Source organism: Dinoroseobacter sp. S124A (assembly GCF_049801015.1).
Classification (GTDB): Bacteria; Pseudomonadota; Alphaproteobacteria; order Rhodobacterales; family Rhodobacteraceae; genus Dinoroseobacter.
The window spans coordinates 216,567-273,262 of record NZ_JBNAGD010000002.1 but is presented as its reverse complement, the minus strand read 5'-3'; the positions used below and the strand labels follow the sequence as shown (position 1 = coordinate 273,262).

52 protein-coding genes (1 of these 52 only partly in view) are annotated in these 56,696 nt (G+C 65.6%); 26 read left to right on the top strand and 26 right to left on the bottom strand.

Going from position 1 to position 56,696, the window contains the following annotated elements; all coding sequences use genetic code 11:
* Window positions 1-23 precede the first annotated feature (23 nt).
* The 4 genes from ACP15I_RS06195 (at window position 24) to ACP15I_RS06180 (ending at window position 4,076) form a co-directional block, all read left to right on the top strand.
* The gene (locus ACP15I_RS06195) at window positions 24-1,484 is read left to right on the top strand and encodes a sugar ABC transporter ATP-binding protein (protein WP_424974381.1); all 1,461 of its coding nucleotides are present in this window, start codon (window positions 24-26) and stop codon (window positions 1,482-1,484) included.
* Window positions 1,481-2,491, top strand: coding sequence for an ABC transporter permease (locus tag ACP15I_RS06190; protein ID WP_424974380.1), 1,011 nt, complete (start codon window positions 1,481-1,483; stop codon window positions 2,489-2,491). The genes ACP15I_RS06195 and ACP15I_RS06190 overlap by 4 nt, the downstream gene beginning before the upstream one ends.
* Before the next feature lie 26 nt (window positions 2,492-2,517).
* Window positions 2,518-3,558 (top strand): substrate-binding domain-containing protein, encoded by a 1,041-nt coding sequence (locus ACP15I_RS06185; RefSeq protein WP_424967846.1) that lies wholly within the window; start codon window positions 2,518-2,520, stop codon window positions 3,556-3,558.
* A gap of 74 nt (window positions 3,559-3,632) precedes the next feature.
* Entirely contained in the window at window positions 3,633-4,076 is a 444-nt protein-coding gene (locus ACP15I_RS06180; protein ID WP_424967845.1) for an RbsD/FucU family protein, read from the top strand.
* 21 nt (window positions 4,077-4,097) lie between these two features.
* On the opposite strand, the gene ACP15I_RS06175 is transcribed toward ACP15I_RS06180, so the two are convergent.
* Window positions 4,098-5,312, bottom strand: a complete 1,215-nt coding sequence (locus tag ACP15I_RS06175) for a serine hydrolase domain-containing protein (RefSeq protein WP_424974619.1) — start codon at window positions 5,310-5,312, stop codon at window positions 4,098-4,100.
* A 287-nt stretch (window positions 5,313-5,599) separates the two neighbouring features.
* On the bottom strand, window positions 5,600-7,078 hold the full coding sequence (gene tcuA / locus ACP15I_RS06170; protein WP_424974379.1) for an FAD-dependent tricarballylate dehydrogenase TcuA: 1,479 nt from the start codon (window positions 7,076-7,078) through the stop codon (window positions 5,600-5,602).
* Window positions 7,079-7,139: 61 nt separating this feature from the next.
* On the opposite strand from tcuA, the gene ACP15I_RS06165 reads away from it, so the two are divergent.
* A complete protein-coding gene (locus ACP15I_RS06165) occupies window positions 7,140-7,793 on the top strand; it encodes a GntR family transcriptional regulator (protein WP_424974378.1) in 654 nt (217 codons plus the stop codon).
* On the top strand, window positions 7,790-8,815 hold the full coding sequence (locus tag ACP15I_RS06160) for an AbrB family transcriptional regulator (RefSeq protein WP_424974377.1): 1,026 nt from the start codon (window positions 7,790-7,792) through the stop codon (window positions 8,813-8,815). The genes ACP15I_RS06165 and ACP15I_RS06160 overlap by 4 nt, the downstream gene beginning before the upstream one ends.
* Here the strand turns inward: ACP15I_RS06160 and ACP15I_RS06155 are convergent.
* Entirely contained in the window at window positions 8,793-9,764 is a 972-nt protein-coding gene (locus tag ACP15I_RS06155; protein WP_424974376.1) for a D-2-hydroxyacid dehydrogenase family protein, read from the bottom strand. The genes ACP15I_RS06160 and ACP15I_RS06155 overlap by 23 nt on opposite strands.
* Window positions 9,765-9,790: 26 nt before the next feature.
* Entirely contained in the window at window positions 9,791-10,237 is a 447-nt protein-coding gene (locus tag ACP15I_RS06150) for an ion channel (protein ID WP_424974375.1), read from the bottom strand.
* Window positions 10,238-10,315: 78 nt separating this feature from the next.
* Here ACP15I_RS06150 and ACP15I_RS06145 point away from each other — a divergent pair, with 78 nt between their 5' ends.
* Both ACP15I_RS06145 and ACP15I_RS06140 read left to right on the top strand, forming a co-directional pair.
* Window positions 10,316-11,575 (top strand): efflux RND transporter periplasmic adaptor subunit, encoded by a 1,260-nt coding sequence (locus ACP15I_RS06145; protein ID WP_424974374.1) that lies wholly within the window; start codon window positions 10,316-10,318, stop codon window positions 11,573-11,575.
* A 4-nt stretch (window positions 11,576-11,579) separates the two neighbouring features.
* A complete protein-coding gene (locus ACP15I_RS06140) occupies window positions 11,580-14,654 on the top strand; it encodes an efflux RND transporter permease subunit (protein WP_424974373.1) in 3,075 nt (1,024 codons plus the stop codon).
* On the opposite strand, the gene gltS is transcribed toward ACP15I_RS06140, so the two are convergent.
* The 4 genes from gltS to ACP15I_RS06120 form a co-directional block, all read right to left on the bottom strand.
* Window positions 14,651-15,859, bottom strand: coding sequence for a sodium/glutamate symporter (gene gltS, locus ACP15I_RS06135; RefSeq protein WP_424974372.1), 1,209 nt, complete (start codon window positions 15,857-15,859; stop codon window positions 14,651-14,653). The two genes, ACP15I_RS06140 and gltS, sit on opposite strands and share 4 nt — an antisense overlap.
* A gap of 67 nt (window positions 15,860-15,926) precedes the next feature.
* Window positions 15,927-16,334 carry a Cu(I)-responsive transcriptional regulator gene (gene cueR, locus ACP15I_RS06130; protein ID WP_424974371.1) on the bottom strand — a complete coding sequence of 136 codons (408 nt, stop codon included), beginning with the start codon at window positions 16,332-16,334 and terminating at the stop codon, window positions 15,927-15,929.
* Window positions 16,335-16,338: 4 nt separating this feature from the next.
* Window positions 16,339-18,849 carry a heavy metal translocating P-type ATPase gene (locus ACP15I_RS06125; protein ID WP_424974370.1) on the bottom strand — a complete coding sequence of 837 codons (2,511 nt, stop codon included), beginning with the start codon at window positions 18,847-18,849 and terminating at the stop codon, window positions 16,339-16,341.
* 197 nt (window positions 18,850-19,046) lie between these two features.
* On the bottom strand, window positions 19,047-19,433 hold the full coding sequence (locus tag ACP15I_RS06120) for a methylglyoxal synthase (protein WP_424967834.1): 387 nt from the start codon (window positions 19,431-19,433) through the stop codon (window positions 19,047-19,049).
* A 156-nt stretch (window positions 19,434-19,589) separates the two neighbouring features.
* Between ACP15I_RS06120 and ACP15I_RS06115 the strand changes: the two genes are divergently transcribed.
* Entirely contained in the window at window positions 19,590-19,982 is a 393-nt protein-coding gene (locus ACP15I_RS06115) for a rhodanese-like domain-containing protein (protein WP_424974369.1), read from the top strand.
* A gap of 3 nt (window positions 19,983-19,985) precedes the next feature.
* On the opposite strand, the gene ACP15I_RS06110 is transcribed toward ACP15I_RS06115, so the two are convergent.
* The 4 genes from ACP15I_RS06110 to ACP15I_RS06095 all read right to left on the bottom strand — a co-directional run bounded on the left by ACP15I_RS06110 (window position 19,986) and on the right by ACP15I_RS06095 (window position 23,801).
* Window positions 19,986-20,600 (bottom strand): exopolysaccharide biosynthesis protein, encoded by a 615-nt coding sequence (locus tag ACP15I_RS06110; protein ID WP_424974368.1) that lies wholly within the window; start codon window positions 20,598-20,600, stop codon window positions 19,986-19,988.
* Between the two features lie 64 nt (window positions 20,601-20,664).
* Window positions 20,665-21,933, bottom strand: a complete 1,269-nt coding sequence (arsJ, locus tag ACP15I_RS06105) for an organoarsenical effux MFS transporter ArsJ (protein WP_424974367.1) — start codon at window positions 21,931-21,933, stop codon at window positions 20,665-20,667.
* Window positions 21,930-22,952: an ArsJ-associated glyceraldehyde-3-phosphate dehydrogenase gene (locus ACP15I_RS06100; protein WP_424974366.1), complete on the bottom strand. Its 1,023-nt coding sequence runs from the start codon at window positions 22,950-22,952 to the stop codon at window positions 21,930-21,932. Before ACP15I_RS06100 ends, arsJ begins: the two co-directional genes overlap by 4 nt.
* 30 nt (window positions 22,953-22,982) lie before the next feature.
* On the bottom strand, window positions 22,983-23,801 hold the full coding sequence (locus ACP15I_RS06095; RefSeq protein WP_424974365.1) for a helix-turn-helix domain-containing protein: 819 nt from the start codon (window positions 23,799-23,801) through the stop codon (window positions 22,983-22,985).
* Window positions 23,802-23,923: 122 nt separating this feature from the next.
* Here ACP15I_RS06095 and ACP15I_RS06090 point away from each other — a divergent pair, with 122 nt between their 5' ends.
* Window positions 23,924-24,628, top strand: a complete 705-nt coding sequence (locus tag ACP15I_RS06090; protein ID WP_424974364.1) for a DUF1045 domain-containing protein — start codon at window positions 23,924-23,926, stop codon at window positions 24,626-24,628.
* 302 nt (window positions 24,629-24,930) lie between these two features.
* Here ACP15I_RS06090 and ACP15I_RS06085 read toward each other — a convergent pair whose 3' ends face one another.
* Together ACP15I_RS06085 and ACP15I_RS06080 are read right to left on the bottom strand one after the other, a co-directional pair.
* On the bottom strand, window positions 24,931-25,776 hold the full coding sequence (locus ACP15I_RS06085; protein ID WP_424974363.1) for a nickel/cobalt efflux transporter: 846 nt from the start codon (window positions 25,774-25,776) through the stop codon (window positions 24,931-24,933).
* 46 nt (window positions 25,777-25,822) lie between these two features.
* Window positions 25,823-26,098 carry a metal-sensing transcriptional repressor gene (locus ACP15I_RS06080; protein WP_424967825.1) on the bottom strand — a complete coding sequence of 92 codons (276 nt, stop codon included), beginning with the start codon at window positions 26,096-26,098 and terminating at the stop codon, window positions 25,823-25,825.
* Between the two features lie 178 nt (window positions 26,099-26,276).
* On the opposite strand from ACP15I_RS06080, the gene ACP15I_RS06075 reads away from it, so the two are divergent.
* Window positions 26,277-26,546, top strand: a complete 270-nt coding sequence (locus ACP15I_RS06075) for a hypothetical protein (protein WP_424974362.1) — start codon at window positions 26,277-26,279, stop codon at window positions 26,544-26,546.
* A 147-nt stretch (window positions 26,547-26,693) separates the two neighbouring features.
* Here ACP15I_RS06075 and ACP15I_RS06070 read toward each other — a convergent pair whose 3' ends face one another.
* Entirely contained in the window at window positions 26,694-27,746 is a 1,053-nt protein-coding gene (locus ACP15I_RS06070) for an ABC transporter ATP-binding protein (RefSeq protein ID WP_424974361.1), read from the bottom strand.
* A gap of 18 nt (window positions 27,747-27,764) precedes the next feature.
* On the bottom strand, window positions 27,765-28,562 hold the full coding sequence (locus ACP15I_RS06065) for an IclR family transcriptional regulator (protein WP_424974360.1): 798 nt from the start codon (window positions 28,560-28,562) through the stop codon (window positions 27,765-27,767).
* Between the two features lie 140 nt (window positions 28,563-28,702).
* Here ACP15I_RS06065 and ACP15I_RS06060 point away from each other — a divergent pair, with 140 nt between their 5' ends.
* From ACP15I_RS06060 to ACP15I_RS05995, 14 genes are all read left to right on the top strand, one after another.
* Entirely contained in the window at window positions 28,703-29,944 is a 1,242-nt protein-coding gene (locus ACP15I_RS06060) for an ABC transporter substrate-binding protein (RefSeq protein ID WP_424974359.1), read from the top strand.
* Window positions 29,945-30,304: 360 nt separating this feature from the next.
* The gene (locus ACP15I_RS06055) at window positions 30,305-31,246 is read left to right on the top strand and encodes a carbohydrate ABC transporter permease (protein ID WP_424967820.1); all 942 of its coding nucleotides are present in this window, start codon (window positions 30,305-30,307) and stop codon (window positions 31,244-31,246) included.
* The gene (locus ACP15I_RS06050) at window positions 31,246-31,608 is read left to right on the top strand and encodes an MmcQ/YjbR family DNA-binding protein (protein WP_424974358.1); all 363 of its coding nucleotides are present in this window, start codon (window positions 31,246-31,248) and stop codon (window positions 31,606-31,608) included. Before ACP15I_RS06055 ends, ACP15I_RS06050 begins: the two co-directional genes overlap by 1 nt.
* Window position 31,609: 1 nt before the next feature.
* Window positions 31,610-32,458, top strand: coding sequence for a carbohydrate ABC transporter permease (locus ACP15I_RS06045; protein WP_424974357.1), 849 nt, complete (start codon window positions 31,610-31,612; stop codon window positions 32,456-32,458).
* Window positions 32,455-33,795, top strand: a complete 1,341-nt coding sequence (locus tag ACP15I_RS06040) for an alpha-glucosidase/alpha-galactosidase (protein ID WP_424974356.1) — start codon at window positions 32,455-32,457, stop codon at window positions 33,793-33,795. Before ACP15I_RS06045 ends, ACP15I_RS06040 begins: the two co-directional genes overlap by 4 nt.
* A gap of 148 nt (window positions 33,796-33,943) precedes the next feature.
* Window positions 33,944-35,653, top strand: coding sequence for an IlvD/Edd family dehydratase (locus tag ACP15I_RS06035; RefSeq protein WP_424974355.1), 1,710 nt, complete (start codon window positions 33,944-33,946; stop codon window positions 35,651-35,653).
* Entirely contained in the window at window positions 35,653-36,417 is a 765-nt protein-coding gene (locus ACP15I_RS06030; RefSeq protein ID WP_424974354.1) for an SDR family NAD(P)-dependent oxidoreductase, read from the top strand. The genes ACP15I_RS06035 and ACP15I_RS06030 overlap by 1 nt, the downstream gene beginning before the upstream one ends.
* Window positions 36,414-37,310: a 2-dehydro-3-deoxygalactonokinase gene (locus tag ACP15I_RS06025; RefSeq protein ID WP_424974353.1), complete on the top strand. Its 897-nt coding sequence runs from the start codon at window positions 36,414-36,416 to the stop codon at window positions 37,308-37,310. The genes ACP15I_RS06030 and ACP15I_RS06025 overlap by 4 nt, the downstream gene beginning before the upstream one ends.
* Window positions 37,307-37,912, top strand: coding sequence for a 2-dehydro-3-deoxy-6-phosphogalactonate aldolase (locus tag ACP15I_RS06020; RefSeq protein WP_424974352.1), 606 nt, complete (start codon window positions 37,307-37,309; stop codon window positions 37,910-37,912). The genes ACP15I_RS06025 and ACP15I_RS06020 overlap by 4 nt, the downstream gene beginning before the upstream one ends.
* Window positions 37,909-38,769 (top strand): SMP-30/gluconolactonase/LRE family protein, encoded by an 861-nt coding sequence (locus tag ACP15I_RS06015; protein ID WP_424974351.1) that lies wholly within the window; start codon window positions 37,909-37,911, stop codon window positions 38,767-38,769. The genes ACP15I_RS06020 and ACP15I_RS06015 overlap by 4 nt, the downstream gene beginning before the upstream one ends.
* Window positions 38,766-40,673: a beta-galactosidase gene (locus ACP15I_RS06010; protein ID WP_424974350.1), complete on the top strand. Its 1,908-nt coding sequence runs from the start codon at window positions 38,766-38,768 to the stop codon at window positions 40,671-40,673. The genes ACP15I_RS06015 and ACP15I_RS06010 overlap by 4 nt, the downstream gene beginning before the upstream one ends.
* Window positions 40,670-43,441 carry a molybdopterin oxidoreductase family protein gene (locus ACP15I_RS06005; protein WP_424974349.1) on the top strand — a complete coding sequence of 924 codons (2,772 nt, stop codon included), beginning with the start codon at window positions 40,670-40,672 and terminating at the stop codon, window positions 43,439-43,441. Before ACP15I_RS06010 ends, ACP15I_RS06005 begins: the two co-directional genes overlap by 4 nt.
* A gap of 82 nt (window positions 43,442-43,523) precedes the next feature.
* Window positions 43,524-44,270, top strand: coding sequence for a 4Fe-4S dicluster domain-containing protein (locus ACP15I_RS06000; RefSeq protein WP_424974347.1), 747 nt, complete (start codon window positions 43,524-43,526; stop codon window positions 44,268-44,270).
* 3 nt (window positions 44,271-44,273) lie between these two features.
* Window positions 44,274-45,161, top strand: coding sequence for a dimethyl sulfoxide reductase anchor subunit family protein (locus tag ACP15I_RS05995; protein WP_424974345.1), 888 nt, complete (start codon window positions 44,274-44,276; stop codon window positions 45,159-45,161).
* Between the two features lie 20 nt (window positions 45,162-45,181).
* Here the strand turns inward: ACP15I_RS05995 and xylB are convergent, their stop codons facing one another.
* The 5 genes from xylB to ACP15I_RS05970 all read right to left on the bottom strand — a co-directional run bounded on the left by xylB (window position 45,182) and on the right by ACP15I_RS05970 (window position 51,696).
* Window positions 45,182-46,627 (bottom strand): xylulokinase, encoded by a 1,446-nt coding sequence (gene xylB, locus ACP15I_RS05990; RefSeq protein ID WP_424974344.1) that lies wholly within the window; start codon window positions 46,625-46,627, stop codon window positions 45,182-45,184.
* 161 nt (window positions 46,628-46,788) lie between these two features.
* Window positions 46,789-48,285 (bottom strand): NAD(P)(+) transhydrogenase (Re/Si-specific) subunit beta, encoded by a 1,497-nt coding sequence (locus tag ACP15I_RS05985; RefSeq protein WP_424974343.1) that lies wholly within the window; start codon window positions 48,283-48,285, stop codon window positions 46,789-46,791.
* Window positions 48,286-48,298: 13 nt separating this feature from the next.
* On the bottom strand, window positions 48,299-49,870 hold the full coding sequence (locus ACP15I_RS05980) for a Re/Si-specific NAD(P)(+) transhydrogenase subunit alpha (protein ID WP_424967805.1): 1,572 nt from the start codon (window positions 49,868-49,870) through the stop codon (window positions 48,299-48,301).
* Between the two features lie 177 nt (window positions 49,871-50,047).
* On the bottom strand, window positions 50,048-50,524 hold the full coding sequence (locus ACP15I_RS05975) for a methyltransferase family protein (RefSeq protein WP_424974342.1): 477 nt from the start codon (window positions 50,522-50,524) through the stop codon (window positions 50,048-50,050).
* 215 nt (window positions 50,525-50,739) lie between these two features.
* The gene (locus tag ACP15I_RS05970; protein WP_424974341.1) at window positions 50,740-51,696 is read right to left on the bottom strand and encodes an MBL fold metallo-hydrolase; all 957 of its coding nucleotides are present in this window, start codon (window positions 51,694-51,696) and stop codon (window positions 50,740-50,742) included.
* A 122-nt stretch (window positions 51,697-51,818) separates the two neighbouring features.
* On the opposite strand from ACP15I_RS05970, the gene ACP15I_RS05965 reads away from it, so the two are divergent.
* A complete protein-coding gene (locus ACP15I_RS05965) occupies window positions 51,819-52,409 on the top strand; it encodes a hypothetical protein (protein ID WP_424974340.1) in 591 nt (196 codons plus the stop codon).
* A gap of 93 nt (window positions 52,410-52,502) precedes the next feature.
* Here ACP15I_RS05965 and ACP15I_RS05960 read toward each other — a convergent pair whose 3' ends face one another.
* The 5 genes from ACP15I_RS05960 to ACP15I_RS05940 form a co-directional block, all read right to left on the bottom strand.
* Entirely contained in the window at window positions 52,503-53,282 is a 780-nt protein-coding gene (locus ACP15I_RS05960; RefSeq protein WP_424974339.1) for a gamma-glutamyl-gamma-aminobutyrate hydrolase family protein, read from the bottom strand.
* 141 nt (window positions 53,283-53,423) lie between these two features.
* Window positions 53,424-53,846 (bottom strand): GlcG/HbpS family heme-binding protein, encoded by a 423-nt coding sequence (locus ACP15I_RS05955; RefSeq protein WP_424967799.1) that lies wholly within the window; start codon window positions 53,844-53,846, stop codon window positions 53,424-53,426.
* A gap of 135 nt (window positions 53,847-53,981) precedes the next feature.
* Window positions 53,982-56,156, bottom strand: a complete 2,175-nt coding sequence (locus ACP15I_RS05950; RefSeq protein ID WP_424974338.1) for a malate synthase G — start codon at window positions 56,154-56,156, stop codon at window positions 53,982-53,984.
* Window positions 56,157-56,322: 166 nt separating this feature from the next.
* Window positions 56,323-56,493: a DUF2256 domain-containing protein gene (locus ACP15I_RS05945; RefSeq protein WP_424974337.1), complete on the bottom strand. Its 171-nt coding sequence runs from the start codon at window positions 56,491-56,493 to the stop codon at window positions 56,323-56,325.
* Window positions 56,494-56,501: 8 nt separating this feature from the next.
* Window positions 56,502-56,696, bottom strand: partial view of an FAD-binding domain-containing protein gene (locus tag ACP15I_RS05940; RefSeq protein WP_424974336.1) — the 3' portion only. The gene runs 1,377 nt beyond the window's last position; 195 of the gene's 1,572 nt are visible here — the last part of the coding sequence; the start codon falls outside the window, past its right edge — the gene reads right to left on this strand; the stop codon is at window positions 56,502-56,504.

The following is a 56,696-nucleotide window of genomic DNA, read 5'->3' as shown; positions in this document are numbered from 1 at the left end:
AAAAATCGTTCGGCAGGAACCATGTGATCCGGGGGATCGACCTGTCCTTGCGGGCAGGGTCGGTGACCGTGCTCATGGGGGCGAACGGGGCGGGCAAATCGACCCTGGTGAAGATCATCTGCGGCCATCACGCGGCGGATGGCGGGACCATGACGCTGGCGGGCGCAGGGTTCGCGCCCTCGGATGCGGCGGACGCGATCAGCCAGGGCGTCGTGACGGTGCACCAATCCATTGATGACGGAGTGATCCCGGATCTGGACGTGGCCAACAACCTGATGCTCGACCGTCTCGTGGAGCGTGGACACGGGCTCTTTGTGCGTGAAAAACGGCTGCGCGCCGAGGCGGCCAAGGTCGCCGCCGCCATGGGGATCGAGGTCAATCTGAAGGCGCGGGTCTCGGACCTGTCGGTCGCGGATCGCCAGATGATCGCCATCGCCCGCGCCATGGCCCGGGCCCCCAAGGTGCTGATCCTCGACGAGCCGACCTCGTCGCTCTCGGCGACCGAGGCGGACCGGCTCTTTGCACTGATCGACCGACTGCGGGATCAGGGGGTCGCGATCCTCTATATCTCGCACCGGATGTCCGATATCCGCCGCCTCGCGGACCGGATCATCGTCATGCGCGACGGTGCGATCTCTGGCAGTTTCGAAACCGCTCCGCTCGATTACGAAGCCGCCGTGACGGCCATGCTCGGCCACCGGATGACCGAGGTGGATGTGGAGCTCGCCCCCGGCACGAGCCCCATCCTCCGGCTCTCGGATCTGCGGCTCGCGCCGGGCGGGGCCCCCGTCACGCTCGAGGCGCGGGATGGCGAGGTCGTTGCCCTTGTCGGCCTTCTGGGCAGCGGCAAGAGCAGGCTGGCCGAAATCCTGTTCGGCATCTGCCAGCCCCCGGGCGGCGAGATGCAGATCGCCGGTGCGCCCTACCGCCCCGGATCTGTCGAAGACGCGATTGCCCAGGGTGTCTTCATGTCCCCGAAGGATCGCGGCACCAATGCGGTGATCCCGGATTTCGACATTGCCGACAACATGACCCTGCCCTTCTTGCGCAGCCTCAGCGCGGGCGCGTTTCTCAGCGCCGGGCGCCAGCGCGCGCGGGCGCAGGAGATGGTCGAGGAGCTGGGCATCGTCTGCCAATCCGTGCGCGACGGGATCGGCACGCTCTCGGGCGGCAACCAGCAGAAGGTGATGATCGCCCGCTGGCTCTTGCAGCCGGCCCGCGTGCTCTTGCTCGACGAACCGTTCCAAGGCGTCGATATCGGCGCGCGCCGGGATATCGGCCGCCATATCCGCGCCACCGCCAAGGGTCGGGCCACGCTCGTCTTTCTCGCCGAGATCGACGAGGCGCTGGAGATCGCCGACCGGATCGTCGTCCTCCATGAACGCGAGGTGGTCGGCGAACATGTGAACCAGAATATCGACCTCGCGGCGCTCGTCTCGAACATCTCCGGCGCCGCAGTCCCAGCGACAGGCCCCATGTCATGACAGACCGACTTCTCGATTTCGCCATCCGTTACGGCTTTCTCATCCTGCTGGTGGGGCTGATCATCTATTTCAGCGTCGCGGCACCGGGGTTCTTTGGCCCGCTTTCTGCGGCTTTCGTGCTGCAGTCGGTGGCGATCACCGGCATCCTTGCGCTCGGGGTGACCTGCACGTTGGTGGTGGGCGGGTTCGATTTGTCCATCGGGGCGGTGGCGACCTCGGCGCTGATGCTGTCGGCCTATTCCATGGTGATCCTCGAGCATCCGACGATTATCGCCGTGGCGCTCTGCCTCGGGATGGGGGCGCTGGTCGGGTTGATCAACGGGCTGCTGATCGTGAAATTCCGGGTGCCGGACCTGCTGGCGACGCTGGGCATGATGTTCCTGCTGATCGGGCTGCAACGCATCCCGACCCAGGGCAATTCGATTGCCACGGGGATGAGCCTTGGCGATGGCCAATTTGCCGAGGGCACCTTCTCGGCGGCGTTTCTGTGGCTCGGGCGGCATCGGTTCGATCTGTTCATCGAGCGACTGCTGCCCATGCCTGTGGTTGTGTTCCTCGGGATCGCGGTGCTGATCTGGCTGTTCCTCGGCTTCACCCGGCACGGGCGGCTGATGTATGCCATCGGGTCGAACGCGCGGGCCGCCGGGCTCGTGGGCACGCCGGTCAACCGCTACAAGATCGCCGCCTATATGATTTCGGGCGTGACCGCGTCCATCGGCGGGATCCTTCTGGCCGCTCGGCTCGGACGCGGAGACATCGCCAGCGGCAACAACCTGCTGCTCGACAGCGTGGCCGCCGCCCTGATCGGCTTTGCCGTGCTCGGCGCGGCCCGGCCCAATGCATTCGGCACCGCCATCGGAGCGCTCTTCGTGGGGATCCTGCTACAGGGCATGACCATGATGAACGCGCCCTACTACACCCAGGATTTCGTGAAGGGCGCGGTGCTGGTCGCCGCACTTGTCTTCACATTCTACCTGTCCTCGCGCCGCACGGGCGCAGGGCACTGACCATCAGCGATAGGGAGGATATCATCATGCTGAGACGTCACTTCATGGCCCTGACGGGCGCGGCGAGCCTCGCCCTCGGCGCGGGCGCTGCCACGGCGCAAACGGCCCCGGCGCCGCTCGACAATCCCGGGGACGTCACCATCGCGTTGGTGCGCTACCTGTCCACGGGCGACTTCTTTCAGGCCTATCTCTCGGGTGTCGAGAAACAGGCCGCCGCCCTTGGCGTGAACCTGCGCGTGCTCGACAGCCGGCAGGATGCGGCGCTGCAGGCGGATATGGTGGACCAGGCGATTGCCCTTGGCGTGGACGGGATCGTGATCCAGCACGGGCTGACCGAGTCCATGCGCGAGGCCGCCCAGCGGGCCGTGGATGCGGGTATCAAGGTCGTGGCCTTCGATGTGAACGTGGAAAACGAGGCGATCCCGCAGATCGAGCAATCGGATTACCTGCTGGGCAAGCTCGCCCTCGAGCAGGCGATTGCCGATAATGGCGACGCGTTCGACGCTGGCTATGTCTACGTGCCCGGCATCGCCCCGCTCGACCGGCGCCACGTGGCCTGGGAAGAGGTCAAGGCCGCCAATCTCGGCATCTCGGAGGCCGCGCGGATCGGCACGCTCGACAACCCGATTGCCAATTCGAACGCCAATCAGGCCCGCGCGGCCCTGCAGGCCAACCCCAAGATCTCGGTCTTTTTCGCGCCCTATAACGAGTTCGCCAAGGGGGTGAAGATCGCCACGGACGAGCTTGGCCTGAGCGGGGATATGAGCATCTATTCCGCCGATATCTCGACCGCTGACATTGCGCTGATGCGCGAGCCGGGCAGCGCGTGGAAAGCCACCGTCGCCACCAACCCCGCCGTGGTCGGCGAGGTCTCGGTCCGGGCACTGGCACTGATGCTGGCGGGCGAGAACCCGGGGGCCTCGGTGATCGTGCCGCCGACCCTGATCACGCAAACCTTCCTGAACGACGAGAACATCCGCAACATGGAGGATCTCGGCGCGAAGATGCCGCAATTCCAGCATGCCGATGTGGCCATGGCAGACTGGATGCCCCTGCCCGCGCGCTGACCCTCGACCATCCCCCGGGCCCGGATCCGCAACGCGCGGGACCGGGCCCACCCTTTTCCTGACCGGAGCCCGCCATGCTGATCGGAATTGACCCCCGCACCACACCCGAACTGATCTCGACCCTCGCCCGGATGGGCCATGGCGACGAGATCGTCATCGCTGACCGCAATTACCCGGCCACATGGTCGGCGGCGGGCTGCATCGAGCCGGATGTGATCCAGTATCCGGGCCATGACGCGCTGGAGGTTGCAGATCTGATCACGCAGCTCATGCCGCTGGACAATTTCCACAGCCATTCCGCCCTGCGGATGCAGATCGACGATCAGCCCGACACCCTGTCCGAGGCCCATAAGGCGGTCTGGGACCTGCTGCGTCCACGCCTGCCCGAGGGCGGCCTGCTGGAAAGCATCGAGCGACAGGCCTTCTATGACCGCGCCGGGGGCAGTTTCGCCGTGGTGCAATGCAGCGAGGACCGGCCCTTTGGCTGCTTCATCCTGCGCAAGGGCGTGATCTTCTAGACGCTCCGTGCGCAGGCGGGCTCAGCGCGCCATCAGGTACTCGGCCACAGCCTGATAGGCCGGCAGCGATGTGGGGTCGATGAACCCGTTCTGCGCCAGCGGATAGGAGGCGAGCCGCACCAGCACCATTTGCGCTGTCGGATCCACGTAGATCGTCTGGCCATGCACCCCGCGCGCCGCATAAGCACCGTGCGCGTTGTGGAACACCCACCACTGACTGGTGTAGCTGCCGCCCTCAAGCGCCGCGAAACCGCTGAACTTCGCGCGATCCCCCCCGGCGGCGATCCGGTCTACCACCTCGGACGCAAAGAGCTGAGCATCGCCCACCCGCCCCCGGTCGAGCATCAGCTGCCCCAGCCGCCCAAGATCCCGCAGCCCCGCCGAGACCCCGCCCCCGGCAAAGGGCACGCCCAGCCCGTCCACGGTCTGATAAGCGTCCTGCTCGGCTCCCATGGGCCGCCAGAGCCGCGCCGAGGCGAGCTCGGTGACCGATTGCCCGGTCACCCGGCTGATCAGCCAGCCCAGCATGTCCGAATTGATGGTCTTGTAGTGAAACGCCTCGCCATGCCGCCCCTCGGGCGCGACCTGCTGCAGGTACTGCCAATAGCCGTTGGGCCCGGAATACCCCGCCGGTTTCGGCAAGGGGCTGGCCGCCGCCGAATAGCGCCAGATATCCGCCTCCGGGTCCGCGTAATCCTCGGAATAGGCCACGCCGGTGGTCATATCCATCACCTGCCGCACCGTGGCGGAGGCGAAGGCGTTGTCACCGATCTCGGGGATGATGTCGCGCACCAAGGCCGTCTCATCCAGCACGCCCTCGGCCACCAGGATCTGTCCCAGCAGGCCGGTGATCGACTTGGTCATGGACATGATCGCGTGCTTGCCATCCTCGGCCAGACAGCCCGCATAGCGCTCATAGACGATCTCGCCCCGGTGCAGGATCAGCATCCCATCCGTGTAGTTGGCGTGGAATGCCGCCTCCCAGGTCATCGGGTTCCCATCGCCCAGCGGCTGAAACTGCAGCGCGTCGATCTCGGCCCGCAGGCGCGCCAGCCCCTCGGCGGGTGGGCGCGGCAAGGGGCGCGGTGCCCCAAGGCCCCGGCTGATCTCTTCTGTGGGCAGAAACTCCCGCAGGTGACAGACGGACCAGCGCAGGCGCGGAAAACTGAAATACACCGAATCCGGCTGGGTGATCTGCTTGTCCGGCGGCGGGGGAAATCCCTGCATCCAGCCCATCACGCGCGGATCGCTGTCCTGCGCCGAGAGCGTCCCCGCAGGCAACTGCGCCGCGGCGGGTACGGTCAGGAATGACAGGCCAAGGGCGGCCGCCAGAAAGATGCTGCGCATGGGGGCTCCTTTCGATTTGCGTCTGCCGAAGATCTAGGGCGATTGCGCGCGCTGTCGCGCGGCGGGATCGGGTGATCGGCGTCACTATCCGGGCCACGTCAAGGCGGCCCGCCGGAGCGCCGCAGCCGATCCGAAAGCCCCCGAAACCATCGCCCGCCATCGCGGCGCCCCATGGCTCACGGGCGCGCGGCGCGCCCCGCCGACCCGCCAGCCAGACGCCCGAAGATCGCGCCCGAGGTGAGGCCCGACCCTCCGGGATAGCCTTCGTAGAACACCCCGCCCACCATCTCGCCGCAGGCATAGAGCCCGTCGATCTCGCGCCCATCCTCGCGCAGCACCGCGCCCCGGTCCGACACGGCGAGCCCGCCATAGGTAAAGGTGATCCCGCCCGTGACCGGATAGGCCCGGAAGGGCGGCGTATCGAGGACCTGCGCCCAGTTCGATCGGGGCACGGGCAGCCCGGGCGCGGATTTGCCGTCGAGCACCGTGGGGTCGAAGGGTGTCTCGCGATCCACCGCCGCGTTGAAAGCGTTCAACGTGGCCAGCGCGGCCAGTTGGTCCACCCCTTCGAGCTTGGCGCACAGCCCCACAAGGCTATCGGCTTCGACGAAATGCGCCTCCTCGAAATGATACTCGCCATAGAGCAGCGGATCGACCTTGGCATCGAAGATCTGCCAGGCGAAATGCCCCGGCTGGTCGAGCACCGCGCGCCCGAACTGCGCGTAGGTGTAGTTGCGGAACGTCTTGCCCTCATCCACAAACCGCGCCCCGTCCGCGTTGAGCATCACTCCCAGGAAATAGCAGATCTTGCGGAAATTCTTGCGCTCGGACGGGGGCAGATGCAGCCCGCCGAAATCCGCCATATGCAGATCCATGGGCGTGGCGTGGCAGCCCTCATAGAGCCCGTGGCGCGCCGCCCCGATATCGAGCGCCATGCGCAGCCCGTCGCCGGTGTTATGGGGCGTGCCCCGCACCTTGGCGTTGCGCCAGTTGCCGCCCATCCAGCGCGCGCGCAGCTCGGGGTCGGCCTCGAACCCGCCACAGGCGAGAACCACCGCGTCGGCGGTCAGCGTCTCGTCCCCCACGCGCCCCCCTGTGACCCAGTCGCCCTCGGTCACGAGCCCCGTCACCCCCGCCCCGCAGCGCAACCGTCCGCCCAGGCGTTTCACCGTCGCCAGCTCCATCTCGAACAGGCCCACCCCCTCGTTCCGGGCAGCGAGGGCCAGCCCGCCCCAGAACACGATCTCACCATCGCGTTCGAAACTCTGGCGTGACCAGATCGGCTCGAAGGTGACGTCGTGGCGCGCCAGCCAGTGAAGGGTGTCAAGAGAGTGCTCGACCAGTCGGGTCTGTTCGGGCGACAGCGGGCGCCCGTCATTGAACCCCAGCAGATCCTCGGCAAACTGCGCCTTGGGGTAGCTGCCGAACCGCGTGCGCGCCAGTCGCGGATCCGCCCGGTCCCGGATCAGCGGCATCAGATCCGCGGGACCGTCATAGGCAAAGCGCATCGCCCCGGCAGTGTATTTCGTGTTGCCTCCGGCCAGTTCCGCATCCGCCTTTTCGAGGATCAGCACATCGGCCCCCTCCTCCAGTGCTGCGAGGGCTGCACACAGGGCCGCATTTCCCGAGCCGACGACGATCACATGCTTTGACATCTTGTCCTCCATCCGATACAAATATTGTATCCAATCGGATACAATACTGGATGACCAGACCGTGACACGCAAGGACAACCCCGAACTCAACCAGGGCGGCGCGGCCTATGCCGCTCTGCTCAAGGCCATTCGCGCGGGGCATTACGCCCCCGGAGACCGCCTGCGCGAGGTTGATATCGCCGAGCGTCTGTCCCTGTCGCGCACGCCGATCCGCGAGGCGCTGCGCCGGTTGGAGGCCGATGGCATTGTCGAGCACAAGGCCCGGATCGGGGCGGTCATTCGCCAGCTGAGCCATGCCGAGGTGGTCGAGCTTTACGAGATGCGGCTGGTGCTGGAGCGGACCGCCTCGGAGCTTGCGGCGAAACATGCCGTGGGCGCGCAGGTGGATGAGCTGGCCGCGCTGAACGCCCAGATCGCCGCCTGCCAGGGCGACAGTCAGCGGGCCGCCGCGATCAACCAGCAATTCCACGAGGTGCTCTACCGCGCCGGGCGCAACCGCTTCCTGCTGGAGGCGGCGCGGGTGCTGAACAACGCGCTCTTGCTGCTGGGCCCGACGACGCTGGCCGACGAGGCCCGGATCGAGACGGTCTGCCACCAGCATGATGCGATCATCGATGCGATCCGCGCGGGGGATGAAGCCGCAGCGGGTGCGGCGGCCGAGGCCCATCTGGAAACCTCCCTGCGCCACCGTCTCGCTGTGATGCGCGCGCTGTGATCCTGCTGCGGACATATGCGATCGCCTTGCTGGGGGTTGCCGTCTTCACGGCGCTGGACCTGCCCCTGCCCTGGCTGCTCGGGCCGATTGCTGCCTGCCTGATCGCCGGTCTGCTGGGGCTGGATCTGCGCGGGTTGAAGCCGGTGAACGAGGCGATGCGCGCGGTTCTGGGCGTGGCAGTGGGCGCGACGCTGAGCCTGTCGGTGGTGCTCTCGATGGCGGCGATGTGGCCGACGCTGTTGATGATCCCGGTGCTGATCGCACTCTCGGCGGTGATCGGGGTGCCCTATTTCCAGCGCCTCTGGGGCTTCGACTTCGCGACCAGCTATTACTCGGCCATGCCCGGGGGCCTGCAGGACATGCTGGTCTTCGGCGAGGAGGCGGGCGGTGATGTGCGCGCCCTTTCGTTGATCCACGCGACACGGGTCATGGTCATCGTGACGATCCTGCCCTTCGTGCTGGAATGGGGCTGGGAGGTGGATCTGTCCAACCCGCCCGGCGCCCCGGCCGCGAGCATCCCCGCCGCGCAGCTTGCCCTGATGGTCCTTGCCGGACTCGTCGGCTGGCAGGTTGCCCGGCGCGTCGGTCTCTTCGGAGCGTCGATCCTCGGCCCGATGATCGCCGCCGGAATCCTCGCCATGCTGGGCATCCTGCACTACCGTCCGCCCGCGGAAGCGATCTGGGCCGCGCAATTCTTCATCGGGATGACCGTGGGCGCGAAATACGCGGGCGTCACCGGGCCCGAGGTGCGGCGCGACGTGCTCGCGGCGCTGGGGTTCTGCGTGGTGCTTCTGGTTCTGGCGCTGATCTTCACCGAGGCGGTGATCCTGCTCGGGCTCGCCCCGCCGCTCGACGCGCTTCTGGCCTTCGCGCCAGGCGGGCAGGCCGAGATGACCGTGCTGGCGCTCTTGACCGGGGCGGATATGGCCTTTGTCATCGCCCATCACATCCTGCGGATCGTGACCGTGATCGTCGGGGCGCCGGTCGCCGCGCGCTGGCTCAGCCCCAAACCTCCGGGTTGATCATGTGGATCGGCGCGCCCGCCGCAAAGGCCGCCACCTGATCGAAGATATCCGCGAATTGCAGCGCATACTCCTCCTCTGTGACAAAGCCGATATGAGGCGTGGCAATCACGTTGGGATGGGTCAGGAGCGGATGGGACGGGTCGGTCAGCGGCTCGGTGTCGAAGACATCCACTGCGGCCCGGATCCGGCCCCGGGCAATCTCAGCCTCGAGCGCGCCGGGCGCGATCAGCCCGGCGCGGGCGGTGTTCACCAGAAGACTGCCCGGCGCCATGGCCGCCAGATCCGCCGCGCTGACCCCACCCCGGGTCTCGGGCGTGAGCCGCTGATGGAGGCTGACCACATCCGAGCTCGCAAAGAACTCTGCGCGCGAGGACGCGACCTGCGCGCCATCGGCGCGGGCCCGATCCCGACTGCCCTCTGAGGCCCACCACTGTACCGTCATGCCCAGAGCCTCGGCAGAGGCCGCCACCGCGCGGGCGATCCGACCATAGCCCAGAAGCCCCAGCCGGCACCCCCGGAGGGTCCGCCCGACGCCCGCCTGCCATTGCCCTGCGCGCAGCGACGCCACTTGCGCCGGCAGGTCCCGGGCGCTGGCCAGCATCAAGGCCAGCGTCAGCTCGACCGCCGCATAATTCGGCCCGCCCCCGCCCTTCATCTTCGAACAGAGCAGCACCCCATGCGCGGTACAGCCCGGAACGTCGATATGGGGATAGGTGCTGCGCTGGGAAATCAGGCGCAGCTTCGGCATCCGCGCGAGCAGCTCTCGGTCGATCGCGGTGCGTTCGCGAAACAGCACCAGCGCCTCGGCCTCGGCCAGACGCGCGGCCAGCGTGGCGCGGTCGGCCATATGATCGGTCCAGACCGTGACGTCATGCCCGGCCAACCGGTCAAAACAGGGCAGGCCCCGCAGGGTGTCGAACCAATCGTCGAGAATATGAACCTTCACCTGGCCTCCCCCCTTTTCGGCAGCGTCTAGAGATGCCCGGGCCCGAGATCCTCCGGCGGCAGGAGCCGCCCGATGACCGCGATGAGAAAGGCCGTGCTGATGCCGAAGGTCAGCAACCCGGTGATCGCTCCGAAGGTCGCAAAGATCCGCAGCCCCTCGCCCAGCGTGAGATCCCCGTAGCCGAGGGTCGTGTAGGTGACGGTCGCGAAATAGAAACTCGCGGCGATGTCGTCGAAGGCCCCGACGCTCGTAAAGGCAAAGGCCCAGGTCCAGATCTGGATCGTGTGCGCGGCCACGATGATCATCAGCGCCAGCGACAGCAAGAGCGCCGATCGCACCACTTTTCCGTTATGATGGAACCGCTTATGGACAGTTGCCATTGCCGGAATGCTCAAGGCCATGAACCCCACATGGACCAGAGCGCACACTGTCAGAAAGCAGCTTCCCAACAGAACCTGGGCGGTCATCGTCATTGGCGTCCTTTCCAGTTTGACTGGCGTGGTAAACACTGCAAGCGTACTGGAAAGTCTATAACGATGGAGCCCCGGATGATGAACCAGCTAATCGCGCGTGTCTTTGTGACCGCTGCGCTCACCGGTATGCCTCTGGGTCTGGCCGCGCAGGACAGCGCGGCGCAGGACATTCCGCGCCCTGCCAAGGTGGCCGTGGTCGAACAGACCGCAAGCGAGGTGACCCGGACCTATCCGGCCATCGTTCTGCCCTCCGATGAGGTTGAGCTCTCCTTCCGGGTCAGCGGGCCGGTGGTCGATCTGCCGATCCGGGCCGCAACCAGCGTGGTCAAGGGCGATGTGATCGCCCAGATCGACCCGCGCGATTTCGAACGCCGGGTTGCCCAGCTTGAAAGCCAGCGCGACCAGTCCGCAGCTCAGCTCGAGGCGCTGCGCATCGGTGCCCGGGTCGAAGAGGTCGCCGCACTCGAGGCCGCAGTCGCGTCCGCCGAGGCTCAGCTCGAGCAGGCTCAGGAACAGGCAGCCCGAACACGGCAGCTGACCGAACGGGGCGTGGCCTCCACAGCGCAGCTCGAGGGGGATGAGGCGAATTTGCGGGTCGCACAGGCCAATCTGCGCGCCCAGCAGGAACAGCTTGCCATCGGGCAATCCGGCGGACGCCCGGAGGATATCCAGGCCGCAGAGGCCGTGCTGCGCGGGCTTGAGACGGAAATCCAGATCGCCCGCGACCAGTTGGATGATGCCACCCTGCGCGCCCCCTTTGACGGGATCATCGCGCGGCGCGATATCGACAGCTTCACCATCGTGCAGGCGGGACAGAGCGTGGCGCTGCTGCAGAACCTGCAGATTGTGCATCTTCTCTTCGACGTGCCGGGACCGGATGTCACCGCGCTCTCGGCCAATGGTCAGGAGAATATCCGCAACAAGGTGACCTTTGACGCCCTGCCCGGAGACATCTTCGACGGCGAGATCGTGGAATTCTCGGTCCAGGCCGACAGCGCGACCCAGACCTATCGCGGACGCGTGGCGGTGGTCCCGCCGGAGAACGCGGCGATCCTTCCGGGCATGGTGGGGCGTGTCCTCTCTTCGGCGCCGGGCAATGGTCAAAAACTGCTGATCCCGCTCACCGCCCTTGCCGCCGACCCAGGCGGCAGCCCATTTGTCTGGCAGGTGCTGGAGGACAATACCGTGCGCCGCCAGCCCATCACCCTCGGCGAGGCCGAAGGCGACAAGGTCGCGGTGGAGGACGGGCTTGCCGCCGGAGATACGGTTGTGGCCGCCGGAGTGAGCCAGATCATGGAGGGCATGACGATCCGCCCGGTCACGAAGATCGGGGGCTGAGCCAGTGGATCTCGCAGATTTCGCACTGAAAAAGCGGGTCATCTCAGCGGTCTCCACGATCCTGATCCTGATTGCCGGCTATTACGCCTACTCGACGCTGCCACGCTTCGAGGACCCGGAATTCATCATCCGGCAAGCCCAGATCATCACCCCCTATCCCGGGGCGGGCGCCGAGGAGGTGGCCGAAGAGGTCACCGAGGTGATCGAGGATGCGCTGCAGCAATTGCAGGGCGTGCTCGAGGTGCGCTCGGTCTCGTCGCCGGGGCTGAGCAACGTGATGGTGGAATTCAATATCCCCTCCGTGCCTGATTACGACACGCTCTATCAGCGCTTTGCCCAGATGCGGGCCAAGATCGACGATGCGCAACCGAACCTGCCCCCCAACGCCCTGACCAGTCAGGTCTATGACGATTTCGGGGATGTTTTCGCGCTCTATTTCGCGGTGGTGGGCGACGGCTATACGATCACGGATCTTTACAACTACGCCAAGGAGTTACAGCGCCTTCTTGTCACGGTAGATGGCGTCTCGAAGGTGGTTCTGAACGGCGTTCAGGACGAGGTGATCTATGTGGAGTACTCCTCGGCCCGGCTGATCGAGCTGGGGCTTACCTCCGAGCAGGTCTCGCAGATCCTTGAGGGTCAGAACCTCGTGATCCCGGGCGGCTCGATCCAGGCGGGACAGACGCGGCTGGAAATCCGCGTGCCGGACGGGGTCTCGTCAAGCGAGGCCATCGCGAACCTGATTATCACCAATCCCGAGAACGGCGCGCTGTTCCGCCTTGGCGATATCGCCGAGATCAAACGCGGTCTCGTGGACCCGCCCGCCGGGCTGATCTATCGCGACGGTCGGCCCGCCATCGGGATCGGCATCTCGAACACCTTGGGCGGCAATGTCGTGAATATGGGCGTCGCCGTGAAAGAGCGGATGGCCGAGAACATCTCGGAACGACCCATCGGGATCGAAGTTTTGCCGATTTCGGACCAGAGCGACAGCGTGAAGGTCTCGGTCGACGACTTCGTGGGCAACGTGGTGCTGGCCCTTGTGATCGTTGTCGGGACGCTGATGATCTTCATGGGCCTGCGCTCGGGCCTGCTGATGGGGGGGATCCTGCTGATCACCGTGGCAGGGACCCTCTTCGGGATGCTGCTCTACGGGCTGGACATGCAGCGGATCTCGCTCGGGGCGCTGATCATCGCCCTGGGGATGCTGGTGGACAACGCGATCGTCGTGGTCGAGGGCACGCTGGTCCGTGTCCAGAAAGGCGAGAGCACCGCCAAGGCCGCCGTGGCCGTGGTGAATCAAACGAAATGGCCCCTGCTTGGCGGGACCGTGGTGGGCTTTCTCGCCTTCTCGCCCGTGGGATTCTCGCCGGACAATACCGGGGAATACGCAGGCAGCCTGTTCTGGACCATCGCGATCTCGCTGCTGTTCTCCTGGCTGGTGGCGATCTGGTTGACGCCCTATTTCTGTTCGCTCCTGCTCAAGCCGCCCGCGCCGTCCGAGGACGGCAATCTCCCAGCCCCCAAACCCGAGAACCGCGCCCTGCGCGCCTATCGCGGCCTGCTCGCCAAGGCGATCCGCTTCCGCTATGGCACGGTGGTGCTGGTCGTGGCCCTCTTTGCCTCGGCCATCGCGATGTTCAGTCAGGTGCCGCCGGGCTTCTTTCCGACCTCGACGCGGCCGCAATTCGTGGTCGACTACTTCCTGCCCAAGGGCACCGATATCTCGCGCACCCGCGAAGACGTGCTGGAAATCGACGCCCATGCCCGCACTCTGGCCGGTGTGACCGGCACGAACACCGCCGTGGGCAGCGGGCACCAGCGTTTCATGCTGATCTACGAATCCGAGGATCCGGACAGCTCTTATGGACAGGTGCTGGTGGATGTGGAGAGCTTCGACCAGATCTCGGAGCTCGTGGATGAATTGCAGAGCTGGGTCGATGACCGCTTCCCGGAGGCCACGGCCAAGGTCTGGCAATTCACGCTGGGCCCGGGCGGCGGCTCCAAGATCGAGGCGCAGTTCAGCGGCCCCGATGCGGCCACCCTGCGCGCCCTGGCGAACCAGGCCAAGGAGGTGATGGCCGAGTATGGCGCCATCGCGATCAAGGATGACTGGCGCGAGCAGGTCCCGGTGATCGAACCCAGGATCGATACTGACAGCGCGCGGCGACTTGGCCTTTCGCAGGCGGATATCTCGAACGCGCTTTACGGGCATCTAAACGGGATCACCCTGGGGGTGTTCCGCGAGGGCGACGAGTTGCTGGATGTGGTGATGCGGCCGCGAGAATCGGATCGCAACGATGTCAGCGGGCTGCGCAATGTGCAGGTCTTCAGTCAGGTGACCGGCGGCTATATCCCGATTTCGCAGGTCGTGGACCGTTTCGACGTAGTGTTCGAGGCGGGCAACCTGCGCCGGGTTGACCGGCAACTGACCATCACCGCGCAATCGGACAACGCGCCCGGTGTGCTGTCGGGCGATCTCTTCGAGCAGGTCCGCGGCCCCATCGAGGACATCCCCCTGCCCCCGGGCTACACGCTCAGCTGGGAGGGTGAATACGGCAACTCGCAAGAGGCCAATGCCGGTCTCGCCTCGACCATGCCGCTCGGGTTCGGGGCCATGATCCTCGTGGTGATCCTGCTCTTCAACGCTGTGAAACAACCGCTGATCATCTGGCTGACGGTGCCTCTGGCCCTGATCGGGGTGATCTGGGGACTGGCGCTGACCGGAACACCGCTGGAATTCATGGCCATCCTCGGGGTGCTGTCCCTGACCGGGATGCTGATCAAGAATGCCATCGTTCTGATCGACGAGACCGACAGTCAGATTACCGATGGGAAGGCGCGCATGTCCGCGGTGGTGGACGCCGCCGTCAGCCGCGTGCGCCCCGTCGTGCTCGGCGTGCTGACCACGGTGCTCGGGGTGGTGCCCCTGCTTTGGGATCCGTTCTTCCAGTCGCTGGCGGTGGTGATCATCTGCGGGCTGAGCTTTGCCACGGTCCTCACCCTTATCATCGTGCCGACGCTTTACACGATCTTCTTCCGCGTCCGCGCGGAAGAGACCGAAGGCGCGGCAGGCTAGAGGCCGACGAAAACCCGGATCACAAAGGCATTGGCCAGATCCACGAAGAAGGCCGAGACCAGGGGCAGCACGATGAAGGCCAGCGGTGCTGCCCCGTAGCGTTTCGTCACCGAGGACATGTTCGCGATTGCCGTGGGCGTGGCCCCGAGGGCAAATCCCGCAAACCCCGCGCTCAGCACGGCAGCGGTGAAGCTGCGCCCGATGGCCGGAAAGACCACGAGGAAGATGAAGGCCGTGGTCATCGCCACCTGCAGGACCAGCACCCCGAGGATCGGCCCGCCCAGCTCGACCAGTGTCCAGAGCTGCATGCTCATGAGTGACATGGCCAGAAAGACCGAAAGGCTGTAATCCGAGACAACGGCCAGCGCACGGCTCCCCGCTGGCCATGTCAGCCGTGGCAGCAGGTAGGGAATGGTGTTCGACATCACGATCCCCACCAGCAGGCAGGGCACGAAGAGTGGCAGTTGCACCCCCGCCTCGAGGATCGCCACATGGGCGATATAGCCCAGCAGGATCGCCACATGGGCCGCCAGCATGGCGCGCATCAGGCTGATATGGTTGACCACCTCGCTGGGCGCGCCGGGGTCCTCGAATTCGAGCCCGACCACCGGGGCCGCGTCTTCCTCGCCGCGCAACCCGTGGCGGTCGATCAGCCGTTTGGCGATCGGCCCGCCCATGGTCGCGGCCAGCACCAGTCCCAGCGTCGCCGCCGCGATCCCCAGCTCGGAGGCGGCGTCAAAGCCCGTCATCTCTTCGATTTGCGGCCCCCAGGCGATGGCCGTGCCATGCCCGCCGATCAGCGAGGCAGAGCCCAGCAGTACCCCGACCGGTGTCGGCAGATCAAAGAGCAGCGCACCGAGATAGCCGACCGCGTTCTGCAGCAGCATGAAGCCCACCGTCAGCGCCAGCAGCACCCCCAGAAGCCGACCGCCGCGCAGCAGATCCGCAAAGCGCGCGTTCAATCCGATACAGGCGAAGAACAGCACCAGAAGGTAGTCCCGCACCGCCAGATCGAAGACGATCTGCCGCCCGCTCAGCGCGAAGACCGCCCAGGTCACGAGGGCCACCGCCAACCCACCCGAAACCGGTTCGGGGATGTTGTAATCCTTCAAAAGCCGCAGGCTGCGGGTGAGGAACGCGCCCACGAAATAGACCAAAAGGCCAATCGTGACCGAGATAAAGGCGGGGACGAGGATGTCAGGCATGGGGCCCTCCGGGGTGACGCATCGCCCCGGGGTTTCGCCCTGCCGCCCGCTGATTGCAAGGAAATGGTCAGGCCCTGTCGGTCCTGTCGCGGGGTCCCGCCAGATCGTGCAGGATCGGGCAATCGGGACGGTCATCCCCGTGGCAGGCCGAGACGAGCGTCTGTAGCGTCTCTTGCATGGCGCGCAGCTGTGCGATCTTGTCGTCGATCCGGGCCAGATGCTCTTCGGCGACGGCCTTGACCTGCGCGCTGGCGCGGTGGTCGTCCTCGTAGAGCGCGAGCAGGGTCCGGCAATCCTCGATCGAGAACCCAAGGGTGCGCGCCCGGCCCAGAAAGGCCAGCTTGTGCAGGTCGCTGTCGCGAAACACGCGGTAGCCATTGGCACTGCGCACCGGACGGATCAGGCCGATCTCTTCGTAATAGCGGATGGTCTTGGGGGGCAGGCCCGCGCGTTCGGCGACATCTCCGATATTCATCGGCTCACTCCGCAGGCTGCGGCGCAGAGGCCGGGCTGGATGCGTGATCCGCCCCGGCATTGACCGGCGCGAGACGCCGGAGCCGCAGGGCATTGCTCAGCACCGAGACCGAGGACAGCGCCATCGCCCCGGCGGCAAAGATCGGCGAGAGCAGGATCCCGAAGGCCGGATAGAGCACGCCCGCCGCCACGGGGATCAGCGCCGCGTTGTACCCAAAGGCCCAGCCGAGATTCTGGCGAATATTGCGCAGGGTCTGCTGCGAGAGATGCCGGGCATTGACCACGCCGCGCAGATCTCCGGACATCAGCACGACATCCGCGCTCTCAATGGCGATATCGGTGCCGGTGCCGATCGCGATGCCCACATCCGCATGGGCCAGCGCGGGCGCATCGTTGATCCCGTCCCCGACAAAGCCGAGCGTCGCCCCGGGCCGCGCTGCGCGCAGGGCATCGAGCGCGGCGACCTTGCCGTCGGGCCGGACCTCGGCGATGACCTCGTCGATGCCCGTCTCGCGGGCAATGGCCTCGGCGGCGGCGCCGCTGTCACCGGTGATCATCGCCACCTGCAGCCCTTGCGCTTTCAACGCGGCAATCGCGGCGCGGCTGCCGGGCTTGATCGGATCGGCCACGGCCAGCACGGCCACCAGCACGCCATTCCGGGCCACATGAACCACCGTGCGGCCCGCGGCACCGAGCCGGGTCGCCTCAGCCTGCAGGCTCTCGGTGGACAGACCCGCCTCCGCCATCATCCGCGCCGTGCCGATCTGGATCTCGGCCCCCTCCACATGTCCGCGCACGCCCGTGCCCGTGTCGCTTTCGAACCCGGTGACCGGCGCGAGCGCGATGCCCTCGGCCCGGGCCGCGCGCAGGATCGCCTCGGCAATCGGGTGTTCCGAGGCCGCCTCGACACTCGCCACCGCGCGCAAGAGCTCCGCCCGCGCGACGCCCGGCCGGGTCACCACATCCGTCAGCTCGGGCCGCCCGGCGGTGACCGTCCCGGTCTTGTCGAGCGCGATGATCCCCACCTGGCTCAGGCTTTGGAGCGCGTCGCCCTTGCGAAAGAGCACGCCCATCTCGGCCGCCCGTCCGGTCCCGACCATGATCGAGGTCGGCGTGGCGAGCCCCATGGCGCAGGGGCAGGCAATGATCAGCACCGACACCCCAGCCACCAGTGCAAAACCCGGCCCCGGGCCAAAGGTCAGCCAGATCGCCACGGTCACAAGCGCGATGCCCAGCACCGCGGGCACGAACCAGCGCGTGACCAAATCGACGAGCCCCTGGATCGGCAGCTTGGCCCCCTGTGCGTCTTCGACCATGCGAATGATCTGGGCCAGCGTGGTATCCGCCCCGGTCCGGCTGACCGTCACCGAGAGCCCGCCCGCGCCGTTCACCGTACCGCCCGTCACCGGATCGCCAAGCGCCTTGGCCACGGGCAAGGGCTCGCCGGTGATCATGCTCTCATCCACGAAGCCACTGCCCTCGGCAACGGTCCCGTCCACCGGGATCCGCTCGCCCGGGCGAATGCGAACGGTATCGCCCCGCCCCAGCGCCTCGACCGGCACATCCACCGGCACCCCGTCGCGCAAGAGCCGTGCCACTGGCACCTGCAGGCCGAGCAGGCTCTGGATCGCAGCCCCCGTGCGCCCCTTGGCCCGCGCCTCCAGCCAGCGCCCCAGCAGGATCAGCACCACGATCACCGCGGCGGCCTCGAAATAGACCGCGCGGGTGGCCTCGGGCAGCAGCCCGGGCGCGAAGGTTGCAACCATGGAAAAGCTCCAGGCGGCCCCGGTCCCCAAGGCCACGAGGGCATTCATATCCGGCGCGCCATGGCGCAGGGATTGCCAGCCACGCACAAAGAACAGCCGCCCCGGTCCGAGCAGCAAAATCGTGGTGAGCAGCGCCTGCAACAGCCAGGAGGTCTGCATCCCGATGGTCCCGGCAATGAGATGGTGAAAGGCTGGGATCAGATGGCTGCCCATCTCGAGCACGAAGACCGGCAGGGCCAGTGCCGCGGCGAGGGCTGCCCGCCGGGCCATATCCTGCGCCTCCTGTGCCTGACGCTCGGCCCGGGCCGGGGGGCTGGCCCCATCGGCAAGGGTTGCCGGAAAGCCCGCCTCGGACACGGCCGCCATCAGTTGCGCCGGGCTGGTCGCCCCGTCGAGATAGGTGATCGTTGCCGCCTCAGCGGCCAGATTGACCGACGCCGTCTCAACCCCGGGGATCGCCGTCAGCACGCGCTCCACCCGTCCGGAGCAGGACGCGCAGGACATGCTAGAGACCGACAGGGTCGTGCTGGCCATGCGCGGGGCGTAGCCTGCCTCCGCCAATGCCGCGGATACGGCCCCCAAGGACCCCGGATCGCGCAGCGTCACCCGGGCCTCCTCGGTGGCGAGGTTCACCGCGCTGTCGGCCACCGCCGGAAGCGCGGCGAGCACACGCCCCGCCCGCCCGGCGCAGGAGGCGCAGTTCAGCCCCGTCAGGGACAGGGCGTATTGATGAGCATCGGCTTGGGACATGGCAGGACTCGGTCTAGTGTCCTGCCTATTTAAGGCTTCCAGCCACTGGAAGCTCAAGGGGGCGGAGAATTTGCCGCGCCTGCCAGCCGCAGGGCCAGCGCGCTGCGCGGAACCAAACCTACGTCCCCGGGCGCGGGGATCCCCGGCTGGATCCGGGCCAGACGGGCCACGCGCTGCGAGCCCTCACCCGGCTCCGCCTACTGCCCCGGCTGCGGTGTTCCGGGTGTTCGGAAAATGGCCGAGGCCGTCGCCGCGTTCGTCGCCATCAGCGTGTCATAGAGGATCGCCAGCCGCAGCAGGGATTTGACATCCACGTCATGGGGCAGCGCCGAGAGCGGGTCGATGAAGAAGACCAGCGCATCGAGCTTGCCTTCGGCGATCATCGCGCCGATCTGCGCGTCCCCGCCCAACGGCCCGCTCTTGAGCGCGGTGATGTCGAGCCCCGCTTCCTCGCGCAGCCGCCCGCCGGTCGTGCCCGTCGCAAAGAGCGCATGGGGCTCCAGCAGCGCGCGGTGATCCTTGGCCCAGGCCACCATGGCGTCCTTGCGTTGGTCATGGGCGACCAGAGCGATGGAATATGTCATTGGGCTCAGCTCCCCTTTTGCGTCTGACCCTCTCTATAGGCCATGGGGACCGGCCCGTCGCGGAGAATGCGTCGCAGGGACAGCCGCCCCTGCCCGATTGCCCTGTCGCGAGGGCCATGTCAGCCTGAGGGGACGTTCCAAACGCCGGAGAAGCCCATGCCCCCGCTCACCAAAACCGCCGCCCAGATGGTCGCCGACGCCCGCGCCCGGATCGAAGAGATCGGCACCGAAGAACTGATCGCCATAATCGAGGATCCCGAGGTGGTGATCGTCGATATCCGCGACATTCGCGAGCGGCAGCGCGACGGCTACATCCCAGGCAGTGTCCATGCCCCGCGCGGTATGATCGAGTTCTGGGTCGACCCGGACAGCCCCTATCACAAGCCGGTCTTTGCCCAGGACAAACGCTATGTCTTCCACTGCGCATCGGGCTGGCGCTCGGCCCTGACTGCGGCCACCTTGCAGGATATGGGCTTTGCCGCCGCGCATCTGCGGGATGGCTTCAAGGACTGGAAAGCCAAGGACGGCCCGATCGCGCGGGACGACTAGCGGTCAGGTAAAGACCTTCGCCACCACGAGGAGTGCGCCCAGAAACGGGACGGCCCCGGCCAGCACCCAGAGCCCGTCGCGGGTCAGCATGCCCAGCGTGATCAGTGCTATCGCAGCACCAAGCAGCGAGGCGGAGAACGGCACAAGCTCGAAAAACGGGATGAGCGCGGCCAGCGCGATGCAGCTCAGGGGCAAGGCGAACCAGATCGGGCGGCGAAAGAGCAGCCCGATCCGGCGATGGGCATGCCGGTCAAACCAGCGCCCGACTGGCAGGACCCGCTCCAGCCCCGCGCGCAGCCGCTGCCCGGCAATCGCGCGCCGCTTGATCCAGGAGGGCAGCCACAGGCAATGGCGTCCAGCCAGCATTTGCCCGGCGACAAGGATGATGATCAGCGCGTTAAGGCTTGAAAACAGGGGAATTCCACTGAGCGGCGAGACCAGCGTGATCGCCGGCAACAACAGGAGCGGCAGGAAACTCGCCTGCCCGAAGGCCGTGATCAAATCACCGATGGAGACATCGTCCCGCTCGGCCACATCCAGCGCGCAATCGAGGACGCGGGTCATGGACCAATCGTCATCCTCCTCGACGTCCTGTGGCGCCACGCTGGCATCGGTCATTCCGGCTCAAACCCTGTAACACCGCCCCCTGCGGTCCTTTTCAACAGATGGCCCTTCGGCGGGTTTATGCAAGACGCGCGGGGGAAATCCGCTGCAGGCGCGAAGCAGCCAGCCAGCTTGCCCCCGCCATGGCCGCCGCCGTCCCAAGGCAGAGCGGCAAGCTCCCCAGCTGATAGCTGAGCCCCGAGAGCAGCGTGCCCAGCAGCCGCCCCGCCGCGTTGGACATGTAGTAGAAGCCCACATCCATTGTAACCCGCTCGGCCTTGGTGAAGGCCAGGATCAGGTAGGAATGCAGCGCCGAGTTCAGGGCAAAGACCACGCCGAAGAGCATCAGCCCCGCCACCAGCGCGCCGGTGAGCCAGGGAGCAGGTGCGCCGGCCAGCGCCACCAGCAGTGCCAGCATCGCCGGGATCAGCGCCAGCAACCCGACCCAGAGCCGTGCAAGCCCGGTGATCTGGGCATCGGTCTTGTCCCGCGCCCGCAGCAGCGCCGGCGCAAAACCCTGCACCGCCCCATAGCCGATGATCCAGAGCGCCATGAAGGTGCCGATCTGGAAGAACGCCGCGCGGTTGCCCTCGACACTGCCATCAGACAGCACGCTGTAGAAATAGATCGGAATACCGACAACGAACCACACATCCCGCGCGCCAAAGAGGAACAGCCGTGCCGCGCTGAGCCAGTTGACCCGCGGATCCTTGGAGAAGACATCCTTGAACTTCGCGCCCTTCGCCCCCTGCGGCAGGCCGGGCGGCATGAAGATCACCACGGCCGCCAGCACCAGCGTCAGCGCCCCCGCCATGGCCCAGACTGCCGGGACAAACCCGGCGGTCGCCAGAAGTGCAGCCCCCAGCAGAAACCCGAGCCCCTTCACCGCGTTCTTGGACCCGGTGAGCGCCGCGACCCAGCGGAACAGCGCACCCTGCCCCGAGGGGGCCAGCACCTTCACGGCGGATTTCGCGCTCATCTTCGACAGGTCCTTGGCCACGCCGGAGGCCCCCTGCACCGCCATCACGAAGGCCACCGAGGCCGCGACGCTCCAGCCCGGGTCGAGCTGTGCCAGAGCGACCAGCGCCGCGATCTGGATGCCGAGCCCGGCATAAAGCGTCGAAGTCAGGCCGAACCGCGCCGCGATCCAGCCCGCGCTGAGATTGGTGATCACCCCCATGAGCTCGTAGAGCAAGAAGAGATAGGCAAGCTGCAGCGCCGTGAAGCCCAGCGTGTGGAAATGCAGCAGCACCAGCATCCGCAGGGCGCCATCGGTCAGCATGAAGGCCCAATAGGCCGCCGTCACCGCCAGATAGGCCCGCAGACCAGAGGGGGCAGCGGCGCTCATAGGCTGGCCAGCACCATGCGGGTCACATCCGCCAGCCGCCACGCATAGCCCCATTCATTGTCGTACCAGGCATAGACCTTCACCTGCGTCCCGTTGACGACCATGGTGCTCTGTGCATCGATGATGCCCGAGCGCGGGTCATTGGTATAGTCGCAGGACACCAGAGGGCGCGTCTCGTAGCCGAGAATGCCCTTGAGCTCCCCTTCGGCAGCGGTCTGAAAAAGGGTGTTGACCTCCTCAACGCTGGTCTCGCGCTCCACCTCGAAGACGCAATCGGTCAGGGAGGCGTTGAGCAGCGGCACCCGCACCGCATGGCCGTTCAGACGGCCCTTGAGCTCGGGGTAGATCAGGGTGATCGCCGTGGCCGAGCCGGTAGTTGTCGGGATCAGCGAGTTCAGGGCCGAGCGGGCCCGGCGCATGTCCTTGGCGGGCCGGTCCACGATGGTCTGGGTGTTGGTCACGTCGTGGATTGTGGTCATGGAGCCATGCTTGATCCCCAGCCCCTCATGCAGGACCTTGACCACCGGCGCGAGGCAATTGGTGGTGCAGCTGGCCGCCGTGATCAGCCTGTGCTGGTCCGGCTCATAAATCTGTTGGTTGACTCCATAGACGAGGTTCACCGCACCGCCGTCCTTGACCGGGGCCGAGACGACGACCTTGCGGATGCCGGCGTCGAAATAGGGCGAGGTCTTGGCCCCGGTCTTGAAGACCCCGGTGCAATCGACCACGAGGTCGACCCCCAGCGCCGCGAGGGGCAGCTTGTCGAGGTCACTTTCCTGCGTGAAGCGGATCGCCTGCCCGTTGATCGACAGGCTGTCGGGACCATGCGCGATCTCTGCATCCCAGCGCCCATGGACCGTGTCGAATTCCAGAAGCAGCGCATGCTGCTCAGGCGTGCCCACCGGATCGTTCAGCAGAACCAGATCCGCCTCGAGCCCCTCGTCGAAAAAGGCTCGCAGGACCAGTTTTCCAATCCGGCCCAGGCCGTTCAGCGCGATTTTCGGGCGCGTAGATGTCATCTCGTCGTCTTTCCGTAAGGGTGGCAGGGGTCAGGGCGCGGGGCGCCCGATCTCGTCCAGCCGGGCCTGAAGCGCCAGTCTGTCGAGGGATTGAAACGGGAGTGCAACAAAGCGTTCGATGCGGTCGCGCATCTGACGATAGGTCTCGGCAAAGGCGCGGGATGTCTCCGCTTCGTCCCCCTGCACCTGCGCTGGATCCGGCATGCCCCAATGGGCGCTCAGGGGCAGACCGGGCCAGGGCGCGCACTCTTCATTGGCGGCAGCGTCGCAGACCGTGAACACGAAATCCATATCCGCCGCATCCGGCGTCTGGATCGCGGAGACCGGTTTGGATCGCAGCCCTTCGACGCCATGCCCATGCTCCGCCAGCACCTCGAGCGTGTGCGGGTTCACACGACCGGTCGGCATGCGCCCGGCGGACCGCGCGGCAAACCGCCCCTCGCCCAGATCTGTCAGCAACTGCTCGGCAAAGATCGAGCGGGCCGAGTTCCCGGTGCACAGGAACAGCACGTTCCGAACCCGTGGCTCCGCTGCGGGACCCGGATCAGGCAGGCAAAGATCCGGGCGCCCTCGGCAGCAATCAGCGACCAGATAGCTCAGCAGATCTCCCATCCGCCCCATCTCGGCCGCGTAGATCACCGCGCGTCCTTCGCGGCGCGAGTGGACTAGACCGGCCTGCTGCAACGCCGAAAGGTAGACCGACAATGTATTGGGCTTCAGTGAGAGCGCCGCCGCCATTTCGGACGGGCGCACCCCTTCGGGTCCACGCCGCACCAGCAGGCGAAACACCCCCAGACGACCGGGATGGCTGAGCGCGTCGAGCGCATCGGAGGCTTCGATCAATTCCATAATTCATGAATATATGAACTATGGAATTAGACAAGCCCCAATTCCCCGCCAGAGCTGCTTTTTGCAAATCACGCCAAAGTGACATAGACTGGACGGGTCATCTCGCCGCTGGGGGGACGGAGATGCATCGATACAGCCGATTTGCGCTCAGCTACGCACCGGATCCGGAAACGGATCTTGCGGTGTTGGGCAAGCATTGGCTCGGCTGGGATCTTGAGCGGGGTCAGGACGTCCCGCTGTTGAAGATTGATCGCCTCCCCTTGCCCCTGTCGAAGATAGCAGCGCGTCGGCGTCGCTATGGCTGCCAGGCCCTGCTGGTTGCCCCCTTTCGCCTCGCCGCCGGGCATTCGCCCCTCGACCTCCACCACCGCGCACGCGCCATTGCTGAGCATTGTACCGAAGTGACCCTCGCGGGATTGCGGCTCGACCCGCAATCGGGCGCCATCGCCCTGCTGCCCCGGGACGAGAGCCCGGCGCTGGAGCGGTTCTGCACCACGGTCACGCGCAGCTTTCAGGATTTGCAGGTCCCGGCCACAGGCCCCGCCCATGCGGAGGTACCCCGCCAGGACACCCCGCCCCCGTTTCAGTTCCAACTGAGCGATACCCTCCCTCGGGCCGAACTGATCGCCCTGGCGGCTGCCATGCGGCCGATCATCGAGCCCAACCTGCCCCGGCCCTTCCACCTGCGCAGCCTCAGCCTTGTGGGCGAGGACGCCACCGGGTGGTTCCGCCTGATCCAGCGCTACCCGCTGCGCGCGTCGGGCACCGCCCTGATCAGCGATGCTCCGATCCGGGCGGAACGCCCCCGCATGCCCTTGCTCTGGTAAGCAGTCCAGAGGGTCAGATGCGCGGTGTGTTTTTGGGGGCAATCTGCCCCGCTGGAACAATGCCCGTGCCGTCGAGGGGAGGAGGAGGCCGACGGAAACGGGCATTGCCAGACGAGGTCTTTGTGACAGCGACACAACCGATCGTCACTGTAGGTTCACATTACTGCAAGTTCAGGGCCCGTCCACTTTTGCTGAATTTGGCGCGCGCAAAATCAGTGTTTTTGCAACGGCTTTTACAGGCTGCGTTTCGCAGATGCGCCCTTGGGGCCAAATGCCTCTTTTGACGGCATTCTGAGAATGGATCAGCCGTGGGCGTGCCCAAGATGGGCGTAGCCCGACCAGAGAATCGCGCCCCCGACGAGGCAGATTAACAACCCGGACAGGTAGGGCGCGGCGGCGAAAACCGCGTCCAACCGCCCGCTTCGCTGCCGCATGGCCGAAAGACCCATGGCCGCCACAACCCCGACCAGCACCAGCGTCGCCGCAAGCCCCAGCGAGAAGGCCGTCACAAGGGTCACCCCAAGCCCGATCTGTCCCAGATGGAGACAGAGCAAAAAGACCGTGATCGCCGCGGGACAAGGGATGAGGCCCCCGGAGAGCCCAAACAGGATCGTCTGCGCTGTCCCGGTCCGCCCCTGCGCCAGACGTGCCTCGATCTCGCTGGCATGGGCGCGGGTATGGGCGTCCATAGGGTGATGTCCGTGTCCGTGTCCGTGTCCGTGTCCGTGTCCGTGTCCGTGTCCGTGATGCGCGTGCGCCATCGTTTCCGGACCCGCAACAGGCTCAACCGACCTGTTCGTATGCCGCCTTGTGTGCCCCTGTTGCGCCAGCATCCACACACCGATCGCGATCACCATCGCCCCGCTCAGCATCATGAAATAGGGCTCCAACGCCGCGCCGATCAGCGCATCGCCATAGATCAGGGCCAGCGCCGCCAGCACCCAGACGATCAAGGAATGGGACAACGCCGCCGACAGCCCGAGAAGCACCGCCTGCCCCACCGTGCCCTTGGCGGCGATGATATAGGCGGCCATCATGGTCTTGGAATGCCCGGGCTCCAGCCCGTGCAGCGCGCCCAGCGCAAGCGCCAGTGCAAAGAGCACCAAGGGGTTGGCCCCACCTGCCGCAATCATCCCGCTCAGATCCATGCAGCCCTCCCTTTGATCCGCGTGTGACGGGCCGTCTGGTCAGTCATCACAGGTACTTCGTCAACGCGCGCATCTCGTCCAGCGCGGCTTGCAGGGCCTCGGGCTCCGGCGCGGGGGCGCTCAGGCAATGGTCCATGTGATCCTGGATCAGAACGCGTTTCGCCTGCTCGACCGCCTTCTGCACCGCATGGAGCTGCTGGGCAATCTCGGCACAGGGTCGCCCATCTTCCAACATGCCGCCGATAGATCTCAAATGCCCCTCGGCACGTTTGAGGCGCTTGGCGATGGCGGGATGGCTGGCATGTCTGTGCGGCTCGGTCATCGGGGCAGCTTATCCTCCCCCGGGGGATAGGTCCACGTGACGTTTTCCCCGTTGCGGACCACCGCCCCTTCTCCGGCGCGCAGCCAAACGCGCCGCAACTGCGCCCCACTTCCGGCGCGATCCCGGATCAGGATGGAGCAATGCGCGACGGGTGATCGTGTACCATTGGGAGGAAAGGATGGATCTGACAGATCTCGACTGCCAAGGGCAGTTCGGCCCCTTGCAGTTCTGGCTCGGGACCGCCGAAAGCGACGCCTGCCTGAGCCTTGCGGTTACCGCCTTGCAAGGGGCGGTGGTTCTGGCCGCGGCGATCACCGCGCGTCACTGGATCTTGCGCCAGTCCCGCCTCGCGCAACAGCCCTGCCCGGTCACCCGCGGCGGAGACAGGGACGCGGCCTCCGCCCCCGCTGCATGGCCGCCGAGCCACCGGAAACACCCCGGAGCATAGTGAGGTTCCTGTGGCGCCCGGCGCAGTGCGACCCGGCACCGCCGGGGAGGGCTCCGCCGCAGAGCGCCGAGTGGCGCGGCCTGCCGCGTCGCGGAGACGCTCTGCCCCGCGACCAAGTCCAGGGCGACGCCCCGGCCCCCGCCCCTCCTAGCGCAGGCGCTCTTCGGTTTCGGCGTCAAACAGCATGACCCGATCCGGCGACAGGACCAGACCGACCCCACTACCCTCCGGCAGCGGGTCCTCCTCCCCGGCCTCCACGGTCAGCCGCGCCCCATCTGCCGCCTTGAGATACAGGTAGGACACATCCCCGAGCGCCTCGGTCACGTCGACCAGATGAGTGTCCCCCGCCGGATCAAGCTTGAGGTGTTGCGGGCGCACCCCGACAATCACCTTGCCGGACCGCCCCTCGGCCGCTGGCACCGCCAGCGGCGCGACCCCGTCCACATGGACCATGCCGTCCAGGATTTCGCCCTTCAGGAAATTCATTGCGGGCGACCCGATGAACCCGGCGACAAAGACATTGTCCGGGTCGCGATAGAGATGCAGCGGCGCGCCCACCTGTTCGATCTTGCCCGCGCGCAACACCACGATCTTGTCGGCCAGCGTCATCGCCTCGACCTGATCATGGGTCACATAGACCATGGTCGCGCCGATCTCCTTGTGCAGACGGGCGATCTCCACCCGCATCTCGACCCGCAACTCCGCATCGAGGTTCGACAGTGGCTCGTCGAACAGAAACACCTCCGGCCCGCGCACGATGGCCCGTCCAATCGCCACCCGCTGCCGCTGCCCGCCCGAGAGCGCCTTGGGCTTGCGTTTGAGATACTGATCGAGCTTGAGGATCTCGGACGCCCCCGAGACCTTCTGCCTGATCTCGTCCTTGGGCACGCCGTTCATCTTGAGCCCGAAGCCCATGTTTTCCTCAACGGTCATATGCGGATAGAGCGCATAGGTCTGAAACACCATCGCCACGCCCCGCTCGGCAGGGTCCAACCGGGTCACATCCCGGGGCCCGATCGAGATCGTCCCGTCGCTGGTCTCCTCCAGACCCGCGATCATCCGCAACAGCGTGGACTTGCCACAGCCGGACGGGCCGACAAAGACGCAAAACTCGCCATCCTCCACGGTCAGATCCACACCATGGATCACCTGCGTGTCTCCATAGCGCTTGATAGCGTGTTCCAATACGATCCCGGACATGCCCGGCCCCTCCTCCGTTCAGGTTCCTGTATGTGGCAGCGCGTCGGTGGCACCTGGAAAGTGCCAGTCCTGCGCGTCTGCAGCGATGCGCTCCGCCGCGTGGCGAATGAGCGGTGCGTGCGCCTCGAGGGCGGGCAACGCCATGCGGGCGGTGGTGCTCGTGATCGACAACGCGCCCAGCACGCGCCCGCCCCCGGCAAGGATCGGCAGCGCAAGGCAGATGATCCCCGGTTCATGCTCTTCGCGATCAAAGGCGTAGCCCCGGGCGCGGATCTCGGCGAGATCCCGGCGCAGGCTCTCGCCACTGGTATGGGTGTGTTCGGTAAAGCGGTGGAATGACTGCTGCGAGATGATTCGCGCCAGCTCGGCCTCCGGCAGGAAGGCAAGCATCGCCTTGCCCACCCCGGTGCAATAGGCCGGCCCGACCTTGCCCGCCTGCGAGAACATCTCGACAGGCTTCGCGGCGTTGCGCTTGTCCACATAGAGCACCTGAGCATTGTCGAGCTGCGCGAGATGGACCGTCTCGCCCAGCTCGGCGCTCAGGGCATCCACATGGGACCGCGCCAATGGGGCTAGCGAGCTTTGGGTCCAGGCCGCATGGGCCAGACGCACAAGGCGCATGCCCGGCGCATAGGTCTGCCGGTCCGGATCATATTGCAACATGCCCTGATTGGTCAGCGTCTGGACGAAGCGATAGAGCGTCGCCTTGGGGAACGCGCTGTCGGTCAGAAGCTCGCCAAACCGCACCGGGCGGCCATATGCGGCCACTTGGTCCAGAACAGCCAGCGCCTTGCCGACGGTACCATCTCCGGTCATGCGGGTCTCCTCCCTTGGCTCCGCTCTTGGCGGCGGAAACCTGTTGACAGCATAGGCGACGTCAGGTCATCATTTCAATATATAAAACTTGGTTTCAAATATTGAAACTAAAATCCGCATGAGACCATAGGGAGGACATCATGCAATCCACACTGAAAGCGTCCGTTGCGACGCTGGCCTGTGCCGCCGTTCTGGCCGGGCCAGCCCTTGCCGAGGATCTGAGCGGCAAGCTCGTGATCTTCTCGGACATGCACGATCCGGCCCCGCGGGCGACGATGGAAAAGCTTGCCGCCGATTTCGACGCGATGCATCCGGATCTCGAGGTCGATCTGACGATCATCAACCGCGAAGAGTACAAGACGCAGATCCGCAACTTCCTGACCGCGAACCCGCCCGATGTGGCGAACTGGTATGCGGGCAACCGGATGTTGCCTTATGTGAATGCGGGCCTGTTCGAGGACGTTTCGGATGTCTGGGATGCGGAGCTTTCGGCCAATCTGGCCTCGACGAAGCTCGCGATGACCATCGACGACAAGCAGTGGGGCGTGCCCTATACCTACTACCAGTGGGGTGTCTATTACCGCGAGGACATCTTTAACGAGCTCGGCCTGAGCGAGCCCGACACCTGGGAAGAGTTCAAGGCGAACTGCCAGGCCATTCTGGATTCCGGACTGAAGTGCTATTCCATCGGCACCAAGTGGCTGTGGACCGCGGCGGGCTGGTTCGACTACCTGAACCTGCGCCAGAACGGGTACGAGTTCCACATGGCCCTGACCAATGGCGAGATCGAGTGGACCGATGATCGTGTCAAAGACGTTTTCGCGCGCTGGCGCGAGCTGATCGACATGGGCGCGTTCATCGACAACCACACCGCCTATAGCTGGCAGGAATCCGTGCCGTTCTTCACCCAGGGTGATGCGGCAATGATGGTGAAAGGCAACTTCGCCGTCGATCTCTACCGGAAGGGTGGCCTGACCGACGATCAGATCGGCTTCCACCAGTTCCCGGAGATCACACCCGGCATTCCCATGGCCGAAGAAGCCCCCACGGATACGTTCCACATTCCCTCAGCCGCGCAAAACAAGGTCGCCGCGAAGGCGTTCCTGAAGTTTGTCACCGAGGCGGGGCAGCAGACAGAAGCGAACATCACGCTGGGTCAGCTGCCGGTGAACCGGAACTCCTCCGTATCCGATGACGAATTCATCGTCGAAGGGTTCGAGCTACTGAACAACGCCTATGCGCTGGCGCAGTTCTTTGACCGGGACGCCCCGGCCGAGATGGCCAAGGTCGCCATGGAAGGCATGCAGGAATTCATGGTCAAGCCGGACGAGATCGACCGGATCCTGAGCCGGCTCGAGCGCGCGCGCAAGCGGATCTACTAAGCGGATCCCGAGCGCCGTCGGGGAACCCCGACGGCGCGGACGCACCCCGGACCCACGGGGACACTAAGACCGGCGCGGTCGGGATGTGCCGGCCCCGCCTCACCGGCCCGCCCCCGGAACACAGGGCAGTATCAGGGCCGCGACATCGGCCCGTACCGGGCCGACGCCACCGCGCAGAACCGCCATCGCCCCCGGCCCGCGCCGGTCCGTGGTTTCAGGAAAGGAGACCTCAATGCCCGCAGAATTGAGCCGTCTTCGCGGCACGCCGCATCGTTGCGCATGCAGATTTGAACCCCGAATGATGACGGACCGGACCCGGACCGGGTCCGCCCCCCTTGCCCCAGAAACGAGCGTTTAGCCATGTCCGAGACAGCCCTTTCCGATGTTCGTGCCGTCAATGGCGGCGGCTCCTGGTTTCACCGCAACCAGTTCGCGCTGACCCCTTGGCTGTTCCTTGCGCCGGGGATCCTGTTCTTCGCGCTCTATGTGATCTTCCCGATCTTCCAGTCCTTCAATGTCTCACTCTATGAATGGGACGGGCTGGGGCAGCCGGAATATGTCGGGCTGCGCAACTACGAGGATCTCTACTGGGAGTTCGTGGATCGCGACGCGTTCTTCACCTCGCTGAAGAACAATGTGATCTGGTTGGTGCTCTACCTGCTGGCGATCCCCGGCGGGCTGTTCATCGCGCTGTTTCTGAACCAGACGGTCACTGGCATCCGCTTCTACAAATCGATGTTCTTCTTTCCCTTCGTCATCAGCCAGGTGGTCGTCGGCCTTGTCTTCACATGGTTCTACGACCCGACCTTCGGGTTGCTGAACACGTTGCTGGGTTCGGTCGGGATCGCGCCGATCAACGTGCTGGGGGATGAGCGCTACGTGACCTACGGCATCATCGCAGCGGGGCTCTGGCCGCAGACGGCCTATTGCATGATCCTCTACCTGACGGGCCTCAACGCCGTGGACCCCGAGCAGATCGAGGCAGGCCGCCTCGACGGGGCCAAGCGTTGGAAGATGCTGTGGTACATCATCATCCCGCAGCTGCGCCCGGCGACCTTCATCGCCTTCGTGGTGACGATCATCGGCGCCCTGCGGTCCTTCGACATGATCTCGGTGATGACTGCGGGCGGGCCCTTCGGGTCAAGCCGGGTGCTGGCCTATTACATGTTCGAAGTCGCGCTCAGCGAATATGGCTTCCGCATGGGATATGGCGCGGCCATCGCGGTGGTGCTCTTTGCCATCATGCTCTGCTTCATCGCCTATTTCCTCTACTCCATGTACCGCGAAGAGAAGGCACGGTGATGCAGACCACCTCCCTTCTCCGCGACAGCGTGGATACGATCTGCGCGCGTCTGCCCGGGGCCGAGCTGGCCCTGTCCGAGGACGAAATCCCCTCCTGGAAGGTGGGTGGCAAGATGTTCGCCTGCTTTGGCCACAAGTACCCGGGCGTGGCGGTCAAATGCGACGCGGTAGAGACCGCGTCCATGCTGATCGAGGCCGGGGTCGCCGAGCGCGCCCCCTACTTCCACAAAAGCTGGGTACGACTGCCGGAGGATGCCGCCCCGGAGGAGATCATCCACCGCGTCACGACCTCCTATGATCTGATCCGCGCCAAGCTGCCCAAGGCCCTGCGCGACGGCCTGCCCCCCCGGAAAGGAGCCTGAGATGTTTCCAGCCCCCATCGAGACGGCCCCCCGGGGTCAGCAAATCGCCTACAAAACGCTGCTGCCGGTCGCGTTGATCTTCTGGCTTTTGCCGCTGATCGCCGTAGCGGTCTTCTCCATCAAGCCGGCAGGGGATTTCGCCACGGGCAATTACTGGACCTGGCCCTCCTCGATCAGCTTCGTGGAAAACTACAGCCGGGTCTTTCTGGAATCGGACATGCCCCGCTACCTGATCAACTCAGTGTTGATCACGGTGCCCACGGTGATCGGCGCGGTGGCTCTGTCCTGCATGACGGGCTTTGCCCTCGGCATCTACAAGTTCAAGGCAAACCTGTGGATCTTTTTCATGTTCGTGGCGGGCAATTTCGTCCCCTTCCAGATCCTGATGGTGCCTGTGCGCGACCTGACGCTGGATCTGGGGCTCTATAATACCAAGACCGGGCTCGTGCTCTTTCACATCGCGTTCCAGACCGGGTTCTGCACGCTCTTCATGCGCAACTTCATCCGGGCCCTGCCCTTCGAGCTGATCGAGGCTGCGCGGGTCGAGGGGATCGCCGAGTGGCGGATCTTCTGGTTCGTGGTGCTGCCGCTGATGAAGCCCGCGATTGCGGCGCTCTCGGTGCTGATCTTCACCTTCATCTGGAACGACTATTTCTGGGCCGTGGTGCTGACCCAAGGAGTCGATGCACAGCCAGTCACCGCCGGGATCACCTCCTTTAACGGGCAGTACACGGCCGCCTATCATATGATGAGCGCAGGCAGCATCATCGCCGCCCTGCCGCCAGTGGCCATGTTCTTCCTGATGCAGAAACACTTCATCGCTGGTCTCACTCTTGGAGCTGTGAAATGACCAAAATCGCCTTTGTCGGGGCAGGCTCGACAATCTTCATGAAAAACATCCTCGGGGATGCACTGCATTTCGAGGCTTTGCGGGATGGCCATTTCGCGCTGATGGATATCGACGCGACGCGGCTGGCCGAGAGCGAGCTGGTGGCGCGGGCGATGATCCGCACCATGGGCACGGGCGCGACCGTGAGCACCCATACGGATCGCCGTGCCGCATTGGAGGGGGCCGATTTCGTGGTCACCGCTTTTCAGATCGGCGGGTATGAGCCCTGCACCGTGACGGATTTCGAGATCCCCAAAGCCTACGGTCTGCGCCAGACCATCGGCGATACGCTGGGGATCGGCGGGATCATGCGAGGGTTGCGCACGGTGCCCCATCTCTGGGCCGTGGCCGAGGATATGGCGCAGGTCTGCCCGGATGCGGTGATGCTGCAATATGTGAACCCCATGGCGATCAACACCTGGGCCCTGGCGGAACGCTACCCCCACGTGCGGACCGTGGGCTTGTGCCATTCGGTACAGAACACGGTGCAGGAGCTGGCCCATGATCTGGACCTGCCGCAGGACGAGATCCGCTACCGCGTCGCCGGGGTGAACCATGTGGCATTCTTCCTCGAGCTGACCCATCGGGGCCGCGACCTCTATCCTGCGTTGCGGGCGGGGTATGCGGGGGGGGCGCTGCCCAAACCGCCGCTTCTGATGCCGCGCTGCGCGAACAACGTGCGCTATGAGGTGATGGATCATCTGGGCTATTTCTGCACCGAAAGCTCCGAGCATTTTGCCGAATACGTGCCCTGGTTCATCAAGGCGGGGCGCGAGGATCTGATTGCGCAGTTCGCCGTGCCGCTGGATGAGTATCCGACCCGCTGCGTCGAGCAGATCGCAGACTGGCGTGCCCAGGCCGCCGGGCTGACGGGGGCAGCAGCGATCCCGGTGGAGAAAAGCCACGAATTCGCCGCCGAGATCATGAACGCCATGGTCACGGACCAGCCCTACCGGATCTATGGCAACCTGCAGAACACAGGCCAGACCCCGCAACTGCCCCTCGGGGCGGTGGTGGAAACCCCGTGTCTGGTGGACAGCAACGGAGTGCAGCCAAGCACGGTGACGGATATCCCGCCGCAGCTGGTGGCGTTGATGCGGACCCAGATCAATGTGCAGGAACTGGTGGTGCACGCGTTGCTGGATGAGACACCCGAGCATATCTACCATGCCGCGATGATGGATCCGCACACCGCCGCGGAACTGGACTTGCGCCAGATCCGCAACCTTGTCACGGATCTGCTTGCCGCCCATGGCAGCTGGATCCCCGACTGGGCCCGCCCGAAGAAAGCCGCATGATGACCAATCATTTCCTCACGTGGCGCGGTGCACATGTGCACCGCGCAGGACGCTCTGGGTGCCCTTGCGAGACGCTCAGCATCCCGCAGGCAACGCACAGCTGCGCGGGTCCGCGCGGTGCATATATGCACCGCGCACGGGGGTGCCCATGACCACTGATCGCCGCAACCGTGCCTGGTATGGGAAGCTCGACAAGGACGGGTTCATTCACCGCTCCTGGATGAAGAACCAGGGCTTTCCGGACCATGTCTTCGATGGCCGCCCGGTCATCGGGATCTGCAACACATGGTCCGAGCTGACACCGTGCAATCACGGCCTGCGCACCCTCGCCGAAGGCGTCAAGCGCGGCGTGTGGGAAGCGGGCGGCTTCCCGGTCGAGTTCCCGGTGATGTCGCTGGGCGAGACCCAGATGAAGCCCACCGCCATGCTGTTCCGCAACCTGCTGGCCATGGATGTAGAGGAATCCATCCGCGCCTATGGCATGGACGGCGTCGTTCTGCTGGGCGGCTGTGACAAGACCACCCCGGGCCAGCTCATGGGCGCGGCCTCGGTCGACCTGCCCTCCATCGTCGTCTCTGCCGGGCCGATGCTGAACGGCAAGTATCGCGGGCAGGATATCGGATCGGGCACGGATGTCTGGAAGTTCTCCGAGGCTGTGCGCGCGGGCGAGATGACACTGGCCGATTTCATGAATGCCGAAGCCGGCATGTCCCGCTCCGCCGGGGTTTGCATGACCATGGGCACCGCCTCCACCATGGCTTCGCTGGTCGAGGCAATGGGCCTGTCCCTGCCCACCAATGCCGCCCTTCCGGCCGTGGATGCGCGACGCATGGCCCTCGCGCATCTGACCGGCAAACGCATCGTCGAGATGGTCGAGGAAGACCTGCGCCCCAGCGCGATCCTGACCAAGGAGGCCTTCGAAAACGCGATCCTCGCCAATGCCGCCGTGGGTGGCTCGACCAATGCGGTCGTCCACCTTCTGGCGCTGGCGGGCCGCGCCAATGTCGATCTCAGCCTCAAGGATTTCGAGATCGGCGGCGAGATCCCCCTGCTGGTGAACTGCATGCCCTCGGGCCAGTACCTGATGGAGGATTTCGCCTATGCGGGCGGCGTGCCCGTGGTCCTGTCGGAGCTCAAGGACCATCTGCGTCCCGCTACCACCGTGCTGGGCAAGGATATCTCCGCCTATGCGGAGGGAGCAGAGTGTTTCAACAGCGATGTCATCCGGTCGATGGAGGCCCCTGTGAAACCCGCAGCCGGGCTCCGGGTTCTGACCGGATCGCTCGCCCCTGACGGGGCGATCGTGAAACCCTCGGCGGCCACGGATGCCCTACTCGAACATGAGGGGGAGGCCTTCGTGTTTGAGAACATCGAGGACATGAAAGCCAATATCGACCGCGACGACCTGCCGGTGACGTCTGAGACGATCCTTGTGCTCAAGGGCTGCGGCCCCAAGGGCTATCCGGGCATGCCGGAGGTGGGGAATATGCCGATCCCGGCCAAGCTCGTCCGCGAAGGCGTGCGCGACATGATCCGCGTCTCAGACGCGCGCATGTCGGGCACCGCCTATGGTACCGTGATCCTCCATGTGGCGCCCGAGGCGCAGGCGGGTGGACCGCTGGCCCTCGTGAAGACCGGCGACCGGATCCGCATCTCGGCCAAGGACGGGGTGCTTGACCTGCTGGTGGAGGATGCCGAGCTTGCCGCGCGCCGCGCAGCTTGGACCCCCGACCCGCCCCATTACACGCGCGGCTATGCCAAGCTCTATGTGGATCACGTGCTGCAGGCCAATCAGGGCGCGGATCTGGATTTTCTGGTGGGTCAGGACACCCGCCCTGTGACACGAGAAAGCCACTGATGACTGCGAGCTATTCCGACCTCGACGGCGCGTCCGTCTTCATCACCGGCGGCGGCTCCGGCATTGGTGCTGCGCTGACCGATGGGTTCATGGCCCAGGGCGCGCAGGTGGCCTTCATCGGTCGCTCCGATGCCAGCGATTTCGTCGCCGAGATGACCGCGAAACACGGGCGCGCACCGCTCTTCATTCAAGGCGACATCACCGATACGGAAGGCCTGCGCGCCGCCATCTCCCGGTCGGCGGAGGCCCATGGCCCCATCACCGCCCTCGTGAACAACGCCGCCAATGACAAACGCCACAGCACCGCAGAGGTTACGCCCGAGTTCTGGGACTGGATGATGTCGGTGAACCTCAAGGCGTATTTCTTCGCCGCTCAGGCCGTGGCACCGGGCATGGCGGCGGCGGGCGGCGGGGCCATCGTGAATTTCAGCTCGATCAGCTACATGATGGGGAATGCGGGCTACCCGGCCTACACCACAGCCAATGCCGGTATCACCGGCCTCTCGCGCAGCCTTGCGCGCGAGTTCGGGCCGGACAGGATCCGGGTCAACGCCCTCGCCCCGGGCTGGGTCCTGACCCGGAAACAGCTCGACATGTGGGCCACGCCTGAGGATCTGGAGGCGCATCTGTCCCGCGCCTGCCTCAAGGAGCATCTCGCCCCCGAGGATATCGTCGGCGCGACCCTGTTTCTTGCCTCGGCCAGCAGCCGTATGATGACCGGACAATGCATGGTCGTGGATGGTGGCGTGGTGGTGACAGGATGAACGAAACCGGCTGGATCGCAGTAGACTGGGGCACCTCGCATCTGCGGGCCTGGCGCATGGCCGGGGAGACGGTCCGGGCCGAGGCGCATTCGGATGCGGGCATGGGCACGCTGAATCGCGCCGGATTCGAGCCCGCCTTGCTGGCGTTGATTGGCGACTGGCTGGAGGGGCCCACGGATGTGCTGGCCTGTGGCATGGTTGGCTCCCGTCAGGGCTGGGTCGAAGCGCCCTATGCGGCGGTGCCCTGCGCCCCGCTGGGCCCCGCCCCCGTGCGCGCCGCCTGTGCCGACCCGCGGCTGCGGGTCCATGTGATCCCGGGGCTCAAGCAACCCAAGCCTGCGGATGTCATGCGCGGGGAAGAGACCCAGATTGCCGGGTTTCTTGCCCGCAACCCGGGCTGGGACGGGGTGATCTGCCTGCCGGGCACCCATACGAAATGGGCCCATATCAGCGCGGGCGAGGTCGTCAGCTTCCAGACCTTCATGACCGGCGAGCTCTATTTCACCCTCGCACGCCATTCGGTGCTGCGCCATTCGCTCGCGGATGCCGGCTGGGATGCAGAGGCCTTTGCCGAAGGGCTCAGCGATGGCATGGCCCGGCCCGAACGGATCGCGGCGCGGCTCTTTGGCCTGCGCGCCACGGACTTGCTTGAAGGCAGCGCGCCGGATGCGACGCGCGCCCGGCTCTCGGGCCTCCTGATCGGGGCGGAGCTTGTCGCCGCCCGCCCCTATTGGCTGGGCCAGCAGGTGGCGCTGATCGGCGCGCCCAAGGTCACCGCCCCCTACCAGACTGCACTTGACGCGCAGGCCGTGCCCGCCCGGATCGCCGATGGCGCCGAGATGGTGCGCGCCGGGCTCGCCAGCGCCTATGCCAGCTTGAGAGAAACCGCATGAGCAGACCCCTGATCGCCATTTTGCGCGGCGTTACTCCGCCCGAAGCCGTGCCCGTGGCGACGCGTCTCGTCAGCGCCGGGATCGACCGGATCGAAGTGCCGCTGAACTCGCCGGACGCGCTGGACAGCATCGCGGCCATGGTCGAGGCCCTGGGCGACAGCGCGCTGATCGGGGCGGGCACGGTCCTGACCCGGGACGAGGTGCGCGATGTGAAGGCCGCGGGCGGACAGATCATCGTCTCGCCCAACGCCGACACAGACGTCATCCGCGAGACCCGCGCGCAGAATATGCTGAGCTTTCCGGGCGTGTTCAGCCCGACCGAGTGCTTTGCGGCGCTCGGGGCCGGGGCCACGGGGCTGAAGCTCTTCCCGGCCTCGGTGGGTGGGCTTGGGCTTTTGAAGGCGCTGGTGCCCGTTTTGCCGAAGGGCACGGACATCTATGCCGTGGGTGGGATCGACGGGCCGGATTTCGCGGCCTGGCTCGCGGCGGGCGCCAAGGGGTTCGGTCTGGGCAGCTCGCTCTATGCGCCCGGCGACACGGATGAACAGGTCTACCTCAAGGCGCTCAGCATCGTGCGCTATTACGGGGCGGCCATCTCGTGATCGCGGCGCTCTATGATGACCGGCCCTGCGCGCTTGGCGAGGGACCGCTCTGGCACCCCGAACGCCAGCAGCTTTTCTGGTTCGACATCACCGGGCAGCGGATGCTGTCGCGGGATGCCGACGGGCCTTTGGAATGGGCGTTCGACGAGATGGTTTCAGCGGCGGGTTGGGTGGATCGCGATACGTTGCTCATCGCGTCGGAAACCGCGCTGGTGACCTTCGATCTGATCGAGGGCGAGAGCCAGTTCCTCGCCCCGCTGGAGGCGGACAGTCCCGCAACACGGTCCAATGACGGGCGCGCTGACCCCTGGGGCGGGTTCTGGATCGGGACCATGGGCAAGGCGGCAGAGCCCGGTGCCGGAGCAATCTATCGCTTCCACGATGGCGCCTTGCGGCGGGTTGTGCCGGGTATCACGATCTCCAACGCGATCTGTTTCGACCGGGACAGGGCCTGCGCCTATTACACGGACACACCGACACGGCAGGTGATGCGCCTGCCCGTTGATGCAGAGGGCTGGCCCGATGGCCCGGCAGAGGTGGCGGTCGATCTGCGCACCGAAGGGCTGAACCCGGACGGTGCTGTGACCGATAAGGAGGGCAATCTGTGGATTGCCCAATGGGGGGCATCCCGCGTGGCCTGCTACAGCCCCGAGGGCGCGTTTCTTCGGGCCGTGGACTGCGCCGGGCAGCATGCCTCCTGCCCTGCCTTTGGCGGGGCCGGACTGGATCAGCTCTTTATCACCACGGCGCGTGAGGGGCTCAGGGCCGAAGAGATTGCCGAGGCCCCCGAAAACGGCTGCGTCTTCACCGCCCATGGGGTCGCCCAAGGGCGCCCGGAACCACGGGTGATCCTGTGAGCCGCAAGCTGGGGGTGTGCTACTACCCTGAGCACTGGCCCGAGGATCAATGGCCGCGCGATGCAGCGCGGATGAAAGCGGCGGGGCTGACCCTTGTCCGGATTGGCGAGTTCGCCTGGTCCCGGCTGGAGCCCTCCCCCGGGGATCTGCAGTTCGACTGGCTGGACCGCGCGGTTGCGGTGCTGGCCGAGGCCGGGCTCGAGGTGGTGATGGGCACCCCCACGGCCACCCCGCCCCGCTGGATGCTGGACAAGCATCCGGACATGCTGGCCCATGATGCCGAGGGCCGCCCGCGCGGGTTCGGATCGCGGCGGCATTACTGTTTCGCCCATCTCGGCTACCGGGCCGAGGCGGCGCGGATCGCCCGTATCATGGGCGAACGCTATGGCCGCGACCCGCGTGTGGTGGCCTGGCAGATCGACAATGAATACGGCTGTCACGACACCACGCTCAGCTACTCACCCGCCGCGCGGGACGGGTTCCGCGACTGGCTGGCGCAGCGCTATCAATCAACAGAGGCGCTGAACCGGGCCTGGGGCAATGTGTTCTGGTCCATGGACTATGACAGCTTCGACCAAATCGAGTTGCCGAACCTGACCGTGACCGAGCCGAACCCCTCTCACGCCATGGCGTTCCGTCGTTTTGCCTCGGACATGGTCGTGGCCTTCAACCGCGCGCAGGTCGAGGCCCTGCGCACGCTCACGGATGCGCCGCTGATCCACAACTATATGGGCCGGGTCACCGAGTTCGATCACCATGACCTTGGCGCGGATCTGGAGATCGCGAGCTGGGACAGCTATCCGATGGGCTTCCTGATGGACCGCGTTGAAGGCGATGCGGCCCATAAGGCGACCTATCTTCGCCAGGGGGATCCGGATTTTCAGGCCTTCCACCACGACCTCTATCGCGGGGTCGGGCAGGACGGACGCTGGTGGATCATGGAACAACAGCCCGGCCCGGTGAACTGGGCCCCGTGGAACCCCGCTCCTCTGCCCGGGATGGTGCGGCTCTGGTCCCACGAAGCCTTTGCCCATGGGGCCGAGGCCGTGTGCTATTTCCGCTGGCGGCAGGCCCCCTTCGCGCAGGAGCAGATGCATGCGGGCCTTCTGCGCGCCGATGATGCCGAGGCCCTGGGCCTCGTTGAGGCGCGTCAGGTGGCCGAGGAGATCGCCGCCCTGCCCGAGGCGCGGATGTCGCGCGCGCCCGTGGCACTGGTCTTTAACTACCCGTCCCAATGGGCCTGGGAGGTGCAACCCCAGGGCGCAGATTTCGATTATTTCTCGCTGTGTTTCGAGATGTATCGGGGCTTGCGGAAACTGGGCCTGTCCGTGGATATCCTGCCCGCGGATCCGGCGCGCCTGTCGGGCTATGACCTGATCCTCGTCCCGGGCCTGCTCAACCTCAGCGCCGAGATGACGGCCTTTCTCGCCGAGACCCCGGCACAGGTGCTGGTCGGCCCACGCGCAGGCTCCAAAACGCCGGAGCTGACCATGGCGCTGCCGCTCGGCCCCGGCCTGAACGGGCTGGAGGCGACCGTGACCCATGTGGAAAGCCTGCCCCCCGGCGCGGGGCGTGCTCTGACCGGGGGCGGTCAGGCCGAACGCTGGATCGAGGCGATCGAAAGCCCGATCCCGCCCCGGATCACGACCGAGGACGGCGCGCCGGTGCTGCTGAGCGCGGATCGCCAGAGCTATCTGGCCGCCTGGCCGGACCCGGAGGCCCTCTCCCGGATCCTGCGAGATCTTTGTGCACAGGCAGGCATCAATACCACCGAAATGCCCGAAGGCGTGCGACAGCGCGCGATGGGACCCCACCGGCTGGTGGTAAATTATTCCCCCGAAACCCGTATTTTCGAAGACGACCACTTGCCCCCGGCGGGCCTGCTGTGGAAATTGGCCTCATGAACAAAAATGTCGCACCCGAGATTCCCACCCCGCGTTTTGACGAGATGCGGCAAACCACCTGTTACATGTGCGCCTGCCGCTGCGGGATCAACGTGCATCTCAAGGACGGAAAGGTCGCCTATATCGAGGGCAACCGCGCCCATCCGGTGAACAAGGGCGTGCTCTGCGCCAAGGGTTCGGCGGGCATCAAGCAGCACACTGCCCCCTCGCGCCTGCGCGCACCGCTGAAACGCGTCGGCCCGCGCGGCTCGGGCCAGTTCGAGGAAATCTCCTGGGAGGAGGCGCTGCAGACCGCCACGGATTGGCTCACCCCCCTGCGCGAGGAGGCCCCGGAGAAGCTTGCCTTCTTCACCGGGCGCGACCAGTCGCAAAGCTTCACCAGCTTCTTTGCGCAAAACTTCGGCACGCCGAATTACGCGGCCCATGGCGGGTTCTGCTCGGTCAACATGGCTGCGGCGGGGATCTACACCATGGGCGGCGCGTTCTGGGAGTTCGGCTCCCCGGATTGGGAGCATACCAAGATGTTCCTGCTGTTCGGGGTGGCCGAGGACCATGACAGCAACCCGATCAAGATCGGGATCGGCAAGCTGAAGGCGCGCGGCGCCAAGGTGATCGGCATCAACCCGATCCGCACAGGCTATAACGCCGTTGCCGATGACTGGTACGGGATCACGCCCGGCACGGATGGCCTGCTGATCCTGTCGCTGATCCACTGCCTGTTGCGCGCGGGGCGGATCGATCTCGACTATCTCGCCGCCTTCACCAACGCCCCTGTGCTGGTGAACGAAGACCCCGCCAGCCCCGAGCATGGACTGCTGCTGCGGGACGAGGACGGCAAGCTCCTGATTCTGGACCGCGCCACTGGCAAGCCCGTCCCCTTCGACACAAAAGGCGTGCAACCGGACCTCGCTGGCTCGCACCGTCATGCCGGGGTCAGCCACCGCCCGGTGATCCAGCATATCGCCGAGAAATATCTCAGCGAAGACTACGCCCCCGAGGCCGTGGCCGAGCGCTGCGGGATCTCTGCCGACCGGATCCGGGGCCTGGCCGCCGAACTGGCGCGCACCGCCTTTGACGAGGCGTTTGAGCTCGACATCCCCTGGACCGATTTCCGCGGAAACAGACATGCCAAGATGCAAGGCCGCCCGGTGGCCATGCATTCCATGCGCGGCATCTCCGCCCATGGCAACGGCTTCCAGACCGCCCGGGCGCTGCACCTCTTGCAGATCCTGCTCGGCACGGTGGAGGTCCCCGGCGGCTTCCGCTTCAAACCGCCCTACCCCAAACCGCCCGAGGCGCATCCCAAACCCCATTGCAAGGTGACCCCCGGCGCGCCGCTCGATGGTCCGCATCTGGGCTTCGTGCACGGGCCCGACGACCTCTGCCTGAAACCCGATGGCAGCCCGGCACGGATCGACAAAGCGTTCTCCTGGGACAACCCGATGTCGGCGCACGGGCTGATGCATATGGTGATCTCGAACGCCCATGCGGGGGATCCCTACAAGGTCGACACGCTCTTCATGTACATGGCGAACATGGCGTGGAATTCGTCCATGAACACCGCCGAGACCATGGCGATGCTCACCGATACGGATGAGAATGGCGACTACAAGATCCCGCATATCATCTATGCGGACAGCTACGATTCCGAAATGGTCTCCTACGCGGACCTGATCTTCCCGGACACGACCTATCTCGAACGGCATGACTGCATCTCGCTGCTCGACCGCCCGATCTGCGAACCCGACGCGGTGGCCGATGCGATCCGCTGGCCCGTGGTGGAGCCCGACCGCGATGTGCGCGGCTTCCAATCCGTGCTGGTGGAGCTTGGCGCACGGCTCTGCCTGCCTGGCTTCGTCGACGGCGATGGCAAGCAGCTCTATGCGGATTATGCCGATTACATGGTGAACCATGAACGCCGCCCGGGCGTCGGCCCGCTCTCGGGTTTTCGCGGCAATGGCGATGCGGAGGGGCGCGGCGCACCGAACCCCGACCAGCTCCAGCGCTATATCGACAATGGCGGCTTCTGGGAGGCCGAGGTCCCCGAAGAGGCCCGCTATTACAAGCCCTGGAACAGCGCCTATCAGGACTGGGCAGTCGAGATGGCCTTTTACGACAAGCCCCAGCCCTATATCTTCAACCTCTGGTCCGAACCCCTGCGCCGGTTCCAGCTGGCCGCCGAAGGCCATGGGGACCGCCAACCCCCGGACCACCTGCGCGCGCAGATCAAAGAGAAACTCTCCCCCCTGCCCATCTGGTACGAGAGCACCGATGCCCGCACGGACGAGTTCCCCCTCCACGCCCTGACCCAGCGCCCCATGGCCATGTACCACTCCTGGGGCTCGCAGAACGCCTGGCTGCGCCAGATCCATGGGGTCAACCCGCTCTACGTCCCCAGCGCCGTCTGGGAGGAGCACGGCTTTGCCGAAGGCGACTGGGCCACCCTGACCTCGCGACACGGCCAGATCACCATCCCGGTGGCCCTGATGGCCGCGCTGAACCCGAAAACCGTCTGGACCTGGAACGCGATCGGCAAACGCAAGGGCGCCTGGGGCCTCGACAAGGACGCGCCCGAAGCCACCAAGGGCTTCCTGCTCAACCACCTGATCTCGGAACTGCTTCCAGCACGCTCGGACGGGATGCGCTGGTCGAACTCCGACCCGGTCACCGGCCAGGCCGCCTGGTTCGACCTGCGGGTCAACATCGCCAAAACCGGCACCCAGCCCGCAAGCCAGCCCAGCTTCCCGCCGCTCGGAGCCCGCTCATGACCCCCAAGCTTAAGTCCCCAAATATCCCGGGGGGTCTGGGGGGCTGGCCCCCCATATCCTGCCGCCAGCCAAGGAGCGCTCCATGACCGAGCTTCCCGCCAGCACCGAAAAGAAGCTCGGCCTCGTCATTGACCTCGATACCTGCGTGGGCTGCCACGCCTGCGTGGTCGCCTGCAAGGGCTGGAACGATCAGGGCTATGGCGCACCGCTCAGCGATCAGGACCCATACGGCGCCGAGCCCACGGGCACCTTCCTCAACCGCGTCCACAGCTACGAGGTCACGCCCGAGGCAGGCCCGGCCCAGCTGATCCACTTCCCGAAATCCTGCCTGCATTGCGAGGATGCGCCCTGCGTGACCGTCTGCCCGACCGGAGCCAGCTACAAACGCGCTGAGGACGGAATCGTGCTGGTCAATGAGGATGCCTGTATCGGCTGCGGGCTTTGCGCATGGGCCTGCCCGTACGGCGCGCGCGAGATGGATGCGGCCGCGGGTGTGATGAAGAAATGCACCCTCTGCGTTGACCGGATCTATAACGAGGCCCTGCCCGAAGAAGACCGCCAGCCCGCTTGCGTCCGCACCTGCCCGGCCGGTGCGCGTCATTTCGGCGATTTGGGCGATCCGGAGAGCGATGTCAGCCGGCTGGTCGCCGAGCGCGGTGGCATGGACCTGATGCCCGAGCAGGGCACCAAGCCCGTCAACAAGTACCTGCCGCCCCGTCCCAAGGATGATGTGCCGGAATTTGACGTGCTCGCCCCCTATCTCGAACCGGTCGCGACCGAGCCCACGGGCTTTCTGGGCTGGCTCGACCGCACTCTGGATCGGATCTGAGCCATGCATCCCGCAAAATCTGTCATTCTCTTCACCTCTCTGTCTGGCATCGGCTTTGGCCTGCTGATCTGGCTCGGGCTCGGCATTCCCAAGGCGGTGGGCTGGGTCGGGTTCGTCTATTACGCGCTTGCCTTCGCGCTGTCAGTGGGCGGGCTGATTGCCTCGACCTTCCATCTGGGCAACCCGCAACGGGCCTGGCGCGCCTTCACCCAGTGGAAAACAAGCTGGCTCAGCCGCGAGGCCGTGCTGGCCGTGGGCGCGCTGACGATCATGGGGCTCCACGCGGCGGCGGCGGTGTTTCTTGGCTACCAGCCTGCCTTTCTCGGGCTGCTCGGCGCGGCGCTTTGTCTGGCGACAGTGCTCGCCACGGCGATGATCTATACCCAGCTCAAAACCGTGCCGCGCTGGAACCAGCCGGCCACGCCGGTCCTCTTCGGGCTGCTGAGTCTCGGGGGCGGGGCGCTTCTGGCCGGGCATATCACCACGGCGCTCTGGCTGCTGGCCGCCATTGGGGCCGTGCAGGTCTGGGCGTGGCTGCACGGCGACAAGGGCTTCTCCGGCGGCGCCACGACCCTGTCCAGCGCCACGGGCCTCGGCACCCAGGTCCGCGCCTTCGAGCCGCCCCATACGGGCGGCAATTACCTGATGCGCGAGATGGTCTATGAGGTCGGTCGCAAGCATGCTCTGAAGCTGCGCGTGATTGCCCTGGGTCTGATGGCGGTGCTGCCGCTGGTGCTCATCCTGCTGAATGACAAGCATCTGGTGGTCGGGCTCGCCGTGATCTCCCATTTCGCCGGGGTTCTGGTGGCGCGCTGGCTCTTTTTTGCCGAAGCCGAGCATGTGGTCGGGCTCTATTACGGACGGGATCAGAACGCCGCCAGCCCGGCCTGAGCCCCAACGGCGTGGCCCGGTCAGGGCCGCGCGCAGACCTCCTTCAACCCGGTATAGAGCGCCCGGAAGCGGGGCAACCGGTCCGCGTGGCGCAGATCGGCGCGCGGTGTGAAGACCGCACCGATCTTGGGCGGGGTCGCCAGATCCGAGAACGCGGTAGCCCCGATGCCCAGTGCCGCGAGCTTGGCCGCCCCCAGGGCCGGGCCCTGATCGGCCCCGGCTGGTCGCCGCAGGGCCACGCCCAGTACATCGGCCAGAGTCTGCAGCACCAGATCACTGCGCGCCCCGCCACCAATGGCCAGCGGCGCGTCCGCGCTCAGCCCGGCCTCGGTCAGCGCGTCCTGCGCATCGGCAAAGCTATAGGCGATGGCGTCGATCACGGCGCGCATCATTTCCCCCGGCCCGGTCCCGTGGCTGAGCCCCTGGAACCCCGCTCGGGCGCTCGGGTCGCCATGGGGCGTCCGCTCGCCGGTCAGGTAAGGCAGGAAAAGCGGTGTGTGGCGCGGATCCGCGGTCTGAGCGGCCGCAAGCAGGTCTGGCAGCTCGCGCCCCAACGCCCGGGCGAGCCAGGCCATGGGGGCCGCCCCGTTGAGCATGGCCGCCATCTGGATGTATCCGCCCGGCAGGCAATGGGCGAAACTGTGCAGCAGGCGTTCCGGGTTCGGCGCGTGCCGATCACTGGCGAGCAAGTACTGACCGGACGTGCCCAGCGAGATCATCGCGCGGCCCGGCTGCACCACGCCCACCCCCACGGCGCCCGCCATGGCATCGCCACCGCCTCGGATGACCGGCAGGCCCGGGCGGAGACCCAGCGCTCTTGCGGCGTCGCGTGACAGCTCTCCGGCGGGTGCGGTGCCCTCGGCCAACTCAGGGACCTGGGCGCGGGTGAGCCCGCTGAAGGCCAGCGCGGCGTCATCCCAGTCCCGTGCCGCCTGATCGAGCCAGAGCGTGCCTGCGGCCTCGGACATCTCGGAGACGAACCCACCATGGAGCCGGTAGCCCAGCCAGTCCTTGGCCTGCAGCACCATCGCGGTCGCGCGATGGGTCTCGGGCTCGGCCCGTGCCAGCCAGGCGAGCTTGGGGGCGGTAAAGCCCGGCATGGGCGGCACTCCGGCCCGAGCGCCAATCCCCGGCAGGGCCTCGGCCATGGCCGCGCTCTCGGTCTCCGCACGGTTGTCATTCCAGAGCATGGCGGGGCGCAGGACCGCCCCGTCGGCGCCAAGACAAACCGCCCCATGCATCTGGCCCGAAAGGCCGATGGCGCTGATCGCGTCCCAGCCCGATTGCCCTTTGAGATCGGCGCAAGCCTGGCAGACCGCGCGCCACCAATCCTCGGGATCCTGCTCGCTGGCCCCGGGCGTCGGTGTGGCCACCTGCAACGGGGCACTGGCCGTTCCGCAGACAGCCTGCCCGTCCCAAATCAGCGCCTTGACCGCCGATGTGCCAATATCGAGACCGAGATACATGGGCTCCTCCCTTTCCGCCGCCGCCAAGCGCGGTCCACATGTGGACCGCGCCGTCGCGCCCCGCCCGCTGCGGTCTCTCTTGGGTACGGGCGCGTGCCCGTTGCCGCAACGAAAAAGGCCCGCGCAGGGCGGGCCTTTTCCAGATCTGATGTCGGCGTCAATCAGTCGATGAGCGGCAGCAGCTTGTCGAAGCTCGCCTTCGCATCGCCGTAGAACATCCGCGTGTTCTCCTTGTAGAAGAGCGGGTTCTCGATGCCCGAATAACCGGTGCCCTGCCCCCGCTTGGAGACGAAGACCTGCTTTGCCTTCCAGCATTCCAGAACCGGCATCCCGGCAATCGGGGAATTCGGATCCTCTTGTGCGGCAGGGTTCACGATGTCATTCGACCCGATCACGATGGCCACATCCGTCTCCGGGAAGTCATCATTGATCTCGTCCATCTCCATCACGATGTCATAGGGCACCTTCGCCTCGGCCAGCAGCACGTTCATGTGCCCGGGCAGACGGCCCGCCACCGGGTGGATCGCAAAGCGCACATCCTTGCCTTGCCCGCGCAGCTTGCGGGTCAGCTCGGCAACGGTCTGCTGCGCTTGCGCAACGGCCATACCGTAGCCGGGGATGATGATGATGCTGTCGGCTTCGTTCAGTGCCGTCGCCACACCATCGGCATCGATCGCCACCTGCTCGCCCTCGACCTCCATCTGCGGGCCACCGGCACCGCCGAAGCCACCGAGGATCACGCTGACAAAGGCCCGGTTCATGGCCTTGCACATGATGTAGGACAGGATCGCACCGGAGGAGCCCACCAGCGCGCCGACCACGATCAGCAGGTCATTGCCCAGCGAGAAGCCGATCGCCGCAGCCGCCCAGCCGGAGTAGCTGTTGAGCATCGAGACCACCACGGGCATGTCCGCGCCGCCGATCCCCATGATCAGGTGATAGCCGATGAAGAGCGCCAGCAGCGTCAGCAGAACCAGCGTCCAGCTGCCTGCGCCACCCAGATACATCGCCGTCAGCACCAGCGAGCCTGCCGCCGCTGCCGCGTTCAGCATATGCCCACCGGGCAGCTGCTTGGCGGCGGAGTTCACCTTGCCCGCCAGTTTGCCATAGGCAATCACGGAGCCGGTGAAGGTCACGGCGCCGATCCAGATGCCGAGCACCAGCTCGACCCGGAGAATGCCGATCTCGACGCCGGATTTCTTGGCGATGAGCTTGCCGAAAGAGGACAGGCCGTCGGTGATCTCCTTGGGCAGACCGATGGCCGTGTAGCCATCCGCACCCACCGCGCCGAGCACCTGGCCATTGGCCTCGTAGATCGCCGCGATGTCATTGATCATCAGGTCGGCGTTGAAGCCCACAAAGACCGCCGCGAGACCAACGAGCGAGTGCATGATCGCCACAAGCTCGGGCATCTGCGTCATCTGCACCTTGGTGGCGAGCTGATAACCGACAGCCGCGCCGAGCGCGATCAGGATGATCGAGGCCCAGGCCAGCCCCTGACCGGGGCCCGTGATCGTCGCCACAACCGCCAGCGCCATGCCCGCGATGCCATACCATACAGCGCGCTTGGCGCTCTCTTGTCCGCTCAGACCACCCAGAGACAGGATGAAAAGAACTGCTGCAACCGCGTAGGCCGCAATCGTAAATCCGAATTCCATAGTCCGGAGCTCCTTAGGATTTCTGGAACATGGCGAGCATGCGCCGTGTCACGAGGAAGCCGCCGAAGATATTCACCGAGGCCATGAAGATGCCCGCCGCGGCGAGCACGGTGATCAGGAGCGAGCTCGATCCGATCTGGATCAGCGCGCCGAGAATGATGATCGACGAAATTGCGTTGGTCACCGCCATCAGGGGCGTGTGCAGCGAGTGTGCCACGTTCCAGATGACCTGGAAGCCGATGAAGACCGACAGGATGAAGACGATGAAATGCTGCATGAAGCTCGCGGGCGCAATCAGGCCCACCCCCAGCAGCAGCGCCGCGCCAACGGCCAGAAGCGTGACCTGGTTCTTGGTCTGCGCCTTGAAGGCCGCGGCCTCCTCGGCCTTGATCTCCTCGGGGGTCTTCTCCTTGGGCTTTTCCTTGGTCTGCGCCGCGATGGCCGCAATTTTCGGCGGGGGCGGCGGGAAGGTGATTTCGCCCGCATGGGTGATGGTCGCCCCGCGGATCACGTCATCGTCCATGTCGTGATTGGTCTGACCGTCCTTCTCAGGGGTCAGATCGGTCATCAGGTGACGAATGTTGGTCGCATAGAGCGTCGAAGACTGCGCCGCCATCCGGCTCGGGAAGTCCGTATAGCCGATGATGGTCACGCCATTATCGGTGACGATCTTCTCGTCCATGACGGTCAGCTTGCAGTTGCCGCCCTTCTCGGCGGCGAGATCGACGATGACCGAGCCAGGCTTCATGCTCTCGACCATGTCCTTGGTCCAGAGCTCGGGCGCTTCGCGGTTCGGGATCAGCGCGGTGGTGATCACGATGTCCATCTCGGGGGCCAGTTCGCGGAACTTGGCGAGCTGGGCCGCCGCGAATTCGGGGCTGGAGACCGAGGCGTATCCGCCCGTGGCCGCGCCATCCTGCTGCTCTTCCTCGAAATCGAGGAAGACGAACTCGGCGCCCATGGATTCAACCTGCTCGGCCACTTCGGGGCGCACGTCGAACGCATAGGTGATCGCACCCAGCGAGGTCGAGGTCCCGATGGCGGCCAGACCGGCCACACCGGCGCCCACAACCAGCACCTTGGCGGGCGGCACTTTACCAGCCGCCGTGATCTGACCCGTGAAGAAGCGACCGAAATTGTTGCCCGCCTCGATCACCGCGCGGTAGCCCGCGATATTGGCCATCGACGACAGCGCATCCATCTTCTGGGCGCGGCTGATGCGCGGGACCATGTCCATGGCAATGACGCTCGCGCCCTTGTCCTTGGCCAGATCCATCAGCGCCTCGTTGGCAGCCGGATAGAAGAAGCTGATCAAGAGCTGGCCCTTGCGCAGACGCTTGGCCTCGGTCTCGCTGGGGGGGCGCACCTTCGCGACGATGTCCACCGCCTTGAACAGCGCGGCGGCGGTCTTGACGACCTCTACCCCATTGGCCTCGTAAAGTGCGTCCGCAAAGCCAGCCGCGTCGCCCGCGCCGGTTTCGATTGCACATTCATATCCGAGTTTCTGCAACTGAAGTGCAGAGTCTGGCGTCATCGCAACTCGTGCTTCGCCAGGAAAGATTTCCTTCGGTGCCCCGATCTTCACGTGTCTTCCTTTCCCGTTTCCACCCAAGCGGGCTTTTCGTTCAAATGGCCTCTTAACACTCGGATTTGATTTGCCGCAACAGGGTGTTAGCGCCACCAGTTCGAGACGCCCCCATGCAATGGGCGCATAGCTTGCCGTGCGATACAAGCATACCTTCGTATACAATTGCAGCAGGGATCAGAGCCAGCGCCGGGTCTGTGCACAATAGGCATCGAAGCGCGCGCCAAAGGCCGCGCGGGCGCGCTCCTCTTCGGCGCGCACGAAGCGCTGGTCAAGAATATAGACCAAGGCCGCCGCCAGAGGCAGGGAAATCCACGCCTCCCAGCGCAGCATCAGCCCGGTCAGGATCAGGACATCGCCCAGGTAGATCGGGTTGCGCGTACGCCGGAAAATCCCCTCAGTCAGCAGGGTGCCCGGGGTCAAATGCGGGACTATCGTTGTGGAATGCTTACGAAATTCCAGCGCGGCCAGCAGGATGAGCAGGATCCCTCCGCCCACCAGAACGCCCCCCAGCAGGTCGGTCACCGCCCCGCCCGGAGGACCAATGGGCAGGAACTCTGCCTGAGCCCAGCCGAGCAGCGCACAGATCAGCAGCCAGAGCGGCGGAATGTCGAGCATCTGGTCCAGAGTGAGGTCGCGAAACGGGTTGCCCATGGCGGTCTCCAACGCGGCGCGGGCCGCTGTTTCCTGGCGAGTTAGACGCGCCCTGCGACACATCTCAAGCGCGAAATTGATGCAGCCCCGGCACAAAGCCCCGTTCGGGCACTGCGTCAAGATGCGCGGCGGTTTTTTGTGCGATTTGCGCAGAGCTCATGGGCCAGCGGGCCCGGATCGGCGAACGACCCGGGCAACCGGACGGGCGAAAGGGGTCACTCCCACTCCATCTCCTCGTAGACCCGGCCCGCATTCTTGGTCGCGAGCTCCTCATAAGTGTCGAGATGGGCATAGGGGGTCTGGTCCACGTAATAGGCCTCGCTCAGATCGCCGCCCTCATCGATATGGGCGCGGATCTGCCCCCGCAGATAGACGAGGTAATCGCGGGTGTAGCGCCGGACCTGCGCCATGTTGGTCGGGTGGCCATGGCCCGGGATCACATAGGTCGCCCCGAGCGGCTCGAAGGCGGTCTCCCAGGTTTCGACCCATTCCGAGGTCACGGTATCGGCAAAGATCGGCGGCATCCGCTCGTGAAAGGCCATGTCGCCCGCGATCACGATCTCCCAGTCCGGCAGCCAGACCTGGATGTCGCCCGGGCTGTGCGCCGGGCCGAGATGCAGGACCTCGATCCGCACATCGCCGAGCTCAATCACCTCGCGCTCCTCAAAGGTCCGGTCGGGGGCGACCAGCCGCGTGCCCTCGGCCCGGTCGCGGTTGTAGCGCTTCATGCCTTCTAGGATCTGCGCACCGTATTCCTCGAACTCATGGGCCGCATCCGCATGGGCGAGGATCTCCACCCCCTGATCGCGCCAATAGGAGTTGCCGAGCATGGCATGCCCCTGCCCGTTCTCGTTGATCACCAGCACCACGGGCTGGTCGGTGATCGTCCGGATCTCGGCATGGAGCGCTTCGGCCAACTGCGCCGAGGCTCCACCATTGACGACGACCACCCCGGCGCCCGTCAGGATGAAGCTGAGATTGTTGTTATGCCCGGCATTCTCATAGGTCGGCGGCGCGGTCGCCCCGATCGCGGACCAGACATGGGGGATCACCTCCACCGGCTTGGAATAGAGCGGGCTCTGCGGGTACTGGTCGGGAATGTCCTCGCTGGCATGGGCCGCAAGGGGCAAGGCGATCGCCGTACAGGCCAAGAGACTGGGCAATTTGGGCATGGTGTTTCCTCCTGCCCAAAACATTCCATTTTATGAATGTAATGTCCAGTCTGTTGCGAGCCCCACTAAGACCGCCATAGTCCAAAAAATCCAGAGCCACTCTGCCATTGGAGATGCAAGAAATGATCGTCAAACGCAGCCTTCTCAAGCTACGACACAGTATGGCATTTGTCGTTCTAATTATCTTGGCGCCATCCCTGTTCTTCGCCTACGGGGCACTCACCGCTGGTGAAGGCTACCTCCTCACCCTGGATGGCATGCTGAACCTAGCGCTTGGCGGGAGCGGGATCCTCTTGGGGATCGCTTTGATGACGCATTGCATCCGCGGATACTTGGATAAATCACCGCTGGTTTCGACGGACGAGGGCGGCATCCGTTTTGTCAAAAGAACACTCCCTCGCATCAAGGAAGAACGCATCCATGTCCCATGGCGTGACGTTGCGGCGATCAAGTCTTTCGATGATCGCGTTGCAAACAGGAGCTTTCACGAAGCCAAACGCGGCAGGAAGGGGTTCAGCGTCGAAACCACCTCCGGGGACAGCCATTTCTTTGGATCCATCGATTTCGATGAGAAGCTGGAAAACGTGACAGTGCCGCTTGTCGAAGAGTTGGAGCGCGCAGGCTTCTCTATCGAGCATATCCCAAGACAGCGCGGGTACGGCGTGGCGGTCAAAGAGTGGCGTGTCGTGGAGAACTCTGACACCGCCCCATAAGACTTGTGGTTTCAACAACTTGCCAAAGCTTCCTAGAGAGCCCGGAGGTCTTGGACACGTCTTGGGGGCACGGATCCGCTTTTGAGGGGTCCGCTAGGCCGAAATCGCCACGGGCACCGGGCGGCGTCCATCGGCCCAGGCGCGGACCGCATCGCCAAAGGCGGTGAAGAGCGGGCGCGAGACCGGGTCCTGATCGGCGTTCCATTCCGGGTGCCACTGCACCGACAGCGTGAAGCCCGGCGCATCGGCGATATAGATCGCCTCCGGCGTGCCATCGGGCGCGTGCCCGTCGATGATCACGCGCGGTCCCGCCTCCATGATGCCTTGGCCATGCAACGTGTTGGTCCGCACCTCGGCAGATCCAAAGACACGCGCGAAGGGACCGTTGGGCGAGACCGAAACGGTCTGGCGGATCTCGAACTTTTCTTCCAGCGTCCCGTCGGGGGGCATGCGGTGGTTCTCGCGCCCCGGGATCTCGCGGATCTCCGGGTGGAGGGTTCCGCCCATGGCGACATTGACCTCCTGAAACCCGCGACAGATGCCGAGGAACGGCTGCCCCCGTTCCACACAGGCCCGCACGAGCGGCAAGGTGATCCGGTCCCGAGCGCGGTCGAAATCGCCGTGTTTTTCCGTGGGGATATGTCCGTACTCTTCGGGATGCACATTGGCGCGGGCCCCGGTCAGGACGAAGCCGTCACACACTTCCAGCAACTCTTCGACCTGGACGAGTTCGGGGTCGGAGGGGACGATGAAGGGGATCGCGCCCGCCACATGGCTAATGGCGCAAGAGTTCATCGATCCGCCGGCATGGACCGGGTATTGATCGTTGATCAGGTATGAATTGCCGATAATCCCTACGACCGGGCGCGCCATGATACATCCTGTGAAACTGTGGTACAGCGCTGGATATATGGCATTTCCCGGATCGGGTCGAGAGACAGGGGCGCACAGGGCCGCACAGCCCATGTGCGTCTCTGTGCGCCCTGCTCAAGTCGCTGCGCGTCGTGGCACCGCTCAGGCGTCGGCAAAGAACCCGGCGGCCTCGATGGCGGCGGTGGCCGCGGCGGCATCGTTCTCCGAGGTATCGCCTGTCACGCCTACGGCCCCGATCACGGCGCCCTTGCGGTCGCGCACCAGAACGCCGCCGGGCACCGGCACGACCTTGCCTTCGAAGGCACCGTTCATCGCGGCCATGAAATAGGCCTGGCTCTCGGCGCGGGCCATCTGTGCCGAGCCGGGCAGACCCAGCATCACCGCGCCATAGGCCTTGCCCCGCGCGATCTCGAACCGGCCCGGGCTGGCCCCATCCTCGCGCTCGAAGGCAATCGGATGGCCGCCTGCGTCCAGTACGATGACTGTGAGGGGCTTGAGCTCCATCTCCTTACCCTTGGCGAGGGTGGCCTTGATGATGGAGCGGGCTTTGCGAATGGAAATCATGATACGTCCTGATGGTAAGGCGGGCGCGACGCGCATCGCCGGAGACTGGGAAAAAGGGAGGCGTCCGCGCCGTCAGGGCCCGAACGCTGTGCGGGGCGGGTCCGCGGCGGGCGCATGGGCTCGCCGCCCCCGATCCTACGCGCTGAGGCTGGCGGGCTGGGCGGTCTGCGCCTTGAGCTCGAGCCGCCGGGCATGGAGCACCGGCTCGGTATAGCCCGAGGGCTGCACCCGGCCCTCGAAGACCAGATCGCAGGCCGCCGCAAAGGCCACCCCGTCAAAGCCGGGCGCCATGGGCTGATAGCTGGGATCCGATGCGTTCTGCGCATCCACCACGGCGGCCATCTTGCGCATGCCCTCCATGACCTGATCCCGCGACACCACCCCGTGATGCAGCCAGTTGGCCAGCGCCTGAGAGCTGATCCGGCAGGTCGCGCGGTCCTCCATCAGGCCGACGTCATGGATGTCCGGCACCTTGGAACATCCGACCCCCTGATCAACCCAGCGCACCACATAGCCGAGAATGCCCTGGGCATTGTTCTCGATCTCGGCGGTGATTTCCTCGGCGCTGAGATTGCGCCCATCGAGCAGCGGAATGGTCAGCAGGTCAGACAAGCGCCCCCGGGCACCGCCTGCGGCAATCTCGTCCTGCCGGGCGAAAACATCGACCTTGTGGTAATGGGTGGCATGCAGCGTCGCCGCCGTGGGTGACGGCACCCAGGCACAATTGGCCCCAGCCTGCGGATGGCCGATCTTGGCCTCCAGCATGCCCGCCATCAGGTCTGGCATGGCCCACATGCCCTTGCCGATCTGCGCCTTGCCCTGCAAACCGCAGGCCAGCCCGATATCCACATTGCGATCCTCATAGGACGCGATCCAGGCCGTGCCCTTCATATCGCCCTTGGGCAGGAAGGGCCCCGCCTCCATGGAGGTGTGGATCTCGTCGCCCGTCCGGTCGAGAAAGCCGGTATTGATGAAGGCGACCCGGGCCTTGGCCGCATGGATGCAGGCCTTGAGATTGGCCGAGGTCCGACGCTCTTCATCCATGATGCCGATTTTGACCGTGTTGCGCGGCAGGCCCAGCGCGGTCTCCACCCGGGTGAAAATCGTGTCGGTGAAGGCGACCTCTTCGGGGCCATGCATCTTGGGCTTGACCACATAGACCGAGCCATGGACCGAGTTGCCCCCGTCCCGCGCCAGATCATGTATGGCGATAAGCGTCGTGACCATGGCATCCATCAGGCCTTCGCCCACCTCGGCGCCGTCGCGATCAAGGATCGCGGGGTTGGTCATCAAATGCCCGACATTGCGGATCAGCATGAGCGCGCGCCCCTTGAGCACCAGAGGATCGCCATTCGGCGCGCTCGCCGTGACGTCCTCGGCCAGGGCACGGGTGAAGGTCTTGCCTCCCTTGGACACCTCCTCGGCCAGATCGCCCTTCATCAGGCCCAGCCAATTGCCATAGGCCTGCACCTTGTCGGCGCTGTCCACCGCTGCCACGCTGTCCTCGCAATCCATGATCGCCGAGACCGCCGCCTCGAGCAGCACATCCGAAATCCCTGCCGGGTCCGCAGCGCCGATCGGGCTGGTGGGGTCGATCATCACCCGCAGATGCAGCCCGTTCTTGCGCAGCAGCACCGAGGTCACATCCCCTGCCGGGCCGGTGGTATAGCCCACGAACTGGTCCGGATCGACGAGCGGGCGCAGATCGCCGGCGACAAGCTCCAGCGCGCCATCGGCCACATCCACGCGGGTCACATCCGCCCAGGACACGCCCGCGAGCGGGGCGGCCGCGTCCAGATGCTGGCGCGCCCAGGCCATCACACGGGCGCCGCGCTCGGGGTCATAGCCCTTGCCGCTCGGGCCGTCGCCCATGGCGTCGGTGCCGTAAAGCGCATCATAGAGCGACCCCCAACGGGCATTGGCCGCATTCAGGGCGTAGCGTGCATTGGTGATCGGCACCACGAGCTGCGGGCCGGGGATGGTCGCGATCTCGGGATCGACATTGGCGGTCTCGACAGAGAAATCCGCAGGCTCGGGGACAAGGTAGCCGATCTCCTGCAGGAAGGCCGTGTAGGCCTCCGCATCATGGGGCGCGCCGCGATGGGCCACATGCCAGGCATCGATCTGGGCCTGCAGCTCCGCCCGCTTGGCCAGAAGCGCGCGATTGGTCGGCCCTTCGTCATGGACCAGCGACGAGAACCCTGTCCAGAAGGCCTCTGCCGCGACACCGGTCCCCGGGAGCGCTTGCGTCTCGATAAACTGCGCCAGATCGGCGGCCACCCGGAGCCCTTGGCGATCAACCCGTTCCATGTCCTACGTCCTCCTTTGGCCCGCCAGTCCCCAAGACCCGGGCCCTGTGCCCCATTGTATGCGTTCGTACACGAACTAGGGAAGAAGTTTCCGATAGGCAACAAGACTTCGTAAAATCGGTTCGAAAAAACGACCAAAGCGGGCCATTTCTTGCGGTTGCGCAATTTTATGACGTTCGGGCTTCGTCTTTGTCGGAAGTTAGGGCGCGCGGGCTCCGGCGACAGCGGTCCGAGCAGTATTTCACCGCCTCCCAATCCCGCGCCCATTTCTTGCGCCAGTTGAATGGCAGACCGCAGGCCGCACAGGTCTTGCTGGGCAGGTCGGTTTTCTTGCGCATCCGCCCCATCAGAGATCGAAACTCAACTGATCCGGGGCGGGTTTTGCGCCGCGTGTCCGCGTCGCCGTGGCGCGCCTCGCCTTGCGAGGCGCGCGGTCGTCCACAAACCGCCCCTGGGGATCCTTGCGGCTGGCGTGTTTCTCGACCACATGCGCGGCCTCGGCGCGGAATTCCGCGCCTGTGCGGATCGCCCAGACCTTCTG

Bases quoted from the DNA above. Each gene is read 5' to 3' on its own strand.
- ACP15I_RS06190 (WP_424974380.1), top strand. From the start codon at position 1,481: ATGACAGACCGACTTCTCGATTTCGCCATCCGTTACGGCTTTCTCATC.
- ACP15I_RS06185 (WP_424967846.1), top strand. From the start codon at position 2,518: ATGCTGAGACGTCACTTCATGGCCCTGACGGGCGCGGCGAGCCTCGCC.
- ACP15I_RS06180 (WP_424967845.1), top strand. From the start codon at position 3,633: ATGCTGATCGGAATTGACCCCCGCACCACACCCGAACTGATCTCGACC.
- ACP15I_RS06175 (WP_424974619.1), bottom strand. From the start codon at position 5,312: ATGGGCTGGATGCAGGGATTTCCCCCGCCGCCGGACAAGCAGATCACC.
- tcuA (WP_424974379.1), bottom strand. From the start codon at position 7,078: ATGTCAAAGCATGTGATCGTCGTCGGCTCGGGAAATGCGGCCCTGTGT.
- ACP15I_RS06150 (WP_424974375.1), bottom strand. From the start codon at position 10,237: ATGACGATGACCGCCCAGGTTCTGTTGGGAAGCTGCTTTCTGACAGTG.
- ACP15I_RS06145 (WP_424974374.1), top strand. From the start codon at position 10,316: ATGAACCAGCTAATCGCGCGTGTCTTTGTGACCGCTGCGCTCACCGGT.
- gltS (WP_424974372.1), bottom strand. From the start codon at position 15,859: ATGCCTGACATCCTCGTCCCCGCCTTTATCTCGGTCACGATTGGCCTT.
- cueR (WP_424974371.1), bottom strand. From the start codon at position 16,334: ATGAATATCGGAGATGTCGCCGAACGCGCGGGCCTGCCCCCCAAGACC.
- ACP15I_RS06125 (WP_424974370.1), bottom strand. From the start codon at position 18,849: ATGTCCCAAGCCGATGCTCATCAATACGCCCTGTCCCTGACGGGGCTG.
- ACP15I_RS06120 (WP_424967834.1), bottom strand. From the start codon at position 19,433: ATGACATATTCCATCGCTCTGGTCGCCCATGACCAACGCAAGGACGCC.
- ACP15I_RS06115 (WP_424974369.1), top strand. From the start codon at position 19,590: ATGCCCCCGCTCACCAAAACCGCCGCCCAGATGGTCGCCGACGCCCGC.
- ACP15I_RS06110 (WP_424974368.1), bottom strand. From the start codon at position 20,600: ATGACCGATGCCAGCGTGGCGCCACAGGACGTCGAGGAGGATGACGAT.
- arsJ (WP_424974367.1), bottom strand. From the start codon at position 21,933: ATGAGCGCCGCTGCCCCCTCTGGTCTGCGGGCCTATCTGGCGGTGACG.
- ACP15I_RS06100 (WP_424974366.1), bottom strand. From the start codon at position 22,952: ATGACATCTACGCGCCCGAAAATCGCGCTGAACGGCCTGGGCCGGATT.
- ACP15I_RS06095 (WP_424974365.1), bottom strand. From the start codon at position 23,801: ATGGAATTGATCGAAGCCTCCGATGCGCTCGACGCGCTCAGCCATCCC.
- ACP15I_RS06090 (WP_424974364.1), top strand. From the start codon at position 23,924: ATGCATCGATACAGCCGATTTGCGCTCAGCTACGCACCGGATCCGGAA.
- ACP15I_RS06085 (WP_424974363.1), bottom strand. From the start codon at position 25,776: ATGGATCTGAGCGGGATGATTGCGGCAGGTGGGGCCAACCCCTTGGTG.
- ACP15I_RS06080 (WP_424967825.1), bottom strand. From the start codon at position 26,098: ATGACCGAGCCGCACAGACATGCCAGCCATCCCGCCATCGCCAAGCGC.
- ACP15I_RS06075 (WP_424974362.1), top strand. From the start codon at position 26,277: ATGGATCTGACAGATCTCGACTGCCAAGGGCAGTTCGGCCCCTTGCAG.
- ACP15I_RS06070 (WP_424974361.1), bottom strand. From the start codon at position 27,746: ATGTCCGGGATCGTATTGGAACACGCTATCAAGCGCTATGGAGACACG.
- ACP15I_RS06065 (WP_424974360.1), bottom strand. From the start codon at position 28,562: ATGACCGGAGATGGTACCGTCGGCAAGGCGCTGGCTGTTCTGGACCAA.
- ACP15I_RS06060 (WP_424974359.1), top strand. From the start codon at position 28,703: ATGCAATCCACACTGAAAGCGTCCGTTGCGACGCTGGCCTGTGCCGCC.
- ACP15I_RS06055 (WP_424967820.1), top strand. From the start codon at position 30,305: ATGTCCGAGACAGCCCTTTCCGATGTTCGTGCCGTCAATGGCGGCGGC.
- ACP15I_RS06050 (WP_424974358.1), top strand. From the start codon at position 31,246: ATGCAGACCACCTCCCTTCTCCGCGACAGCGTGGATACGATCTGCGCG.
- ACP15I_RS06045 (WP_424974357.1), top strand. From the start codon at position 31,610: ATGTTTCCAGCCCCCATCGAGACGGCCCCCCGGGGTCAGCAAATCGCC.
- ACP15I_RS06040 (WP_424974356.1), top strand. From the start codon at position 32,455: ATGACCAAAATCGCCTTTGTCGGGGCAGGCTCGACAATCTTCATGAAA.
- ACP15I_RS06035 (WP_424974355.1), top strand. From the start codon at position 33,944: ATGACCACTGATCGCCGCAACCGTGCCTGGTATGGGAAGCTCGACAAG.
- ACP15I_RS06030 (WP_424974354.1), top strand. From the start codon at position 35,653: ATGACTGCGAGCTATTCCGACCTCGACGGCGCGTCCGTCTTCATCACC.
- ACP15I_RS06025 (WP_424974353.1), top strand. From the start codon at position 36,414: ATGAACGAAACCGGCTGGATCGCAGTAGACTGGGGCACCTCGCATCTG.
- ACP15I_RS06020 (WP_424974352.1), top strand. From the start codon at position 37,307: ATGAGCAGACCCCTGATCGCCATTTTGCGCGGCGTTACTCCGCCCGAA.
- ACP15I_RS06005 (WP_424974349.1), top strand. From the start codon at position 40,670: ATGAACAAAAATGTCGCACCCGAGATTCCCACCCCGCGTTTTGACGAG.
- ACP15I_RS06000 (WP_424974347.1), top strand. From the start codon at position 43,524: ATGACCGAGCTTCCCGCCAGCACCGAAAAGAAGCTCGGCCTCGTCATT.
- ACP15I_RS05995 (WP_424974345.1), top strand. From the start codon at position 44,274: ATGCATCCCGCAAAATCTGTCATTCTCTTCACCTCTCTGTCTGGCATC.
- xylB (WP_424974344.1), bottom strand. From the start codon at position 46,627: ATGTATCTCGGTCTCGATATTGGCACATCGGCGGTCAAGGCGCTGATT.
- ACP15I_RS05985 (WP_424974343.1), bottom strand. From the start codon at position 48,285: ATGGAATTCGGATTTACGATTGCGGCCTACGCGGTTGCAGCAGTTCTT.
- ACP15I_RS05975 (WP_424974342.1), bottom strand. From the start codon at position 50,524: ATGGGCAACCCGTTTCGCGACCTCACTCTGGACCAGATGCTCGACATT.
- ACP15I_RS05970 (WP_424974341.1), bottom strand. From the start codon at position 51,696: ATGCCCAAATTGCCCAGTCTCTTGGCCTGTACGGCGATCGCCTTGCCC.
- ACP15I_RS05965 (WP_424974340.1), top strand. From the start codon at position 51,819: ATGATCGTCAAACGCAGCCTTCTCAAGCTACGACACAGTATGGCATTT.
- ACP15I_RS05960 (WP_424974339.1), bottom strand. From the start codon at position 53,282: ATGGCGCGCCCGGTCGTAGGGATTATCGGCAATTCATACCTGATCAAC.
- ACP15I_RS05955 (WP_424967799.1), bottom strand. From the start codon at position 53,846: ATGATTTCCATTCGCAAAGCCCGCTCCATCATCAAGGCCACCCTCGCC.
- ACP15I_RS05950 (WP_424974338.1), bottom strand. From the start codon at position 56,156: ATGGAACGGGTTGATCGCCAAGGGCTCCGGGTGGCCGCCGATCTGGCG.
- ACP15I_RS05945 (WP_424974337.1), bottom strand. From the start codon at position 56,493: ATGCGCAAGAAAACCGACCTGCCCAGCAAGACCTGTGCGGCCTGCGGT.